This window comes from Bacillus sp. KICET-1 (genome assembly GCF_027721405.1).
GTDB lineage: Bacteria > Bacillota > Bacilli > Bacillales > Bacillaceae > Bacillus > Bacillus velezensis.
In genome coordinates this window covers 3,397,481-3,455,151 of the sequence record NZ_CP113515.1, presented here as the reverse complement: position 1 = coordinate 3,455,151, position 57,671 = coordinate 3,397,481, and the positions used below count along the sequence as shown (strand labels likewise).

The window sequence follows — 57,671 nt, the reverse complement described above, 5'->3', positions numbered from 1 at the left end:
CAAATTGGACGGAAATTGATGATATCGCAAAAAAATGGGTAAAAGAAGCCGGAACGAGAATCAGACAATCCATGCAGGAAAGCTTGACGATTGAAACAAAATCAAATCCGAATGATTTAGTCACAAATATTGATAAAGAGACGGAACGCTTTTTCATTGACCGTATACAAGGAACTTTTCCCGGACACCGGATTCTCGGAGAAGAAGGGCAGGGGGATAAACTCCGCTCCCTTGACGGAATTGTCTGGATCATTGATCCGATTGACGGAACGATGAATTTTGTCCATCAAAAGCGGCATTTCGCGATCTCCATCGGCATCTTTGAAGACGGAAAAGGCAAAATCGGCTTAATTTATGATGTGATGCAGGACGAACTGTATCACGCATTCAGCGGAAAAGGGGCTTATCTGAACAATACGCCGCTTGCTCCTTTAAAAGAAGCTTCCATTGAAGAAGCCATTATTGCAATCAATGCCACATGGGTGACGGAAAACAGAAGGATTGACCCGAGTATTTTGGCGCCGCTCGTAAAACGGGTCAGAGGAACGCGTTCCTACGGTTCGGCGGCACTTGAGCTGGCCAGTGTTGCGGCCGGCCGGATTGACGCATTCATTACGATGAGGCTCGCGCCGTGGGATTACGCTGCCGGCTGCGTGCTGCTGAACGAAGTCGGGGGCATTTACACGACCACAGACGGCGAACCGTTTACGTTTTTAGACAACCACAGCGTGCTTGCGGGCAATCCGGCAATACATAAAATTATCTTTGACGACTATTTACATGCTGACAGGTAGAGATTTTGAAGAAGAAGATCTCGGGTTTCTGGAGCAGCTGGCGGCATCACACCCGGTGTGGAAAAGCGAAGAGTTCGGAACAAAAAATGCGGCGGAGTTTATGCTTGCATACTCCATGTACAATGGAACGTGGCTCGTATGGGAGATTGACGGCGCTCCTGCCGCCATCAGTTTTCATTTGGAATGGGCGCCTTCAAACGGAAAACCGTGGCTCGGAACCGTGGCCGTCGCTCCGGAGGCAAAAGAGAAAGGAATCGGACGCGCGGTCATTGAAGAGATTGCGGGCCGGCTGAGAGGGGAGCATAAAGCGATGTTTTCAGCCGTTCCCCTGGACAGGCAGGAATGGGTTTTGTTTTTAAGCCAATGCGGCTTTGAACAGCTTAAGCTTGAAAAAGACGATCGGGAAAAAACATATATGATCATGGTGAAGCCATTGTGAAATGTTTCAGATATAAAAAAGAGACCGGATTTCTCCGGTCTCTTTTCTTGTTTACAAGCCGACCGCATTCCAGGCCGCTTCTACGCTTGCAGCGTCTTGAGAGCCGTAAAGGTCCCGCGCTGATTGAATCAAAGCTGCTTTTGCATCTTTAAAGCTTGATGACGGAGTGAGATATACCGTCAGTGCGCGGTAGTAAATCTGCTCCGCTTTTTTCACACCGATTTTTGTAATCGTGTTGTAAGCGGCTTTGTTCGGAATTCCGCTGTTTGTATGCACGCCGCCGTAGTCGCCGGCATCAGTGTTCGGAAGGTTTCGATAATTTTTGTAATGGTCGGGCTGTCCGTATTTTGTCGGATTGGATAAACTGCGGAGAGCCGGCTGGCTGACCGTAATATCTTCACCGATATCCCAGTCCTCAGTATCATTGAAGTATCCGAATACATCAGAGAAGGATTCGTTTAAAGCGCCCGGCTGATTTTCATAGTTCAGGTTGGCTGTTTCCTGTGTAACACCGTGTGTCATTTCATGGGCCGTTACGTCCATTGAACCGGAAAGAGGCGAGAAGAATGAGCCGTCACCGTCACCGTAAATCATTTGATCGCCGATCCAGGCCGCGTTATTGTATTTGCTGCCGTAATGAACGGAAGATACGATTTTGCCGCCTTTATTGTCGTAGCTATTGCGTTTAAACGTCTGATAGAAATAATCGTACACTTTGCCGAGATTGTAATGCGCATCAACGGCAGCGCGCTGAGAAGAAGTTGTGAACTGGTTTGTAGTGCTTGATACGAGCGTGCCCGGCAGGTTATATTGTCGGTTTTGCAGATCGTACGTAATAATTTGCGTTCCGGTAGGTTTAGAAAGATCACGCATTACATATTTGCCGCTTTCAGAAGAAATATTTAATGAGACCGTTTTTCCTTTAAGAGTCGTACCTGTTCCGGTTGCAGCGGCATGCTCCACTTTGTTTTGCTTTTTCAGGACTTTCCCTGTTTCCGCATCAACGGTTACTTCCCAGTTAGCTGGTTCCGGTTCGATGTAGCGGATGGTTACATCATAGGCGAGGCGGTATTTACCGTCTTTTGTGGCCGCTGCTTTCAGCTCGGCTTTGTTTTTGTTTGCAACGTTGCCGCTAGAGACGGCTTCAGGTGATTTGCCGATTGCTTTAAAAGCATGATCCAGCGCTTGATTTGCAGATAATTTTTTGCTGTTTGCCGTTTTGGCAGAAGCATCGTTGTTTAATTCACCGTTAATCGCATAGACATTGTTGGATTTATCGACGTGAATAATGACTTGCGAGTCTTTCACAGGCACACCGTTAACGACAGGCACATAACGGAAGTGCTTGTAGCCGAGATCATCGGTCGTGTGGTCAATCAGCTTCAGTCTCTCAGAAGGGTTGCCTTTGAAGACTTTGCCGTTTTGTTTCAAGTATTGCTTGATTGCTTTGTCACTGACTGAAGGCAATTCAGATTGCACCAAAGAATGCTTCGGCACAAAGTTCGTCAGGTTTTCTTTAAGCTGAGGATTCTCAGCGGCCTGAACACCCGGAAGACTGATGGTTAAACTCATAAAGGAAGCGGCGACAGCAACAGACAATTTCTTACCTAAACCCACAATAAATCCCCCTTTTTGAAAATAATGAAAACTTATATTGTTATAATAAACCAGCATTCTCTCATTCTGCAATATAAAACTAGACTCCGCTGATGAATTGATAGAATCGTCCCGGAAAGGCTTCCGGCGGCCAGCATCGGGGGATAAGCCGAGAGGCACGTGTTGAATCAGACATGAGTCGAATGATGCGATTTATTCTGAAAAAAATGACAAATGAAGTCGGGAAAAATGATAGGGGGAAAATGTTCCGATTTGTAAAACTTTTTTTATAGCCGTTTGTCTAAACGGGTGAGGCCTTAATAAACGAAAAGGATTGTTTCAGATGTCAGAGATTTTCAGTCATTTTATTCAGCATTTCGACAGATATTTCATTTTAAGCAGACAGAGCGTGTTGATCATTCAGTGGTCAGCCGTCTGCCTTGCTGTTTTATACGCGCTGACTTTTCATCCGAAAATCAGCCGTGAGAGAGTCTGGTTTTATTCAGGAACTCTGCTCAGGGCCGTATTATTAGCGGGCATAACAGTTGAATTGGTTCATCAGGTGCAGAGTACTCACTTTAGCGCGCACTATTTGATATCGGAAGAAAGCGAGCTTCTGCCGATCGTTCATCTCTTAATGTATGGGTATGTGCTGCTCACCGCGTTTCACTATATCCTCATGCCGCAGGAGCAGAGGGGAAAGGGCATGTTTTATACGTTTGATCTCACTGTGGTGACACTGCCCGTCATTCAGCTGATCTTCAGCTTTTTCGCTTTCTGGAATATCAGTCCCGATGCGATGGCGGGGGAGGATATAGTTTCGATGCTATGTTTTATTACGGTTGTTTTACTTCTGCTGATTTCTATGAATGTTTTATTCTTTAAAATGTATTGGAAACCGAGACCCGTTTTTATCGGCGTGTTTTATGCCGGGGTCATCGGACTGTTGGTATGGGTGCTCGCTGCGCCCTCGGCCGGTGTAACAAAAGATTACGGCAGACTTCTCCCATTTACGGTGTATTTAACGATGGCCGGTTTTCTGATGACCCATCATTTATTTCATCGGTCAGACAGGATCAGACAGCGGACGAAAAGCTTTCTTGCGGCGGCAACGGCCGCTGGTTTTATTGTCTTTTTGAATCCGGTATACAATGCGGGCGATGCAGCTTTTGCGGTTTCAAAGCCGATAGCTGAAGATTCTGTTGATAATGTGGGTGAACATATCACTTCAGACCAAGCGGAACGGATCCTTACTTCATTTTTTCCGGCTGAGAATCCGATTTATTTAACAGAAACCAATCAGGACCTCCATTACTTTTACCGTTTTAAAACGGAAGATTATGAAGCGGAAGTGGACGAGGTTTCCCGATTGATTACAAATTATCAATATCTTAAAAAACCGGAAGGCCGCACTTTTACAGAAGAGGAATACCGGAAAAAGTCGCTGGATTTCTTATCGGCACACGGCCGAAAAATAAAAACACAAGGCATTCAGACAACAGTGAGAAAAGAAAACGGACAGTTTGTCGTGGAGATTGCGCCGAAAACACAAGGGACGAAACACGAAGATTCGGGCACAGTATTTTACTGGGAAAAAGACACCATTATGGGTTTTTCAGAAGATCCGTCTATTTATCAGCTTGAGTCCCTGCCGCAGGTGCATATGACGGAAAAAGACATAGTGAAAGCATCAAAAGCCGCCTTTCGTACGCTTCAAATGCCTGATCAGACATTTGAAATCACAAATACAGATATAAACAGCCTGATCGGCAGCAGTTTGACCGTAACTGCGAATAACGGAACGGAGCTGATATTTGATGCAGTATCCGGACGTCTTATGAAAATCAGAGTCTCACCTGACAGCACCGTTTTAACAAAAACAGAACTTCAGAAAAAGCTTTTTTCATTGCTGGGTGCGGATACTTCAAAGCTTAGACAGATTGACAAATCGGAAGGCAATCTCGTTTTTGAAAACTCTGAAGGCACATTCGTTTATACGCTCCAGAATGAAGAAGGCATGAAAGAGGCCTCATTCTACGGACAGGGAAGTGCCAAAACATTCCCGCATACATACAGAGACGGACAAACAGCATTCAAAAAAGTGGCGGCAGCTTATAACGGCATCATTTACAAAAAGCGGGTGAAGCCTGTCATAGCGGTGAAAGACGGCGTAACATATAACGCATGGCTTGTCATTATTCAGCCGTTCGGTTCAAACCGTCATGACGTATATGTAGTGAACGCGGATACTTACGAGGCGGTGAACCTTTATGAACAATAAAGAAAAAAAGGCTGTCTTCTTCGATTTATACGACCTATATAAGGAGGGGGAACTCGAAGGCGGCACGCTCCAGTGGATGAAAGAACATGAGCCTTTATTCGGAGCTGAGGCGGAAAACAGAAAAGGGCAGAATGAACATGGTTTGAATGCGCCGTCCGGCGATATCCGCCAGATTAAGTACATGAAATGCCTGACGTATGGATTGTACGGATTCTTCATTGTGCTCTCAATCTGGATGACAGTGTGGTTTTACTTTTAAATGAAAAACAAGATGTCAATTGAACAGCTGTACCGTGAACATTATCAAGATATTATGTATTACCTTTACAGACGCACACAACATGCTGAGACCGCTAAGGACCTCGCTCAGGATACATTTATGAAAGCATTTAACGGGCTTGAGTCGTTTAAGGGACATTCGTCTATCAGAACGTGGCTCTATGCAATTGCCCATCATACCTTCATCAATTGGTACAGACGTGATAGAAAATATCAATTTTCAGATATCACCCTGAATGAAGGGCTTCAGCAAACAACATATGAACTGCCGGAGCATTACGTCGCCCGGACAGACACTCAGAATGCGCTGACCGGGCAGATTCAGCGTCTGAAAAGCGATCAGCAGACCGTTTTAATTTTAAGGGAATTTCAAGAGCTGTCTTACGAAGAGATTGCTGATGTTTTGGACTGGAGTCTTTCGAAGGTGAAGAGCACCCTGTACAGGGCGAGAATGCAGCTGAAACAGCATTTGGCGGAAAAAAGGAAGGACGGACAGATATGACTTGCTGTTTAGTGAGAGATTTACTGCCTTTATATATTGAAGGCGATTGTGAAACAGAAACGGAGCGGTTTATTTCCCGCCATCTTGAATCATGCGGTAAGTGCGGGAGTTTATATCATATGATGAAGGAGCCGCTTGACCTCGGCAGCCCTGAGATGAAGGCGCCCCCCTGTTATGCAGAAGAAGAAAGGCGGTTTAAGGAACGGTATTACGGGAAGCTGCTGATAAAAGCAGCCGGTTTGTTCGGCGCTGTTTTCTTTATCATGCTGATCCTTAAAATGCTGATTTAAAAAAACGCCCGGCTGAATGACCGGGCGTTTTATCCGTTTACTCAGCCGGATGAAAGGCTGTATAAATGCCTTCAAGCAATTCCTGCGGCAGTGAATTAAAGAATCCGGCACACAGCTTTGCTTCTTTTTTTCCTGCTCCTGCTTTTTCAGCAAGGTCCTGATCAAACGTATACACACCGTCTTCTTCAATCAGCGCAGATTGAAGGATATGAAGACTTTGGGAAAAAGCGGTGAACAGCTGATCAACGATAAGGGCCTCTTTTTCCGTAAAGCCGAGCTCCACCGCTTTTTCTTTATTAAATGTATATTCGCCGTCCGTTTTCTCAATACATTGAGAAAGAACGGTTAAAAATTCGGTTGAACTGTCCCACAGCTTTTGAATGGTCTGTGCGGTTTCTTTATCTAATCCCAATTCAACCGCTTTTTCACCGTCAAAATAATAGACGCCGTCTTTTTCGTAAATCGATTGGCTGATGATGTCAATGAGTTTTGCCGCGTCTTCCGGTGTTTTCTCTGCGGAAGCCTGCAGGATATGCGGTTCATTTGCCTGGATCGTTTTTGCGCCGGCAGAATCAAGCGGACTGAATGCAAGCAAGGCGGCTGAGGCGGTTGCGGCGGCAGTTACAGCGGTTTTCTTCAAAAAAGATGTTTTCATTTCGTTCTCTCCTTGTCATGTGTATTTGCTTACAGCCACAAGTATAAAAAGACAATGATGGAATTGATATAGGAGGTATGGTATTTTCTGCATAACGATGCCGGACTATTTCAGACTTCATTTTCTGAGGGAATCTGCTGATGTAACTAGAGTGGGGGCCGTCATTTCCGGCTTCCTGACTAGGCGGCGGGGGAGATAAGCCTTACATCTAAAGCCTGTTTTGAGGATGTAAAAAAGCCTGAATCTTTGATTCAGGCTTTATTAGATATTGTGCTTTTCATGTTTACGGAATTTTGCAAAGGGTCATGCTTTTAATCAAGCAGTCCCTGTTCGCGCATTTTTTTCTTTACGGTGAAACCGCTTCCCATCATGGCGATAACGAGAACAATGCTTCCGATGATGCCCCATGCGCTTTTCTCAGCGATTGATACGCCGATCAGCATCATGCTGAAGACTGCTGCGAATGCAAATAATAATAAGAGCCAATTCAATTTTTTCATATTTCCATCCCCTTTAACGTCATACTTTCAGTTTACAGAAAAACGTAACGCTTTTAAAGAGGATGTGTGGTATAATATGAAAGTTATCTAATTTTTTTAGGAGATGAAAATGTGAAACTTCGAAACGATCTTCGCAACATCGCGATTATTGCCCACGTTGACCATGGGAAAACGACTTTGGTAGACCAATTGCTTCACCAAGCCGGAACATTCCGTGCCAACGAAAATATTGCCGAGCGCGCAATGGATTCAAACGATCTTGAACGTGAACGCGGTATTACAATTCTTGCGAAAAATACTGCGATTAACTATAAAGATACACGCATTAATATTTTGGACACTCCGGGACACGCCGACTTCGGCGGAGAGGTAGAACGGATTATGAAAATGGTTGACGGCGTTCTGTTAGTCGTTGACGCATATGAAGGCTGCATGCCGCAAACCCGTTTTGTACTGAAAAAAGCCCTTGAGCAGAACTTAAATCCGGTTGTCGTCGTAAACAAAATCGACCGTGATTTCGCCCGTCCGGAAGAAGTCATTGATGAAGTGCTTGATTTGTTCATCGAGCTTGACGCAAACGAAGAACAGCTTGAGTTCCCTGTCGTCTATGCTTCTGCGATTAACGGAACGGCAAGTCTGGATCCGAAAAAGCAGGACGAAAATATGGAATCACTGTATGAAACGATTCTTGAACATGTCCCTGCCCCGGTTGATAACGCCGAAGAGCCTCTTCAATTCCAAGTGGCGCTGCTTGATTACAATGATTATGTCGGCCGTATCGGTATCGGACGCGTTTTCCGCGGCACGATGAAAGTGGGTCAGCAGGTTTCATTGATGAAACTTGACGGAACGGTTAAATCATTCCGCGTAACGAAAATCTTCGGTTTCCAAGGATTGAAACGCGTGGAAATTGAAGAAGCGAGAGCGGGAGACCTTGTTGCCGTTTCGGGCATGGAAGACATCAACGTCGGTGAAACGGTTTGTCCGGCTGACCACCATGAGCCGCTGCCGGTTCTGCGCATTGATGAGCCAACGCTCCAAATGACATTTGTCGTAAACAACAGCCCGTTTGCAGGCCGTGAAGGCAAATATGTCACATCCCGTAAAATTGAAGAGCGTCTGAACGCGCAGCTTCAAACAGATGTCAGTCTTCGTGTCGAACCGACTGCATCACCTGACGCATGGGTTGTTTCAGGACGCGGTGAGCTTCACCTGTCCATTTTAATTGAAAACATGCGCCGTGAAGGCTATGAGCTTCAAGTGTCTAAGCCTGAAGTTATCATTAAGGAAATCGACGGCGTAAGCTGCGAGCCTGTTGAGCGCGTGCAGATTGACGTGCCTGAAGAGCATACCGGTTCTGTTATGGAATCAATGGGTGCGAGAAAAGGCGAAATGCTTGATATGATTAATAACGGAAACGGCCAGGTCCGCCTGATCTTTACCGTACCTTCACGCGGACTCATCGGCTATTCTACTGAGTTTCTGTCACTGACACGCGGTTTCGGTATCCTGAACCACACGTTTGACAGCTATCAGCCGATGCAAAAAGGCCAAGTCGGAGGCCGCCGTCAGGGTGTGCTCGTTTCCATGGAAAACGGAAAAGCGACATCTTACGGAATTCAAGGTATTGAAGACCGCGGCGTCATCTTCGTTGAGCCTGGAACAGAAGTATATGAAGGCATGATTGTCGGCGAACATAACCGTGACAATGACCTTGTCGTCAATGTCAGCAAAATGAAACAGCAGACAAACGTCCGTTCCGCTACGAAGGATCAAACGACTACGATTAAGAAAGCGCGCATTATGTCGCTTGAAGAATCACTCGAGTACTTAAACGAAGATGAATACTGCGAAGTAACGCCGGAATCCATCCGTTTAAGAAAGAAAATCCTGAATAAAAACGAACGTGAAAAAGCGGCGAAAAAGAAAAAAACAGCAGGAATGTCTTAATCACTTGCAGAATTTGAAAAGGTAGAACCCGAACGGAAAAGGGGAGGGGGATCTTTTTGAATGAAGTAAGTGAACGGCTGTCGTTCTTTGCGGCTCTTTACCAAGTGGATGAGCATCCGCTGGCGGGAATGTGGCTGTTATACGGAACGATCGTCGTGCTTTCGGTGATTGTATTTAAACTCGGCTTTGCCAAACGGCTGCCGGTGTTGAAGGCTGCGGCAGTTTATCTCTTTCTCGTGCTCGGCTGCACCGTGCTGACTTTTTTCGGTGTGTTTCTGCCGGTCGGAGAAGGGCTTGTTGTCGCCGCCTTGATTTTGATCGTTTACAAAATCCGTCTGCACCAGTCCAAAAAAAGCCAGTCAGCTAAACCGCAATAAAAAAATGACCTTGCCTTCCGGCGGGTCATTTTTTATTCGGTTTATTTTTTCAGTTTATCTTTTTTCGCTTTTTGTCCGGGATGAAAGGAAAAGTGTCCGGTATTCAGCCGCGCCTCCGTTTTGACTTTGATTCGGTCATGGCATTCCCGGCACATATATGTATGAATCGGACGATTGCGGAGGCGTTTGGCTGTCAGTGTTTCATCATCAATTTGTTCGATTTTGTCGCAAATGGAACATTTTACTCTCATTGATTTTTCACCTCTTTCACTATGACAAGCATTATATCATGGATGCCCCTCCTGCCAAAGGGAAAGAAAGCAGCGCCCTTCCTTTGGAGCGGGCGCTGCTTTTTACTGGCGGTTTTTCATATGATGATCCGATTGATCGTTCTGTTCGTTCTGCAGCTTGTTCTGGTCTCTTTGGTTCAGCTGATCATCATTCGATTGAGTCGGTGATTCTTTTTCATTGTCGGTCACATCATTCGGGACTTCCGGCATGACACGACCGACGATGGCGGCAAGTTCGTCCAAAATGCCTGAAACGGGGCGGCCGGCTTTAATGTCGCTGCCCATGCCTCTCAGACGGGAAACCGTATCAGGATCAGCCACGACAACGGCATTGGCGCCGTAAGGATCGTTTTTTAACGCCTGGGCAACGGTGTATTTAATGCTCTCCACTTTGCTTCTTTCTAAATTGTCATCCACATCGATTCCGACAACGGAGTATCTTCCGAGTACAACCGCGGTGGCATCTGAAATGCCGGGGATTTTTTCGGTTACTTCGACGAGATGCTTAGCGATGTCTGTCCGGCCGGGATTTTCAGCTGTCTCAGGAGCCGTATTTTTCACATGAATCGGTTTTGCATCACGCTGATCGGTTGATTCGTTCTGGATATTGCGGCCTCGGCCGTCCTGTACAGCAGTGCAGCCGGTCAGGATAAACAAGGCTTGTATGATAATGAAAAGAATTCGCACGTCAGATTCCCTCCTTGAATGCTTTCATTTATTTTATTGTTGAATTAACCTTCTATCTTTATTCACCAAATCATATATTTTAGCAGGCATCCCCGTTTTTCGCGGAAAGAGAAGCACACGATGGGCTTTGATCCTTATTTCAGGAGGCTGAGACTTGAGTAAAATTTATGTGTTAGATACGAATGTACTTTTGCAGGATCCTAACGCCATTTTTTCCTTTGAAGAAAACGAAGTTGTCATCCCCGCCGTCGTGCTGGAAGAGGTCGATTCAAAAAAGCGGTATATGGACGAGGTCGGGAGAAATGCGAGGCACGTATCTAAGCTGATAGACGGGCTCAGGGAGAAAGGTAGGCTGCATGAGAAAGTTCCGCTTGAAAGCGGAGGAACGCTCAGAATTGAACTGAACCACCGGTCATTTCATCAGCTCCAAGAAATTTTTATCGAAAAAACGAATGATAACCGCATTTTGGCGGTGGCAAAAAATTTAAGCCTTGAGGAGGAAACGAAAGAAAACGGCCGCCTCGTCATCCTGGTCAGCAAAGATGTGCTTGTCAGGGTAAAGGCGGATGCCATCGGGCTTTTGGCGGAGGATTTTTTAAACGACAGAGTCGTTGACCATGATGAAATATATAGCGGGTACAAAGATATATTTATGAATAAAGAGCGGTTTGCCTCGTTTTATAAAAACAAACAAATTCCAGTCAAGGAGCTTCAGCAGCATCAGGTTTATCCGAATCAATTTGTGCTGATGAAAGATGAATTAGGAGGATCTTCGTCTGCGGTCGGCATGGCGGATAAGAAAGGAGAGACCGTAAAAAGACTTGTTTTCGATGATGAGCACGTATGGGGTATCAGGCCGAAGAACGTCCAGCAGACAATGGCGCTTGAACTCCTGCTGAGGGAAGATATCTCGCTTGTCACCCTGATCGGAAAAGCGGGAACGGGAAAAACCTTGCTTGCTCTCGCGGCAGGGCTTCTGCAGACTGAGGATCTTGGTATTTATAAAAAGCTGATCGTCGCGCGTCCCATCGTCCCGGTGGGAAAGGATATCGGATATTTGCCGGGCGAAAAAGAGGAAAAGCTCAAGCCGTGGATGCAGCCGATCTTTGATAATCTTGAATTTTTATTCAATGCGAAAAAGCCGGGTGAACTTGAAGCGATTTTGGCAGGAATCGGATCGATTCAGGTGGAGGCGCTGACATACATTCGGGGAAGAAGCATTCCGGATCAGTTTATTATTATTGATGAGGCCCAGAATCTGACGAGACACGAGGTCAAAACGCTTTTGACAAGGGTGGGAGAGGGAAGCAAAATTGTCCTGATGGGCGATCCGGAGCAAATAGATCACCCATACTTAGACAGTTTAAACAACGGACTTGCTTATGTTGTAGAGCGGTTTAAAGGACAAACCGTCTCCGGCAGCGTGAAGCTTGTGAAAGGTGAGAGATCCGGCCTTGCACAGCTTGCCGCCGATTTGTTATAAAACTTCGATTTCTGTGACGCCCGTTATCGGTTTTTCAAAGTCTCCGTCCACGTAAAAATGGACCGGGCCGCCGTCTTGAAGCGGTTTCCCCGCATCGCTGAAATGCGCGATTGCGTCCATCGCCTTTTCGAGCGGCACTTCGGTTCTTTCTGATTTTGAAATAAATGCGCACAGGACAGCGCTTTCTTTCGGCTCGGCATTTGCTAAAACAGCGCCGAGCTTCATGGCGAAGCTGCCGTTCATCAGTCTTTCTTTTTCATAACGTTTTTCGCTTTTTAAAGTCGGCGGCGAAATGCGCCCTTCTCTGATCACCCGTTCCGGATCAAGTGTATGCTCCTGGGTTCCTGCAGAGCCGTCCGGATGAACGGGCTGATTGTTTTCAAACGGAAACTTGCGGTCATCGAAAATCCAGACACTCGGATCAATTGTAATCGGGTATGTAACATTGCCTTTTACTTGAATAACGCTCATGTTGAAGCCCCCCTTTACTTAAAGTATAAAAGTTTTCGCATGAATTGTCACTTTGCGTCGCAAACTTAGATGTATACAACGGCAGCGAAGTGAGGATGATCGACATGGTATGCCGGCATTACCAAGAGCTGGACGCATTAGTTCAGGAAGCGAAAAAAAGGACCGAAGAAGGCAAAGTGGCAGACTATATTCCGGCTCTTGCTGAATCCGAACAAGACAGCCTTTCGGTCACGATTTATCATGCGGAAAATACATGTCTGACGGCAGGAGACGCCGACCGGACATTTACGCTGCAGAGCATTTCGAAAGTGCTTTCTCTGGCGCTCGTACTGATGGATTACGGAAAGGAAAAGGTGTTCAGCTGCGTGGGTCAGGAGCCGACCGGCGACCCGTTTAATTCCATGATTAAGCTTGAAACAGTGAATCCGGGCAAGCCTTTAAATCCGATGATTAATGCGGGAGCTCTCATCGTTACGGGTTTAATTAAAGGTCATTCGCCGAAAGACCGCCTGGATTACCTGCTCGGATTCATCAGAAGACTTGCGAACAATCAGGACATTACATATTGCAGACATGTCGCGGAATCGGAATTCAAATCTTCCATGATTAATCGGGCCATGTGTTATTACATGAAGCAGTATGACATTTTTAAAGGCGATGTTGAAGAGGTCATGGATTTGTATACAAAACAGTGCGCGATTAAGATGAGCAGTCTGGATTTAGCCAAAATCGGCTGTGTATTCGCCCTTGACGGGAAGCATCCGGAAACCGGGGAGCAGGTCATTAAAAAAGATGTGGCGAGAATCTGCAAGACGTTTATGGTGACATGCGGCATGTACAATGCGAGCGGGGAATTCGCAATAAAGGTCGGCATTCCCGCTAAAAGCGGCGTTTCGGGAGGAATCATGGGCATTTCGCCGTACAACTTCGGAATCGGTATATTCGGCCCGGCGCTTGATGAAAAAGGCAACAGCATCGCGGGTGTGAAGCTTTTGGAAATCATGTCTGAGAAATACAGGCTGAGTATTTTTTGAAACATTTTTTATCATAACATCTGCTTAAATCCTCTTGCAATTTCATCTGATACCCTTTATGATAAATAGAAGAATTAGGTACTCGCCTGGGGAACGGAGGGATACTTTTGGCTTCAGAGATTATAGTTGACCATCAGCAGAAAGCATTCGAGCTGTTGAAGTTAGATGCTGAGAAGATTTTGAAGCTGATCCGAGTACAAATGGATAACTTAACGATGCCTCAATGTCCTCTGTATGAAGAGGTCTTGGATACTCAGATGTTCGGACTGTCGAGGGAAATCGATTTTGCTGTCCGCCTGGGATTAGTTGACGAAAACGACGGCAAAGAGCTGCTGGACAGACTTGAAAGAGAACTGTCTGCTTTGCATGACGCGTTTACAGGAAAATAAATGATCAAACTCAAACTATTCAACGGTTTGGGTTTTTTTATAACCGTAAACCGTTTTTTTGCATCTTCTTTTCGTAAGACGGTCTCTTAATCTGCATTTCATCCGAAAAACTATAAAGAAACTGCGTAAATTGTTTATGAATTATAGTAAAATATAATACGCAATAGGTATTAAACGTAAGCTTTAAGCAGGAAAGAGGATGTTATGTTTAAAAGAATGTTAAAATCTTACGATTATTCATTGATATGCGCTATCATTCTGCTGTGCAGTTTCGGATTGGTCATGGTATACAGCTCAAGCATGATTACCGCCGTTATGCGTTACGGCGTGAGCAGCGACTATTTCTTTAAACGGCAGCTGTTCGCCGTCATCGCGGGGTTTGTGCTGTTTATTATCGCGGCCGTTTTTCCGTACAAAGTGTTCGCTCATCAAAAGATTCAGAAATTCGTACTGCTTGCGTCAGTGGCTGCGCTTTGCGCGCTGTTTGTTTTCGGACATGTTGCCGGAAACGCGCAAAGCTGGTTTAAAATCGGCGGAATGGCCATTCAGCCGGGGGAATTTGTCAAGCTGACCCTGATACTGTACCTTGCCGCGGTATACGCAAAGAAACAAAGCTATATCGATCAGCTTTTGACGGGGGTTGCGCCGCCGGTGATCGTCACCGTAGTCATTTGTGCGCTTATCGCTATTCAGCCCGACTTCGGAACGGCGATGATTATCGGTCTGATCGCGTTTTGCGTCATTATGTGTTCGGGATTCAGCGGAAGGACCCTGCTCAGGCTGGTTCTCATGGCGGGAATCGTATTGCTCCTTGTCAGCCCGATCATCTATCTGAAATGGGACGATATTTTGACACCCGGGCGTATGAGCCGGTTTGAAAGCCTTGAAAATCCCTTTAAATACGCCAGCACATCAGGCCTGCAGATTATAAATTCGTATTATGCGATCGGCTCAGGCGGTTTTTTCGGTCTCGGTCTTGGAGAAAGCATTCAAAAATACGGTTATCTGCCTGAATCGCATACAGACTTTATTATGGCGGTTATATCAGAGGAGCTCGGCATTTTCGGCGTCCTGTTTGTCATTGTACTGCTGGCTTTTGTCGTGTTAAAAGGTTTTTATATTGCGAGAAAATGTGAAGATCCGTTCGGAAGCCTTTTGGCAATCGGGATATCCAGCATGATTGCGATTCAGACCTTTATCAATCTCGGCGGTGTCAGCGGTTTAATTCCGATCACAGGTGTTCCGCTGCCGTTTATCAGCTACGGAGGCTCATCAATGTTTTTGTTATTAACGAGCGCCGGTATATTGGTGAATGTCAGCATGCATGTCAAGTACTCAGAAAAGAAGAAAAAGAGGGAGCCCGTTCCGTCTAAGGGGGTAAAAAGACGGCAGACGGAAAAATCTGTGTATCTCTAAAAAACAAGTGTATACACAGCACGGATATTCCTTTATTATAAACTACATATTTATTAGGCCAAGGGGGAGAAAAGTTTGTCACAACAATCCATCCAAAAAGTGTTAGTAGCAAACAGGGGAGAAATTGCGATCCGGATTTTCCGGGCGTGCACAGAATTGAACATCAGAACGGTAGCCGTTTATTCAAAAGAAGATTCGGGCTCCTATCATCGCTATAAAGCGGATGAAGCTTATCTTGTGGGAGAAGGCAAAAAACCGATTGACGCGTATCTTGATATTGAAGGGATTATTGAGATCGCAAAAAGAAACGGCGTCGATGCCATTCATCCGGGCTACGGATTTCTCTCTGAAAATATCCAATTTGCGAGACGCTGTGAAGAAGAGGGCATCGTATTTATCGGACCGACGTCAGCGCATTTGGATATGTTCGGAGATAAGGTAAAGGCGAGGGAGCAGGCAGAAAAAGCCGGCATCCCCGTTATTCCGGGGAGTGACGGACCGGCTGAAACATTAAAAGATGTCGAACAATTCGCAAAAGTACACGGATTTCCGTTTATTATTAAAGCATCGCTCGGAGGCGGAGGCCGCGGAATGAGAATCGTCAGAAGCGAAAGCGAATTGAAAGAATCGTTTGAGCGGGCCAAATCAGAAGCGAAAGCCGCATTCGGAAACGATGAAGTGTATGTTGAAAAACTGATCGAAAATCCTAAGCATATTGAAGTTCAGGTGATCGGAGATAAAGAAGGCAATGTCGTCCATCTGTATGAGCGGGACTGTTCCGTTCAGAGACGCCATCAAAAGGTCATTGAGGTGGCGCCGAGTGTATCTTTGCAGCCTGAATTAAGGGACGAAATCTGTGAAGCGGCTGTGGCGCTTGCGAAAAATGTCGGCTATATCAACGCGGGGACCGTGGAATTTCTCGTAGCGGGCGGTGAATTTTACTTTATTGAAGTGAACCCGCGCGTACAAGTGGAGCATACGATTACGGAAATGATAACGGGGGTTGATATCGTTCAGACGCAAATCCTCGTCGCGCAGGGCCACGGACTGCACAGCCGTGCCGTCAATATCCCAGAGCAGAAAGACATTTTTACAAACGGGTATGCGATACAATCACGTGTGACCACCGAAGATCCGCTGAATGACTTTATGCCTGACACGGGTAAAATTATGGCTTACCGCTCAGGCGGCGGCTTCGGCGTCCGCCTTGATACGGGAAACAGCTTCCAGGGCGCCGTCATCACGCCTTATTATGATTCACTGCTCGTCAAGCTGTCGACATGGGCGCTGACGTTTGAACAGGCATCAGCGAAAATGGTCCGCAACCTGCAGGAATTCAGGATCAGAGGCATTAAGACCAATATTCCGTTTCTTGAAAACGTGGCAAAGCATGAAAAATTCCTGACGGGCCAATACGACACATCGTTTATCGACACAACGCCTGAGCTGTTTGTTTTCCCAAAACAGAAGGACCGCGGAACAAAAATGCTTTCCTATATCGGCAATGTCACGGTGAACGGTTTTCCGGGAATCGGGAAAAAAGAAAAACCTGCATTTGATAAGCCTCAGACCGTTACGTTAGGTATCGAAGAAAAGCCGGCAAGCGGTACGAAACAGATCCTTGATGAAAGAGGCGCTGAGGGGCTTGCAGACTGGGTGAAAGAGCAAAAATCCGTGCTTCTGACTGATACAACGTTCAGGGATGCCCATCAGTCCCTGCTTGCAACCCGGATCAGATCCAATGATTTGAAAAAAATCGCGAATCCTACGGCTGCCCTGTGGCCTGAACTGTTCAGCCTTGAAATGTGGGGAGGCGCGACATTTGACGTAGCGTACCGTTTCTTAAAAGAAGACCCTTGGAAACGCCTTGAAGATCTTCGCAAAGAAGTGCCGAACACATTGTTCCAGATGCTCCTTCGTTCATCAAATGCCGTCGGTTATACAAACTATCCGGACAATGTCATCCAAAAATTTGTCCGGCAGTCAGCGGAGTCAGGTATTGACGTATTCCGGATCTTTGACAGCCTGAACTGGGTAAAAGGGATGACGCTGGCCATCGATGCCGTCCGTGAAACCGGAAAAGTGGCGGAGGCTGCGATTTGTTACACGGGAGATATTCTTGATAAGACCCGGACGAAATATGATTTGAAGTATTATCTTTCTATGGCGAAAGAGCTTGAGGCGTCTGGTGCGCACATTCTCGGCATTAAAGACATGGCCGGTCTTTTGAAACCTCAAGCCGCATACGAACTTATCTCAGCGCTGAAGGAAACGATTGATATTCCCGTTCATCTTCACACGCATGATACGAGCGGCAATGGCGTCTTTCTCTATGCCAAAGCTGTTGAAGCGGGTGTGGACATCGTGGATGTCGCCGTCAGCTCAATGGCGGGTCTGACTTCACAGCCGAGCGCAAGCGGATTTTATCATGCCCTTGAAGGAAACAGCCGCCGTCCTGAAATGGATGTCCGCCAGGTGGAAAGACTGTCACAATATTGGGAATCAGTCCGTCAGTATTACAGTGAATTTGAAAGCGGGATGAAGTCTCCGCATACTGAGATTTATAATCATGAAATGCCGGGCGGCCAGTACAGCAATCTGCAGCAGCAGGCAAAAGGAGTCGGCCTCGGTGATCGCTGGAATGAGGTGAAAGACATGTACAGCGTCGTCAACCGCATGTTCGGCGACGTCGTGAAAGTAACACCTTCTTCCAAAGTCGTCGGAGATATGGCGCTTTACATGGTGCAAAACAATTTAACAGAACAAGATGTTTATGATAAAGGCGAAACGCTTGATTTTCCGGATTCAGTCGTTGAGCTCTTTAAAGGGCAGATCGGCCAGCCGCACGGCGGATTTCCGGAAAAACTGCAAAAGCTCGTTCTGAAAGGACAGACGCCGATCACGGTAAGACCGGGTGAGCTGCTTGAACCGGTATCTTTTGAAGGCATTAAAGAAGAATGGAAAGAAACACATCAGATGGAATTGAGTGATCAGGACGCAATCGCGTATGCTCTTTATCCGAAGGTGTTTACAGAATATGTTAAAACAGCTGAACGCTTCGGTGATATTTCCGTATTGGACACACCGACTTTCTTCTACGGCATGACACTCGGTGAAGAAATCGAAGTGGAAATCGAGCGCGGAAAAACGCTGATCGTGAAGCTTGTATCTATCGGTGAACCGCAGCCAGATGCGACACGTGTCGTTTATTTCGAATTGAACGGCCAGCCGCGCGAGGTGGTCATTAAAGATGAAAGCATAAAATCGTCCGTACAGGAAAAATTAAAAGCAGATCGGACAAACCCAAGCCACATTGCGGCATCCATGCCGGGAACCGTCATTAAATTGTTAACGGAAACCGGGGCAAAGGTAAATAAAGGCGATCATCTGATGATTAATGAAGCGATGAAAATGGAGACGACGGTACAGGCGCCGTTCTCCGGGACGATACAGCAGATTCATGTGAAAAACGGTGAACCGATTCAGACAGGTGATTTACTGATCGAAATTGAAAAAGCGTAAAAAATGAATATAAAAAACCTGATCCGCCCCCGTGTGCGATCAGGTTTTTTATATGTAGAAAGGCCGAAGCTCTAATGCTTCGGCCTTTTCATGTGCCTCAGATGTTCCGCTGTTTTGATTCATAGCGGAAGCGGGCGATTAATAATAAGAAATAGCATAAGACGCCGAACAGGCCGGCAATAAAGAGCGAATGGGCAAGTGCAAAACCGGTGGCCATTTCTGAATAAACAACCATGATTCCGGACAGCGCCTGTAATAAAACAAAGACAAGAGCCGCTATCCAGCCCTCAAGAATCTGTTTTTGATCTTTGTAGGAGCGCACCGCATGCGCAAAAGCGACAAGAATCCATACGAACAGAAGCAGTGCTGCCGTTCTGTGGCCCATCTGCACATATTCCTGAAAATGGGACGGAAGCCCGTGGTTCAGCCTGCTGCAAAGCGGAACGTCAGGGCAGGCAAGGCTTGATTTCGTATGGCGCACATAAGCCCCCGTATAAACGACGATATACGTGTAAATCGAAAGGCCGATCATATGAAACTGCATTTTCCTGCCGATTCTGAGCGGCTTGACGAGCTTTTTGTCTGATTTATCAGCTTCAAATATGAGCAGCGTCAAAATTAGAACAGAAGCGAAAGAAATCAGCGATATGCCGAAATGAAGCGCCATAACGAGCGCATTTGATCCGAAAACAACCGCTAATGCGCCGAGAATCGCCTGTAAAAATAAAAAGATAATGGACATAATGGCGAGAAAGGTTGTTTCACGGAAAACAGGCGTGACTTTTCTCCATGCCCAAAAAGCGAGGCTCAGCACGAGAACGATTGAGACACCGCTTGCGAGTCTGTGGCTCCATTCAATGATAGAAGCGGCGTTAAGCTCCGGGAAAAACCGGCCGTGGCAAAGCGGCCACTGCCTTCCGCAACCGAGACCCGATCCTGTCTTTGTGACAAGAGCGCCGCCGATCAGCACGACGAGCATGACGAATGTCGTCAGTACGCCGAGCGCTTTCAAAGCTTTATTCATTTTACATTCACCTTCTTAACAAACTGGACAAAATGATATACGTACCAAGTGTAAGCGAATATGTGTTTTGTGGCAATTCTCAATTCTGTTTGTTCACAAAAATATAATAGAATCAGGACTTCTTAGATAATGGGGTTGATTATTCCAGATGGGTCTGATAGAAATAAAGTAACCGCTTTATTAAGAAACCGGCGGATTTGGTAAAATTCATAAAAAGTTCACAAATAAATTCCTGTTTCTCGTTTAATATTTAAGAGGATGTTTTTTTACAGGTCATTATCTTGTATGATAGAGTTGCAGGTCTTAAAAAACCTGCTTTAGGTTTGTAAGGGAGGTTTACGTTATGGCTAATTCCAGAATTTTAAACGATACAGCTATAGACGGACAGATTGAAGAGACGACGGCATGGAAGGATTTCCTTTCGCTTATCAAAATAGGAATCGTCAATTCGAATTTAATTACGACTTTTACCGGCATGTGGCTTGCGTTACATATATCCGGTCTGAGTTTTTTAGGCAATTTAAACACCGTGCTTCTTACATTAATAGGATCTTCTTTGATCATCGCCGGTTCTTGTGCGGTTAACAACTATTACGATCGTGATATTGATCATTTAATGGAACGCACGAAAGTAAGACCGACGGTAACCGGAAAGATTCAGCCGAATCAAGCGCTGTGGTCAGGAATTTTACTCATTGCTTTAGGACTTATCATGCTCTTGATGACCACTGTGATGGCAGCAGTCATCGGTTTTATCGGCGTGTTTACGTACGTTGTTCTTTATACAATGTGGACGAAACGCCGTTATACGATTAATACGGTTGTCGGAAGTGTATCAGGCGCCGTGCCGCCGTTAATCGGCTGGACAGCGGTTGAAGGGCACATCGGTGTTGTCGCGTGGGTTTTATTCATGATTTTATTCATCTGGCAGATTCCGCACTTTTTAGCGCTTGCGATTAAAAAGACGGAAGATTACAGAGCAGCGAATATCCCGATGCTTCCGGTAGTGCACGGCTTTGAAGTGACGAAAAGACAGATTATCGTCTGGGTCGCATGCCTGCTGCCTCTTCCGTTTTTCCTCGGCAGTCTCGGTCTTCCGATCGTCATTCTCGGCACTTTGCTGAATGTCGGATGGCTTGTTCTCGGACTGATGGGATTCCGCATGAAAAACATCATGAAGTGGGCAACTCTTATGTTTGTCTATTCGCTTAATTACATGACCATTTATTTTGTAGCGATGGTGGTCTTCACGCTGTTTTAATTGAATAATGAGCTTGTTTGATCGCCAAAACAAACAATGACAACTAGTAAACGCCGCCTTGACCTTTTGTTTAATCAGGCGGCTTTGCTTTTATACATAGATGGAATTTTAAGTAAAAAATCTCATATTTTAAGAAATGAGGAAATGAAGTATTTCGGCTGGAAGCAGATTTACTGCTTGTGCATCTCGTACTGATTCAAAAAAAGGGGTTGGGTGAAATGTTAAAGCGTTGGCGTCTTTTATCATTATTAGCCTTAGTGCCGCTTTTATTGAGCGGCTGTGGAAAACCGTTTCTGTCCACACTCAAGCCTGCCGGCGAAGTGGCTGATAAACAATATGATCTGACGGTGCTCAGCACACTTATCATGGTTGTCGTCGTTGCGGTCGTAGCAGTTATTTTCTTTTACGTCATTGTGAGATTCAGACGGTCGCGTGTAGGGGAAGACACGATACCGAAACAGGTGGAGGGGAACCGTTTTTTAGAAATCACCTGGACCGTTATTCCGATCCTGCTTCTGATTATTCTTGTCATTCCGGTTGTCATCGACACATTGGCGCTGGCGGATACGTCGCCGATGGATAAGAAAAACCGTAAAGCAGAGGATGCGCTCGTGATTAATGTAAGGGCGAATTTATACTGGTGGGAATTCGAGTATCCTGATTACGGGTTTGTGACAAGTCAGGAGCTGATCGTTCCCACAGATGAACGCGTCTATTTCAAGCTGAAGTCCTCAGATGTGAAACACTCTTTCTGGATTCCGTCAGCCGGGGGGAAAATCGATACGAATACGGATAATGACAATACTTTCTTTCTGACCTTCGATTCTAAACGCAGCAAAGAAGCGGGAGAATATTTCTTCGGGAAATGCGCAGAGCTGTGCGGACCTTCACATGCGCTGATGGATTTCAAAGTGAAACCGCTGCCGTCAAAAGAATTTAAACAATGGACGAAAGCGATGAAAAATTATAAGCATACAACAGATTCCGGTTTAGCCGCGCAAGGAGAAGAGCTCTTTAAGGAAAAAAACTGCCTGAGCTGTCATGCGGTTGAGCCCAATGATAAACGGGCTGAAGCGGCAAGAACGGCTCCGAACCTCGCTACCTTCGGTGAACGGGTCAAAGTGGCCGGCATTAAGGATGCGAATAAAGAGAATATAAAAGCCTGGCTGAAAAATCCGGACAGCATTAAACCGGGCAATAAAATGACAGGCACTTATCCGAAGCTCTCGGACGCTGAAACGGATGCGCTGTATGAATATTTAAAAGGGCTGAAAGCGGAGAACAAGTGAGGACAGGGAGATATCAGGGGGGAGGTCGCAAATGATGAATACGCTTACAGGACAGCAAAGAAAAAGCTCTTTGCTTTGGGATTATTTGACGACGGTTGACCATAAGAAAATCGCGATTTTATATATGATCGCCGGGGGATTTTTCTTCGTCGTCGGCGGACTTGAGGCCATGCTTATCAGGATTCAGCTCTTGAGGCCGGGGAACGATTTTATGGGTGCGCAGCAGTTTAATGAAAATATGACGATGCACGGCACGACAATGATCTTCCTGGCGGCGATGCCGCTGTTATTCGGGCTGATGAACGCGGTTGTGCCGCTGCAGATCGGGGCGCGTGACGTATCATTCCCATTTTTGAATGCGCTCGGATTTTGGCTGTTTTTCTTCGGAGGCATCTTTTTGAATCTGAGCTGGTTTTTAGGGGGCGCTCCTGATGCAGGATGGACGTCGTACGCGTCACTTGCGCTGAATTCGAAAGGGCACGGCATAGACTTTTTCGTGCTCGGCCTGCAAATATCAGGCTTAGGTACGCTGATTGCGGGGATCAATTTTCTCGCCACGATTATTAATATGAGGGCGCCGGGTTTGACGTATATGAGATTGCCGCTGTTTACGTGGACGACATTTGTGGCGTCGGCACTCATTTTATTCGCATTTCCTCCGCTCACCGTCGGTTTGGCGCTGATGATGCTGGATCGTTTGTTCGGAACGAATTTCTTTAATCCTGAATTGGGCGGCAATACGATAATCTGGGAGCATCTGTTTTGGATTTTCGGGCATCCGGAAGTGTACATTTTAATTCTTCCCGCCTTTGGGATTTTTTCAGAAATCATTCCCGTATTTGCGAGGAAACGTCTGTTCGGTTATTCGTCTATGGTCTTTGCGATCGTGCTGATCGGCTTTCTCGGGTTCATGGTTTGGGTTCACCATATGTTTACGACGGGACTCGGACCGATCGCTAATGCGATATTTGCGGTTGCGACGATGGCGATCGCGGTGCCTACGGGCATTAAAATTTTCAACTGGCTTTTGACCATCTGGGGAGGAAATGTCAAATTCACGACGCCTATGCTGTATGCCGTCGCCTTTATTCCTTCTTTCGTACTCGGAGGAGTCACGGGTGTCATGCTGGCGGCCGCAGCGGCAGATTATCAGTTCCATGATACGTATTTTGTCGTAGCGCATTTCCACTACGTCATTATCGGCGGCGTTGTGTTCGGCATCCTGGCGGGCGTGCATTTCTGGTGGCCGAAAATGTTCGGGAAGGTGCTTCATGAAACGATGGGAAAAATTTCGTTCGTCTTATTTTTTATCGGGTTTCATCTTACCTTCTTCATTCAGCATTTCCTCGGCTTGATGGGAATGCCGCGGCGCGTTTACACATATCTGCCCGGCCAGGGGCTTGATACCGGCAACCTGATCAGTTCAATCGGCGCGTTTTTCATGGCGGGCGCGGCAGTTTTACTCGTCGTCAATATTATTTATACCTCAATAAAGGGGAAATACGTCGGGAACGACCCGTGGCTGGACGGTCGTACGCTTGAATGGGCGGTCTCTTCGCCGCCGCCGGAATATAATTTTAAACAGCTTCCGTTTGTCCGGGGACTTGACCCGCTGTGGATTGAAAAGCAGGCCGGAAATGAAGGGATGGCGCCTGCAGAGCCTGTAGAGGACATTCATATGCCGAACGGCTCCATCATGCCGTTTATCATATCTTTCGGGCTGTTTGTCGCAGCGTTTGGGTTTTTATACCACTCCGATTATTCATGGGGGCTTCCGGTTATCTTCATAGGGCTCGGCATCACATTCTTTACCATGCTGCTTCGCTCTGTGGTCGATGATTACGGCTATCATATTCACAAAGAAGATCTGCCGAATGATGATAAAGGGGTGAAGGCGTAATGCAGCTGCAGGAAAAAATGACGGCTGAAACCTTTCCGGCTTCTCCTGAAAAAGCAACGTTGGAGGGGAAAAATAAGTTTTTGGGATTTTGGCTGTTTCTCGGCGGCGAAACGGTCCTGTTCGCCTCGCTATTTGCGACATTTCTTGCTTTACGGGAATCTAAAGCCGGAGGGCCGTCAACGTCTGAGATGTTTGAGCTGCCGATCGTGTTTATCGCGACGATGCTTCTTTTAACGAGCAGCTTAACGAGTGTGTATGCGATGTATCATATGAAAAATTTCTCCTTTAAAAAAATGCAGGTGTGGCTTCTGGTTACCGTATTATTGGGAGCGGGATTTTTAGGGGTAGAAATCTATGAATTTATGCATTACACTCACGAATTCGGCTTTACCATTACAAGCTCTGCGCTCGGCTCAGCGTTTTACACGCTCGTCGGCACACACGGAGCACACGTGGCGTTCGGGCTGTTGTGGATCAGCGCGCTGATGATCCGGAATGCGAAAAGAGGGCTCAGCCTTTATAATGCGCCGAAATATTATGTGGCCAGCTTATATTGGCATTTTATCGATGTCGTGTGGGTCTTTATCTTTACCGTTGTATATTTGATGGGGATGGTGGGATAACGATGGACGATAACAAAAACAGAGGGACTGTCAGTACGGATCTCGAATATCGGAAAAAGAAAAATGCCGAGGAGATGAAATATCAGGTCATATCCTTCGGTTTGATGATCGGCCTTACGCTTGTCGCGTTTTTGACGGTGGCTGCTGACGGCATTGCCGGATGGTTTACGATGCCGTTTCTGATCCTGCTTGCGGTCATCCAGGTCATCTTTCAGCTGTTTTACTTTATGCATATGAGCCAAAAGGGGCATGAAGCGCCGTCATTATTTCTGTATTCGGGAATATTTGTCGCGTTTATCACCGTGCTTGCATTTGTCACGATTATTTGGTGGTAATCGGGGCGGCGGGGAGTGAGAGATTTGATTAATTTGGAAATGTTCGGGTTTCGCGCAATGTGGAGCCCGTATCTGTTTTGCATAACTGCCGTGATAACAGGTGTTTACTTTTACTGGTGCAGCCGGCATAAAGGACGTGTGGCCGCTAAGGAGAAGGTGCTGTTTGTGCTTTCCGCGCTATTTTTTTACACGGCTGCGGGAAGTCCGGTTGATTTATTGGGCCATGTGATGTTCAGCGCCCATATGACGCAGATGGCGGTTCTGTTTTTAGTCGTACCGCCGCTGTTGATTTCCGGAATTCCCGGCTGGGCATGGAAAAAACTGATCTTCCGTCCTGTCGTAAAGCCGCTGTTTTCGTTCTTTTCAATGCCGCTTATCGCATTAGTGCTGTTTAACGGTATTTTTTCACTGTATCACATCCCGTTTATATTTGATTTCGTCAAAACGGATTCGCTGTATCATACGCTGATGAACGGACTCATCTTTGTAACGGCGTTTTTTATGTGGTGGCCGCTTGTGCATAAGGTGGACGGTCTGCCCCGTCTCAGCGGTTTAATGAAGCTGGGGTATATTATGGCAGACGGGATTCTGTTAACACCGGCCTGCGCGCTCATTATGTTCAGCGGGGCGCCCATGTATGCCACGTATACAGATCCGGCGGCTTGGGCCGAAGCAATGAAGCTTTGCGTTCCTTTAGACTTGTTGGAGGAGATCCCTTTATCCGGACCGGAGATGTTTAACACGCTCCCTCCTCTGGAAGATCAGCAGCTTGGTGCAGTACTGATGAAAATCATTCAAGAGGCGGTCTACGGAACATATTTGGCTGTCATCTTTTTTCAGTGGGTCAGAACGGAACGGGAAAAAGATACGCTGTCAGAGCCGCCGTATATCGAGCATACCGTCTCGTAAAAAAAGTACAGCAGAATATGCTGTACTTTTTTATTACATTTGCACTGTTTTTAATGACTCTTCCAATTCAAGCAGTAAAGCTTTGCTTTCAGCGACGACATGTTCCGGAAATTCTTCAGCGCTGCCGTATTCTACGCCGTGCGGATAATAATGCTTTCCTAAAAGAGGGGCCTTCAGCTGAATCACGGCCCGGCTGCCGCCGACATCGCCCTCTTTTGCCGTTCCTTGAATCCGCAGATAAAATGTCCCCTCAGGTACTGAAAACTTTTTGTCGTAAGTCACTCTTTCATAATCCCATTGTCCAGCCAGAATGAGTCCTTTGCCTTCCATCAGATCATTCAAGCGGCTGAGTTCCGCTGTTACCCCTTCAAGACCGCTGTTTTCAAACTTCAAACCTTCCCCCTCCTTTTAAAAATGCCCTTTCCTGACAATCATAGTATGAAAGCGTTACACTTTCAATGATTCATACGGTGAAAGTATGCAAAAAGAAAAATTTGACGACAATAGTAGCAGAAAAAGGAGGAATTCCGCAATGACAAAGATCAATAAGCTCATGACGTCAGACTTGCAATATTGTACAGTATTAGATAATGTATATGAAGCTGCGGTGAAGATGAAAGACGCGGATGTCGGCGCCATTCCGATAGTGGATGAAGACGGCGCGACCCTTGTCGGGATCGTGACAGACAGAGATCTCGTATTACGGGGAATTGCTTCAAAAAAGCCGAACTCTCAAAAAATAACCGACGCAATGACAGAGCGGGTTATCAGTGCAGAAGAAGACGCCTCTGTGGAGGAGGTGCTCCATTTGATGGCTGAACATCAGCTCAGAAGAATTCCCGTCACAAAGGATAAAAAACTGGTCGGCATTGTTACGCTCGGCGATCTTTCGTTGGCCGAGCAATCAAATGAGCAAGCAGGCCGGGTGCTGTCTGACATTTCTGAAGACGGCGGTCCGGAGGGGTTTATCCATTAAACATAAATCACGGACGATGCAAATAGGCTGTACTGTATAAGAGTAAACAAAAACAGAACGGTTTGAACATATGGGGGTGAGAGGTTGAAAAATATCGCAAGGGCTCTCGTTATCCTTTTGCTTATTTACGGAGCGTATGTTCTGTTTATACAATATGGATCGGCTCCTCAGAAAAAGACGGATCAGGAGGAGCCTCAGGTTTCCAATGAAGAAGAGAGCGGAAAACGGCTGAAAATGCCGTCATCCGGACTGCTTTCTCTCATGGGGAAATCTGCCGCCGATGTGAAAAAGAAACTTGGGGAACCGTCCCGGAAAGATCCTTCTGCCTACGATTACGAGTGGTGGGTGTACAACCAGGGGAAAGACCAATACGTACAAGTCGGTATTTTGAATGATAAAGCCGTGACTTTGTACGCTTCGGGAAGCGGCATCAACGCAAAACCGTTTAAGATCGGCGAATCGACGGGCGAAGTTTTTAAAACGACGCAGGTTTCTCCTTTTGTCAATGTGACTGACAAGGGAAACACGTATCGGTTCGAGTTTTCTGAAGAAGATATCAATACCCGTCCCACCGTCAAGATAGGCGGAATGTATGTTCAGCTGTACATGGACAAATTTGACGGGAATCTGTCAAGCATCAGGGCATTTGATGCGGAAACACTTGTGAAACAAAGGCCGTATGAAGTCATGTACAGAGGAAAGCTGACAGAACCCGAGCCAGTTTCTGATGAAAAATGGAACGACATTGAACGAGCGAGTGAGCAGCAGATTCTCGACATTACAAATGTCATCCGCGTGAAACACGGACTGGCAAGGCTGAAATGGGACGAAGGCGCCGCAAAAGTGGCATTCGGCCACAGCAAGGACATGAAGGATAACAAGTATTTCTCTCACGTCTCAAAGAAATACGGGACTCTGAAGGACCGCTTAGAAAAAGGCGATGTGAAATACCGGGAGGCCGGTGAAAATATTGCCTACAACTATGTGGACGGTCCTGCCGCCGTGGAGGGCTGGCTGAACAGCGAAGGCCACAGAAAGGCGCTGTTAAGCCCGGATTATACGCACCTCGGTGTCGGCGTGGACCGGAAGTATTATACGCAAAACTTCATTAAGCCTTGGCAGTAAAAAACCGCAGAGGGGCGCGTCCCCCGCGGTTTTTTTATGTTTTTTCGCGAGCGGCGCTCCTGCTGAAAAAAATATACCTGCTTTTTTTCGCAATTTAGGCGAACATTAAGGCGAATGAACCGATACATTATAGCAGGCAAAACTTTTCGGAGGGAGTGAGAATTGTGGCGAATCAGCAATCACGGCAATCAATCGATGATTTTAAACAATTCGTAAAAAAGCATCCCAAACTGATCCAAAATGTTCGCAAGGAACAAAGGAGCTGGCAGGAAGTCTATGAAAATTGGGTTCTTCTGGGCGAGGATGATCCGATATGGGATCCTTTTAAAGACGAGGCCGTTCAGCCTTCTTCCGACGCGGAAACCAAACAGGAACCAGCTGAAAAAAACGATTTCGTTTCAAAAATGGTCACTGCCGTCAAAAAGATGGATATCAACCAAATGAATGAGCAGATCAATAAAATGAGCCAGTCCATTTCATCATTGCAAAGCCTTTTAAGCCAATTTTCGGGGAGCAGCACGAAGCAGCCCCGGCAAGGCTCCGGACAACATCCTTTTTCGTTCAGAAAGGATTAAAGAAGGGGATCGTGTATGCGAAAAGAGGTTCAGGAATTCATATCCGCAGATGAGGAACGGAAACGGTTTATACGGCAGCGTCCCGTCTGGTACCGCAGACTTGCGAGAAAACCGGACGATCTCAATTCCTTTCAGCTTGACATGATGAATTTTTATGAAAAGACGATACCGCATCGGGTAAGCCAATTCTCAAACGGGATTCAAATGGCGCAGATGATGATGCAGATGGTTCACGCCATGCGTTCACAGGATTAAAAAGCGTTTAAACGCCGCATTTTCCAATTGGGTGGTTTCATGGTAAACTAGCAACTGGAGGTGCGTATTTATGTATGCAACAATTGAGTCCGTCAAGCTTCAAAGTGAAGCGGAGCAGCTTGCCGGCATGATTCTGCAGTCTGAGACGGCTGAAAATTACCGCGATTGTTACAAGCGTCTCCGTGAAGATGAAGAGGCAGGGCGGATCATTCGTTCTTTTATGAGCGTTAAAGAGCAGTATGAGGATGTGCAGCGCTTTGGCAAATACCATCCTGATTATAGAGAGATTTCCCGCAAAATGAGAGAAATGAAGCGGGAACTGGATTTAAACGATAAGGTGGCCGAATTTAAAAAAGCGGAGACTGAGCTTCAGTCGCTGCTTGACGAGATCAGCATTGAACTCGGAACGGCCGTCTCGGAGCATGTAAAAGTTCCGACGGGGAATCCTTATTTTGACGGCCTGTCATCCTGCGGCGGCGGGTGCGGTTCCGGCGGCGGCTGCGGATGCAAAGTTTCCTGACGAGACGGCCGTCTCGTCTTTTACATAAAATGAACAGAAAGTCAGGCGGGTGATCATGATGGAAAATAAGCGCCAAGGCATAATCGTATATCTGCATTCTTTAAAACACAGCAAAATGCTGAGAAAATTCGGCAACGTTCATTATGTTTCCAAGCGGCTGAAATACGTTGTGCTGTATTGCGATATGGATCTAATCGAAAAAACAATGGAAAAGATTTCTTCTTATTCTTATGTGAAGAAGGTAGAGCCTTCTTATAAACCTTTTTTAAAGCTGGAATTTGAATCAAAGCTTGATAAAGCGAAAGAGTACGATTATAAAATCGGCATATAAAAAAATCCCCGCAGATACCTGCGGGGTCCTTCTATTCCTTAACAAGTTAAGGAGAAGGAAAAGGGAGAGGAGAAACCGGAGGAAGAACTTATGGGGAAACGTAAGTCTTCTCCGCGGTTGGCAACAACATCATTCATTGATGCTGTTACACTTAGTCTTGACAGGAATGTGAATATGTATACACGATTTCACGTTCATTGTTTGAAAGAATGCTTTATGATAAGATAGGGATTGTTTTGATACATAACGGCTCAGCCGATGAGAAACATCAAAGTTTTCAGAAAAAGTGGTGTGAATAATGAGAGTAATTTCCGGTTCAAGAAAAGGACGAGCCTTAAAGGCTGTGCCGGGCACATCAACAAGGCCGACGACGGATAAAGTAAAAGAGTCTATTTTTAATATGATCGGCCCGTATTTTGACGGAGGAACGGGGCTGGATTTGTTTGCGGGGAGCGGCGGTCTCGGGATTGAAGCGCTGTCGCGCGGATTTGACCGCTGTATCTTTGTGGATCGTGATTTCAAAGCCATCCAAACGGTAAAAGCGAATATCAAAGCGCTTGATCTGCTGTCTTCAGCGGAAGTATACCGCAATGATGCAGAGCGGGCCCTCTATGCCGCGGCGAAACGGGAAAAAGGTTTTGACGGAATTTTCTTAGATCCTCCGTATAAGGAACAAAAGCTGAAAGCGCTTATCGAAATGATTGATGAGCAGAACATGCTGAATGAAGGCGGTTTTGTCGTAGCCGAGCATGATAAAGCCGTTGTGCTTCCTGAAGCCGTCGGCGCGCTTTCCGTAACAAGAAGGGAAATTTACGGGCTTACAGGAGTGACGATATACCGAAATAGGGGGTAATGATGTGGCAAGTATAGCTGTATGTCCCGGAAGTTTTGATCCCGTCACCTACGGACACCTGGACATTATCAGACGGGGGGCAAACGTGTTTGAGCAGGTGTACGTATGCGTGCTCAATAATTCTTCTAAGCAGCCGCTGTTTACAGTTGAGGAACGATGTGAGCTGTTAAGAGAAGTGACAAAAGACATACCGAATGTTACGGTCGAGACGTCACAGGGACTGTTAATCAACTATGCGAAAAAAAAGCGGGCGAAGGCGATTATCAGGGGGCTCAGAGCCGTTTCTGACTTCGAATATGAGATGCAGGGGACTTCCGTCAACCGCGTGCTCGACGAATCAATAGAAACTTTTTTTATGATGACGAACAATCAGTACTCTTTTTTAAGTTCAAGCATCGTAAAAGAAGTCGCAAAATATAACGGGCCTGTTTCAGAGTTTGTTCCTCCGGAAGTTGAACAGGCGCTGAAGCAGAAATTTAAAGGATGAGAAGCGCTGATTAGCGTCTCATCCTTTTTTTGTCCGTGCTGACAGCCTGTAGCAATAAATCAATGCGTATACGGCGAGAGCTGTCAGCGTGATGGCGGGACCGGTTTCAACAAGTGTATTCCAACCGCTGACGGCAGCAGATACCGCTTCCTGATCGCGGAAAGGGAGGAATACGGACTGGTAAGGTTCGTCCAATGCAAGGTAAAGCGGCTTCCACAGTAAGAGAATAAAGAGTGCGGCATAAATGCCCTGAAGGATACGCGCCGCGAAAAACGGTTTAAAGCGGATATCTGTTTCCGATAAAATGCCGGCTACCTGGGCCTGTACGGAAAGGCCGCTGAACCCGAGAATAAAACTCACAATCATGGCTTTCGGCAGCAAGTCGGCATCAGCTTCACTGACCAGTTTGCTCCCAAGTGTAATTTCAAACATCCCGCTGATAAGAGGGATGTCCAGATTTGCCGGAAGATGAAAAAGCGAAAGCAGCGCGTTTGTAAATACAGAAAGCACATCCATGACTTGTACGATTGATAATAATCGGCTGAAAACCGAAAACAATATAATAAAACCGCCCACCATCAGCAAGGTTTGTACAGAAGAGGTGACGGCGTCGCCCAAAATTTTTCCGAGCGGCCGCTTTTCCGAAAGCCGCGCCTTGTGGAGGGCCAGAAATGCTTCCTTCAGAGAAGGGAGAGCGATCGTCTTTTTACCGGTATACGCCGCTTCTTCTTTCCGTCCGTATGAACGCATCGTCAGGCCGACGGCGATGTTTCCGAGATAGTGAGCCGATGCCAGCAGAATGCCGAGAGACGCGTTATGAAAAAAGCCGACCGCTACAGCAGCGAATATAAATAACGGATTGGATGAATTGGTAAAAGAGACGAGGCGTTCAGCCTCTACTCTGGAGATTTGTTTATCCTGGCGCAGCCGTGCAGTCAGCTTCGCGCCGGCCGGATTGCCTGAAGCCATGCCCATAGCCAGTACAAATCCGCCGACCCCCGGCACTCTGAAAATGGGACGCATAAAGGGTTCGAGTAAAAGGCCGACAAACTTGACAATGCCGAATCCGATTAAAAGCTCAGATAGAATAAAAAACGGAAGCAATGAAGGAAAAACTACCTCCCACCACATGGAAAGACCGGTTTTGGAGGCTTCGAATGAGGCCTGAGGGTGTGAAATAACCGTCGCCGTCAAAAAAATGAAAAACAATGAAATCAAAAATGTATGAAACTTAGACAAATTCATTCTTACCTCCCCGATGCTAAAATTGCACACTGACATTTATATCATGATAAAATATAGAACAGACCTTAAAGGCGGCCGGGCAAGTACCTATTTGTCATCCTGTACTAATATACGAGCATAGGGGTTCAATTTAGACCATAGAATTCATGTATAGGATGTCTATTAGGGGGTTCGTCGCGTTGGCCAAACCTACAATCGGGTTAGCGTTAGGTTCGGGAGGGGCAAGAGGCATCGCTCATCTCGGAGTGTTATCCAGTTTACATAAGCATCAGATTCCAATTGATATGATTGCCGGCAGCAGCATGGGAGCGTTAGTCGGGAGCTTTTATGCGGCCGGGCATGACGTGGCCACGATGAAAAAAGTCGCCAAAGCATTTAAGCGGCGGCTGTACGCGGATTATACGATGCCGAGGCTCGGATTTTTAAAAGGGGACCGCATCAGGCAGCTCGTGCATGCCTATACGTACGGCAAGCCGATAGAAGAACTGCAGATCCCGCTCGGCATCGTGGCCTGCGACCTTCAGACCGGCGAAAAACTCGTTTTTACGAAAGGTTCAGTATCCGAAGCCGTCCGCGCGAGCATCAGCATACCGGGCGTTTTCGTCCCGCAAAAAATGAACGGACGTATGTTAGTCGACGGCGCGGTGGTCGACAGAATCCCGGTTTCCGCCGTAAAAGATATGGGTGCTGATATCGTCATCGCCTCTGACGTATCCCGGGTGAAAAAAACGGAAAAGGCGGCACATATTTTTGATGTAATCATGCAAAGTATGGATATACTGCAAAATGAATTGGTCCGTCACCAGACCATTGCCGCAGACGTCATGATCCGCCCTTCTCTTGAATCATTCAGCTCAAGTTCTTTTGCCAACATTGATCATATGATCACAGCGGGCGAAGAAGCCGCAGACCGGATGATCGGCCGGATTAAACAAGAAATAGAGAACTGGGAGGGCTAACTCATATGAAAGCAAAACATTTTCGCTGGGTGTTTATCATCCTGATCTTATTAATCGCTGTTACATTTATTAAGCTTCCGTATTACATCACACAGCCGGGAGAAGCATCAGAGCTGAGACCGCTGATTAAGGTGGACGGAGGCTATCCTGAAAAAGGAAGCCTTTCCTTGATGACTGTCAAAGTAGGCCCCGCCAATCCGTATACATATCTTTGGGCGAAAGTGCATCCTTACGATGAAATCGTCCCTGACGAAAGCATAAAAGAAGAGGGCGAATCGGACTCGGATTATATGAAGCGCCAGCTGCAAATGATGAAAAGCTCCCAAGAAAACGCGGTCATTGCCGCTTATCAAAAAGCCGGGAAACAGGTGAAATACTCATTTAACGGCATTTATGCCAGCTCAGTCGTCTCTGACATGCCGGCAAAAGGAAAAATAGAGGTCGGTGATAAAATCATCAGCGCGGACGGGAAAACATACGAATCCGCTGAAAAGCTGATTGATTATATCAGCAGCAAAAAAGCGGGGGAAAAAGTAACGTTTCACATTGAACGGGACACGAAAGAAAAGACCGTTGACATTGTGCTGAAATCATTCCCGGACGACCCGAAAAGAGCGGGAATCGGCGTCGCGTTATATACGGACCGGAACGTGAAAGTGAAGCCGGATCTTCATTTCAGCATTGAAAACATCGGCGGGCCTTCTGCGGGTCTCATGATGTCTTTAGAAATTTACAACCAGCTGACAAAACCTGACGAAACAAAAGGCTATAATATAGCCGGAACGGGGACAATCGACGTGGACGGCAAAGTCGGACCGATCGGCGGAATCGATCAGAAAGTCGTCGCCGCAGACAAAGCGGGAAAAGATATTTTCTTTGCGCCGAATCAAAACGGAGCTGAAAATTCTGATTACAAAAATGCGGTAAAAACGGCGAAAGCAATCAAGTCCGATATGAAGATCGTCCCTGTCGACACCATGCAGGACGCACTTGACTATTTGGATCAGATGAAAGTAAAAAACACCTGATACAGTCAGGTGCTTTTTTTACGCATTCAAAAAACGCTTTTCGTCTTCATCATAGCGGATCGGGGCTTGTGAAAATTCCTGCTTCTCAAACAATGTGCGTTCAGGTTCTTTTATCGGCAGGCTGTAAACCCGTCCCGCCAGTATGTCCAGATCCAGAGCGGGATGAGAGAAAGAAGAGAGCTTGCTGACGAGAGGTGCGGTAAGCTCTTTTTTCTTTGCCGACAAGTACGCCTGTCCTTTTTTCGTCATTCCGAGAAGACGGATATAAGGAGCGCTTGAAGGCTGTAAGAGCCGATGCATGTCCTCCTTTTTCGTCCGTGTCAGAATGTGCGTGTTCATCCGCTGCAGCCTCGTCCACGTGTATCGTTTTGTTTTCAATCGTTCCATCATTTCGCGATAGGATCGGGCTTGTCTGATGGTGCGCAGAATTCTGTGCTCAAGGCCTTCTTCCACTTCATAGATTCGGCTCAATTCTTCAGCGGACAGAGTGCTGAGGCTGTATTTTACATATGAAAAATAGTCTTCGGTGCTGTGCCATATCCCGTATGAATTTCTGTATGCCTCCAGCTCACGCGCAGACGCTTCCGGGAGAAAGCTCCTTGCGGCCGCCGTTCCTTTTTCTATCAGCGCTTTCCGGATGCTTGTTGCGCTGGCTATCCGGCTGTTATCTCCGGGAAGCTCGGCGTCATGATACTGGGAAGCGATTCTGGCTGTCGTATAAGGCTTCATAGCGGAACCGAAGGCGTGTATCGCTCTAACGTAGTGAAAACCGAGAATATTGTTCGGCTTGGACAAATCGAGCATGTCCCGCCCTCTGAATATGTGTGAAAAAGCTTTTGAGGCGGCGGCCGGATAGCTGAGACCCTTTTTCAGCTCCTCTTTCAGAATCAGGCTGCAGTCATCTTCCTTTCGGCTGAACGCTTCAGACGCTTCAATAAAGGGTTCGATCCGCCCGTTTTCGCTGCCGAAAAACAAGCTGCTGCATCCTAAATGATGAAGAAGCGAAACGCTGCCGCGCGCGAATAATTCTGCTTTTTGTACGGCATACATATAAGGGAGCTCAATGACGATATCCACGCCGTTTTCCAGCGCCATTTTTGTCCGGGCCCACTTTGAGACGGCGGCCGGTTCTCCGCGCTGCAAAAAAGGGCCGCTCATCACCGCCGCCGCGACGCTGCTGTCCGTTTTGATTTTTGCTTGTTCCGCATGATAGCGGTGTCCGTTATGAAAGGGATTATATTCAACAACCAGGCCGACTGCTTTCATATTTGTCCCGCCTTTCTTGCTATGTTTTGCTTCGTGTGGTACATTTGCAAATGAAGTGCATATTTTAGTCCGTTTCGTTTAGTGTATGCATAGCCTATCCGGCTGTCAACGATTGCATGACGGCGGCATTATGCTGTAAAGAAAAAATATTGACAAAAACATTCTGAAAAGCTATAATCATGTTTGTTGCTTTCCTGAGGTGATACAAATGAAATGGACGATTTATCAGCTTCATCAAATGGCGAAAAAGAGCTTTGAATTTGATGAAACAGTTGAGTTAAATGAGCTGACAAAATTGAATTCTGACATCCGCCGCATTTCTCCCGTCCGGGTGAAGGGCCGCGCGGAGATTGAATCCAAGCAAGTTTCGTTTGACTTTACGATTTCAGGCGAAATGGTTTTGCCGTGCTCAAGAACTTTAGTTGATGTGCCGTATCCATTTACAATCGCGACAAAAGAACTGTTTAGATTTCATAAGTCGGATGATATAGAAGATGAGGACGTTCATATTGCTGAAGACGATATCGTCGACTTAACTCCGATCGTAAAAGAAGAGATTCTTTTAGAAATTCCTATGCAAGTCTTTTGTGAAACTGAACAAAAAGAAGGAGCCGCTCCCCAAGTGGGGAAGGATTGGCAAGTGATTTCTGAGGAAGACAAGAAAAATCAAATCGACCCCAGACTTGCGGATCTGAAAAAGCTCTTAACACAAGATGATGAATCTTAACTCTTTAAGGAGGTGGGAATAATGGCTGTACCTTTTAGAAGAACTTCTAAAATGAAAAAAAGATTGCGCCGTACACATTTCAAACTAAATGTACCTGGTATGACAGAATGCCCGTCATGCGGAGAGATGAAATTGTCTCACCGTGTATGTAAAGCATGCGGATCATACAACGGCAAAGACATAAATGTTAAAAGCAATTAATGTATGAAGAAAAGCGCGGGAATCTCGGTTCCTGCGCTTTTCTTTTTTTTTGCCCCTCCGGCCTGCTTCCGCCGAAAAAATTGTGAGCGCCAGTAGTCTATCTAATCTATCAGCGGCATATGTATGAGGTAAATGAGCAAATATGGAGGGAGATACGATTGACGATAACGAGACAAGACGCGTGGACGCAAGATGAAGATTTGCTGCTGGCCGAAGTGGTGCTCAGGCATATTCGGGAAGGCGGGACCCAGCTTTCCGCTTTTGAAGAAGTCGGCAGAGCGCTGACGAGAACGGCTGCCGCCTGCGGGTTCAGATGGAATTCTTATGTCAGAAAACAATATCAGTCAGGGATAGAACTGGCGAAAAAACAGCGGAAGGAATTAAGAAAGCAGATCGGGGTGCATTCCGCCAATCTGCCGGGAACCGTCAAACAGCCTCCGATCCGCAGGGCGGAAGGAGAAAAAGAGCTGTCCATTGATGATGTCATTTTGTTTCTTCAGCAATTTAAAGAGTCGCCGGCCGCAGCGGATGTGCGTCATGAAAAAGAAAAACTCACAGAACAGCTGACCGCGCTGCAAAAAGAAGTCGAGGATCTGCGTGAGGAAAATGAAAGCTTGAGAAACAAGCTGGAGATGACGGAAGAAGATTATAAAGCGCTAATTGACATTATGGACAGAGCGAGAAGGATGGTCAATTCAAAAGAAGACGACAGAAAATCGGCGCAGAGCCTGTAAAATGAACCGGCCTGGGGGCGGCGGCCCCGCCGGTTTTTTATTATGCCGTTTCTCCGGATGTCATTTCACCGTCCATATCGGGATGCCAGATATAAGGATTTTCTCCTTTATCACGCGCCATATCATATTTAACGGGCTCAAAATTCATCTTATCCCAGAAATCTGCTGATTTCATGCGTGAATTTGTCCTGATCGGCATTCTGAAGGATTTTGCAAAATCAACAAGCGCTTTTCCGTATCCGTTATTTTGATAGCCCGGAAGAACCTCAAGCTTCCAAAGTTCCAAAAAGTCCTGACGCTGATCAAAATACGGATTCGCACCTCCGTTTACCTGATATAAACTCATTCTCGCCACTAGTTTATCCCCGAAGTAAATCCCGTAAAAAGGCGAGGTGCTGTCATTTTCAATGATATTATCCTGAAGATCTTCAAGCATCGACAGCTCCTGCATCCCGTATTCCTTAAACCTTTTAAATTCTTCGAGTGTCTTAAAGTTGATGAGCAGTCGCTCTATTTTCAACACAAACTCCCCCTTTGTTGTGTTCTACCATTATTGTAAACGCTTTAATTGAAAATTCCAACTATAATATGCTTGCCAGTCTTTTTGCTCAAAACGAAATTGAAGTAATTTGCGGCGGCTTCTGCTATGATAATATGGAAAAATGCAGATATAGGGTGTGACAGTGTGAAAATCGGAATTATCGGCGGCGGAGCGGTAGGCCTTTTATGTGCTTACTACTTATCGTCCCGCCATCAGGTAACGGTCATTACGCGGCGGACGGAGCAGGCTGATGCGATTAACTCAGGCGGTATACGACTTGTGAAAGACGGAATAGAATGTACGGCGGCATGCAGAGCGCAAACGGGCATCACTTCCGGATTCGACCTCTTAATCGCAGCCGTTAAACAGCACCAGCTCAGTGCTGTGCTGCGGGACCTTGAGACGATAAAAGGGACGAATGTGCTGTTTTTGCAAAACGGCATGGGACACATACACGACATGAAAGATTGGCATACGGATCATTCGCTTTATGCCGGCACTGTTGAGCACGGAGCAAAAAAGATATCAGATCATGCCGTTGAACATACGGGAGCGGGAGCCGTAAGATGGAGTGAATTCAGCGCATCCCGGCCGGAAACGCTCAAAAGCATCTTTTCCGGCATGCACCGCGATTTTCCCGTATATGATGAAAACGACTGGTATCGGCTGTTAACGGGAAAACTGATCATAAATGTATGCATCAACCCGTTAACTGCATTGCTGCGCGTGAAAAACGGAGAGCTGTTAAGAAATGACGCTTACAAAAAGTATATGAGAAACGTATTTGAAGAAGCGGAGACAATACTTGGCCTCGCCGATAGAGAAAAAGCGTGGAACAAGGTTTGCGAAGTGTGCAGACTGACGGAAAAAAATCATTCTTCCATGCTCGTCGATATCATGGCAGGCAGGCGGACAGAGGTTGATGCGATTATCGGCTACCTTGTAAAAGAAGCGGAAAGCCGCGGATTGCCGGCCGTTCATCTCACGTTTTTACACCGCAGCATAAAAGCGTTAGAAAGAAACTGAAACAAAGTCTTTTGAGGTTTTCCGGTAACATGCTATACTCATTTCGGAAACCTAACTATTTATTGGAGAAAGGAAGTTCCAGACAGATGCAGCTAACTGAACTTTCCATCAAAAGTCAAAATAAGTTTGTGCAGCACTATATAGATGGAGAAAACATGTCTTCATTTTTTGATTATGATATTCATTCAGAGGACGTATGGCAAAAGCGGCTTCATGACTTGTCTTCGCGGCCGTTTGCCAGAGAGGAATTAGCGGATTATTTATCCTCCTATCACGAAAAATTTCACTCCGCCGCCATGCAGGCCTCCATCGAAAAACTGAGAGATCCAAAAAGCGCAGCGGTAGTAGGCGGCCAGCAGGCCGGTCTTTTAACGGGGCCTCTTTACACCATACATAAAATTATCTCCATTATCGTACTTGCCAGACAGCAGGAAGAGGCGTTACAGATTCCTGTCGTTCCGATTTTCTGGGTGGCGGGTGAAGATCACGATCTGGAAGAAATCAATTTTGTGCATACGTCAACAGAGAATAAAGGTCCGGTGAAACAGAAACTGCCGCAGTCGTACTGGAAAAAAACATCGGCGGCTAAAACCGAGCTTGATCAGGAAAAATGCGCGGCTTGGATTGATGAAGTGTTCGCTGCTTTTGAGGAAACGGATCACACAAACACACTCCTTCAAAACGTGAAGCGATGTTTACGCTCATCAGAGACATTCACGGACTTTTTTGAGCTGTTGATCGCCGACTTGTTTCAAGAAGAAGGCCTTATTCTGTTGAATTCGGGAGATCCGGGGATTAAAAAGCTGGAAACGGGTATGTTTCAGCAGATTTTAAAACACAATCATGAGCTTGCCAAAGCCGTTTCAGACCAGCAGCGTTTTATGCGGGAAGCCGGTTATCACCCGATTATTGAATCGGACAAAGATCAGGCCAATCTGTTTTACGAACATGAGGGAGAGCGTTTCTTAATTGAAAAAGAAAACGGCGTTTTTATGATTAAAGAGCTTGACCTGAAGTGGACGAACGACGAGCTTCATACCCATATGGAAGAAAAACCGGAATGTTTCAGCAATAACGTTGTGACAAGGCCGCTTATGCAGGAGTTTCTCATCCCGACTCTGGCGTTTATCGCGGGACCGGGGGAGATCAATTATTGGGGGGAGCTGAAGCAGGCTTTCTCATTAATGGGCTTTCGCATGACGCCGGTAGTGCCGAGACTGAACATTACGATTCTTGAGCGCCATATTGAAAAGAAGCTTTCAGAACGGAATATCCCGCTTCAGGAAGCGATCGAACACGGCACCGGACACCTGAAAGACAATTATTTTGAAGAGCAGATTCCGGAAGAGTTTTCTTCTGTAATGGAGCAGGCGAAGTCGCAGATTGAAGCTGTCCATAAAAGCGCAAGGGACGAAGCGCTGAAGGTCGATTCAAGCCTTGAGCCGCTCTTACAGAAGAATGCCGCTTTCATTCAAGATCAGCTCTTGTTTTTAGAACGGACGGTAACGAAAAGAATTGAAGAAAAAGAAGGCTTTGTGCTGCGTGACTATGAAAGAATCCAAAACAGCATCAGACCGCTCGGCGCTCCGCAGGAACGGATTTGGAATGTGATGTATTATCTGAACCGCTACGGTCCAAAATTCTTCACAACCTTCAAACATCTGCCATTTTCTTTTCAAAACCAACATCAGATTGTCAAACTTTGAAATAAAGTTTTAAAGAACCCTGAATAGTTCAGGGTTTTTTTTTATGTGTAAACAGTGTAAAATGAGGTTGTGGAGAGAAGTGGCGGATAGTGGTGAGTTTAGGGGAGAAAGTGGGGGTCCTTATCATGTTTATGGGTGAATACCGGCATACCGTTGATGCAAAGGGCCGCATGATCGTACCCGCAAAATTCAGAGAAGGCCTCGGTGAGCAGTTTGTGCTGACCAGAGGACTGGACCAATGCCTTTTCGGCTATCCGATGAATGAATGGAAGCTGATTGAAGAAAAGCTGAAGGCTCTGCCGCTCACCAAAAAAGACGCCCGCGCATTTACCCGATTCTTTTTTTCCGGTGCGACCGAATGCGAACTGGACAAGCAGGGAAGGGTTAATATTGCGTCATCTCTTCTGAATTACGCAAAACTGGAAAAAGAATGTGTTGTCATCGGGGTTTCCAATCGAATTGAATTGTGGAGTAAGGTAATATGGGAACAATACACAGAAGAGCAAGAAGATTCATTCGCTGAAATTGCTGAAAACATGATTGGATTTGATATATAATGGATCTTCGTGCATCACAACAACAACTGACAATTCAATTCATTCCTGATAAAGGTGGGACCGACACAAATGTTTCAGCATAAGACAGTACTTCTTCGTGAAACCGTCGACGGTTTAAATATCAAACCGGACGGAACCTATGTGGACTGCACCCTTGGCGGCGCCGGGCACAGTACATATTTATTGCAGCAATTATCGGAAAAAGGACGCTTGATCGCCTTTGACCAAGATGACACAGCACTTGAAAACGCAAAGAAAACATTGTCCGAATACAAAGGACAGCTTATTCTGGTGAAAAGCAACTTTCGTTATTTAAAAGAGTGTTTACATGAACACGGCATTACGAGTGTTGACGGAATTTTATTTGATTTAGGAGTATCCTCTCCGCAGCTTGATACACCGGAACGGGGATTCAGCTATCATCATGACGCACCGCTGGACATGAGGATGGACCAGTCGGCCGCCCTTACGGCGAAAGAAGTCGTAAATGAATGGCGGTATGAGGACCTTGTGAGGATTTTCTTTAAATACGGAGAAGAAAAATTCAGCAAGCAGATCGCCCGAAAAATTGAAGAGGCTAGAGAAAAATCGCCTATTCAAACAACCGGCCAACTGGTCGATCTAATAAAGGACGCGATACCGGCTCCGGCGAGAAGAAGCGGAGGTCATCCGGCCAAACGTGTATTCCAAGCCATTCGAATCGCCGTAAACGACGAGCTTCAAGTATTTGAAGAGGCCCTCTTGCAAGCGATAGAGGTGCTGAAGCCGGGCGGAAGGGTGTCTGTGATCACTTTTCACTCGCTGGAAGACAGAATGTGCAAGACGACATTCAAGGAAAAATCATCACTTCCCGAACTGCCTCCGGGTCTTCCCGTGATACCGGAAGAATTTGAACCGGAATTAAAACTAATTACGAGAAAGCCCATTACGGCATCAAAAGAGGAGCTTGAAGAAAATAACCGCGCCCGGTCAGCGAAGCTCCGCATTGCGGAGAAACGAAAATAACGGGCAGCAAATGACAACATTAAAGGAGGTCATCAGCCTATGAGCAACTTAGCTTACCAGCAGGAAAAACAACAACGGCCAGTGATAAGTCCCGAAAAAAAGGTGATTGTCAAAAAGAGGGCTTCCATTACACTCGGGGAAAAGGTGCTGCTCGTCCTGTTTGCCATTGCCGTTCTCTCCACATCAATGTTTATCGTATCAAAGGCATACGCGGCTTACCAATCTAATATTGAGGTGCAAAAACTGGAGGAGAAAGTATCTGAGCAGAATAAGCAGATCGGTGATCTCGAAAAGACGGCTGCTGACTTAAGCCAGCCGCAACGCCTGATGGATATCGCCAAAAAGCACGGTTTGAATCTGAAAGATAAAAAAGTGAAAAACATACAGGAATGATAACCCATGCCGAAAAAAAATAAGTTTATGAACAGAGGAGCAGCGATACTCAGTATTTGTTTCGCTCTCTTTTTCTTTGTCATTCTCGGGAGAATGGCGTACATTCAATTAACCGGTAAAGCAAACGGTGTAGAACTTGCAACAAAAGCGACCGAGCAGCACGAAAAAAAGCGGACGATAGAAGCGAGCCGCGGCTCTATTTTTGACCGGAACGGCAAAGTGCTTGCAGAGGACACGGCGACATATAAGCTCATTGCCGTGCTTGATAAAAAGATGACGACCGACAAGAAGCATCCTCAGCATGTCAAAGACAAAGAGAAAACGGCGGAAAAGCTGGCGACCGTTATCAATCTTGATAAAAGCGAGATTCTGGACATCTTAAACAGGGATGGCGCGAAGCAGGTGGAATTCGGTTCAGCCGGCCGCGATATCTCTTATGCGAAAAAACAAAAGATCGAAAAAATGAATCTTCCGGGTATTTCTTTCTTAAGAGATACGAAGCGCTACTATCCGAACGGTGTATTTTTGTCAAATGTTCTCGGCTATGCCGATGTGAATGAAAAAACAAACGAGATACAGGGCTCTTTAGGGCTTGAAAAAATACTGAATAACTATCTGACGGAACGCGACGGATCCGTCACTTACGAAAGTGATAAATCCGGCTGGAAACTTCCGAACAGCAAAGAAAAAATCACCGCACCTAAAAACGGTGACAATGTATATTTAACCATTGATCAGAAAATTCAAACTTTTTTAGAAGACAGCATGACGAAAGTAGCGGAAAAATACAAACCGAAAAAAATCATGGCGGCTGTCGTAGAACCGAAAACAGGCAAAGTGCTCGCGATGGGGCAGCGTCCGAGTTTTGACCCGAATATCAGAAACGTCACCAATTATTACAATGACTTAGTGTCGTACGCGTATGAACCGGGTTCAACGATGAAGATCTTTACGCTTGCCGCGGCGATTCAGGAAAATGTGTTTTCTGCAAACGAGAAATATAAATCAGGAACATATAAAGTGGGAGGCAAACCTGTTAAAGATTGGAACGAAGGCGCCGGCTGGGGTATGACAAGCTTCCGTGACGGCCTCATGAGGTCATCGAATGTTGCTTTCGCCAAACTGGCCAACGAAAAACTGGGGTTTGACCGGTTTAATGAGTACCTGCACAAATTCGGGCTCTATCAAAAAACAGGGATTGATCTGCCCGGTGAAGTATCAAGTAAAATTAACTACAAATATGATTTTGACAAAGCGTCTACGGCTTACGGCCAAGCATCGGCGATAACGCCGATCCAGCAGCTTCAGGCCGTCACGGCGATTGCCAATAACGGCAAAATGATGAAACCTTACGTCATTGATCATATTGTCGACCCCGATACGAAAAAAGTCGTCAAGCAGACAAAACCAGAGCAAGTAGGCACGCCGATTTCAGCCGATACGGCGAAAAAAGTCCGGAACCTGCTCGGAGAAGTCGTGACGTCAGACATCGGAACGGGAAAACCTTATAAAATTGAAGGATTTGACGTCGCGGGTAAAACGGGAACCGCGCAAATCGCCGGGACGGGCGGATATTTAAAGGGAACGAGCAACTATGTGTTTTCATTCATGGGCATGGCGCCGAAAAATGATCCTAAGCTCGTCATCTATGTAGCCGTGCAGCAGCCGCAATTAAAAGCGGGTCAAAGCAGCTCTGATCCCGTCGCGGAAATCTTTAACCCGACGATGAAAAACAGCCTCCACTACCTGAATATCGAACCGACGGAAAAAACAGATTCCGGTCAGGAAGAAACGAAAAGCCAAAAGATGCCTGACCTGACAGATAAGACGGTCAAGAGCGCTGAGAAGGAAGCGAAAAATGAACATCTCACACCGATTGTCATCGGCAGCGATGTTGCCGTAAAAGAGCAGTATCCGACAGCTGGAGAAGATGTGATCACCAATCAGAAAATCTTCTTAAAAACAGACGGAAAGATGACGATGCCGGATATGTCCGGATGGTCGAGACGGGAAGTGCTTCAATTCAGCAAAGTATCAGGCATTCACATTGATGTGAGCGGTGAAGGTTACGCTTCAAGCCAAAGTGTGAAAAAAGGCAAAGAACTGAAAGAAAATACCGTGATCAAGGTGAAATTTAAAAATCCTGATTAACGGGACAGAGAAGTCCGCGGATGCCCGCGGGCTTCTTTTTTATGCGCCGCCGTTCTATGTGTCCAAGCTGAGGCATAAATTGAAACAAGCCTAAATAAGGAGTGGACGGTCCCTTGCGCGTTTCAAATGTAACGGTTCGAAAACGTTTATTACTGGTTTTGCTTTTTGGCGTAATCATTTTTTTGATCATTGACAGCAGATTAGGCTATGTCCAATTTGTGATGGGAGAAAAGCTGACTTCACTGGCTAAGGATTCCTGGAGCCGGAATTTGCCGTTTGAGCCTGAGCGGGGAGAGATTCTTGACCGAAACGGCGTGAAGCTGGCTACTAATAAAAGCGCGCCGACCGTCTTTGTCGTACCGCGCCAGATCCAAAATCCCATAAAAACGGGCAAGCTTCTCGCGTCAGTTTTAAATATGTCGGAAGAGAAGGTCTACAAACACATTACTAAGAAAACCTCCATAGAAAAAATCTCACCCGAGGGGCGGAAAATTTCCAATAAAAAAGCGAAAGAAATCAAAGCGCTAGACTTAAAAGGGGTTTATGTGGCTGAAGACAGCATCCGCCATTATCCGTACGGAAGCTTTTTGTCCCATGTTCTCGGTTTTGCCGGTATTGATAACCAGGGCCTTCTCGGATTGGAGGCTTATTATGATGATGACTTAAAAGGTGTCAAGGGATCTGTGAAATTTTATACGGATGCCAAGGGGAAGAAAATGCCTGATGAAGCGGATGATTACACCCCTCCGAAAGACGGACTTGATATGAAATTGACGATTGACGCCAAGGTTCAGACGATTATAGAAAGGGAGCTCGACAATGCAGCGGCGAAATATAACCCGGACGGAATGATTGCGGTCGCAATGAATCCGAAAAACGGGGAAGTGCTCGGCATGTCAAGCCGTCCTGATTTTGATCCGGCTGACTACCAATCGGTGGATCCGTCCGTTTACAACCGGAACCTGCCGGTATGGAGCACATATGAACCGGGTTCGACCTTTAAGATTATTACGCTTGCGGCGGCTCTCCAAGAGCAAAAAGTAAACTTGCAAAGAGACCACTTTTATGACAAAGGATTTGCCGAGGTCGACGGCGCCCGCCTCCGATGCTGGAAAAAGGGCGGCCACGGTTCGCAATCTTATCTTGAAGTCGTTCAAAATTCCTGCAACCCCGGGTTTGTACAGCTGGGGGAACGGCTCGGAAAACAAAAGCTGTTTCAATATATTAAGGACTTCGGCTTTGGAAAGAAAACAGGCATTGATCTGCAAGGGGAAGGAACGGGGATCTTATTCCCGCTTGACAGAGTCGGCCCGGTCGAACAGGCGACAACCGCTTTCGGACAAGGGGTTTCCGTCACGCCGATTCAGCAGGTGGCAGCCGTTTCCGCGGCAATAAACGGCGGAACGCTTTATACTCCGTTTATCGCCAAAGAGTGGGTTGATCCCGTTACGAAAAAAACCGTTAAGAAACAATCGCCGATTGCGAAAAGGCAAGTTATTTCCCAGGAAACGTCAAAGCAGATCAGATATGCTTTAGAAAGCGTCGTCGCTCAGGGAACGGGGCGGAATGCCTTTGTGGAAGGATATCGCGTCGGCGGAAAAACAGGTACCGCACAAAAGGTTAAAGACGGCAAATATCTCGAAAACAACCATATCGTCTCCTTTATCGGTTTTGCGCCGGCTGATGACCCGAGCCTTGTCGTATATGTCGCGGTTGATAATCCGAAAGGTACGATTCAATTCGGGGGAACCGTCGCCGCGCCGATTGTCGGAAATATGATGAGAGACAGTCTGCCTGAGCTCGGCGTCAAACCGCGAAAAAATCAAATCGAGAAAAAATATCAATGGAACGACACAAAAACAATAGAGGTTCCGAATGTTGTAGGGATGTCTGTCTCTGATCTTGAGTCGCTGCTTGTCAATTTGAATATAGACTCCTCAGGAAAAGGAAGCAAAATTGTGAAACAATCACCTGCAGCCGGAACGAAAGTAAAAGAAGGCTCAAAGATCCGTGTTTACTTGAGTGAAGAATGAGTCTTTTTGAGGCAGCCGATTGTTTTCGGCTGCCTCTTATCATAAAGAGAAAAAAAGAAGATAACTTTTAAGATTAACTGGATGTATCCTTTTATTTACGCTAAAATATGAACTGTATGTTTAAAAGCCATTCTGACTTTTATAAACGGTTATCATGATAAAAGAATGAATAGAATTTCTGAGAGGTTTGATACAATGAAACTTACAAAGCTGCTTACATATTTAATGGCCGAACCTGTTCAAAATGACTTTCATGACCCTGACATAACTTCAATTGAGATGGACTCCAGGGAAGTGAGAAAAGGGAGTCTTTTTGTATGTATAAAAGGGTATACGGTAGACGGACATGATTTCGCCCAAAAAGCCGCAGAAAACGGCGCAGCGGCCATCGTTGCCGAGAAAGAGCTTGACGTCGATGTTCCTGTCATTATCGTCCGCCGGTCACAGCGGGCGCTCAGCGTTCTTTCTGACGCGTTTTATGGGCAGCCGACAAAGCAGCTTCAGCTTATCGGCATCACCGGCACAAACGGCAAAACATCAACGACGCACATGGTTGATGAGATTTTCAAAAAAGCGGGAAGGCAGACCGGTTTAATCGGAACGATGTACATTAAAATCGGGGATGAGACATTCCCGGTCAAAAATACAACGCCCGAAAGCGTCACACTGCAAAAAACGTTCAAGAAAATGAATGATGAGCATGTTGACACAGCTATTATGGAAGTGTCTTCTCACGCTCTGTCACTCGGCAGGGTTCACGGCTGCGATTATGATATCGCCGTATTCACGAACCTGACGCAGGACCATTTAGACTATCACAAGACGATGGAAGACTACAGACAGGCTAAAAGCCTCCTGTTTTCCCAGCTGGGCGGCTCCTTTAACCACGAAAAGCCGAAGCGGGCCGTTTTAAACGCAGATGACAAAGCCAGTGCTTATTTTGAAAAAGTGACGGCGGCGCACATCCTTACATACGGAATCGAGAACGATGCCGATGTCATGGCGAAACAAATCGAGATCTCTGCGCAAGGCACAAGCTTTGAACTCGTTACGCCAAAAGGAACAAAGCAGATCACGGTTTCACTCGTCGGCCGCTTCAACGTGTATAACGTACTGGCTGCAGCGGCGACAGCGATCGCAGCGGGACTGCCGTTTGATACGATCGCAAGCGCTCTTGAAGAGCTTCAAGGTGTCAGAGGCCGGTTTGAACTGGTGAATCATAATCAGCCGTTTCCTGTGGTCGTCGATTACGCGCACACGCCTGACAGTCTGGAAAACGTTCTGAATACATGTAAAGACATGACAGAGGGCAAGCTTTTCGTCGTCGTCGGCTGCGGCGGAGACCGGGACAAAACGAAACGCCCGAAAATGGCCGAAATTGCGGTGCGGATTGCCGACGAACCGATTTTTACTTCAGATAACCCGAGAAGCGAGGACCCGCTGGCCATATTAAGAGATATGGAAAGAGGGGTAGAAGGCACCTACTATCACAGTATCGCAAACCGCGAGCAGGCTATCTTTTTTGCCATTGCCAACGCGAAAAAGGGAGATGTGGTTCTGATTGCCGGGAAAGGGCATGAAACCTATCAGCAGATCGGCAATGAAACATTCGACTTTGATGACGCCGAAGTAGCGGGAAGAGCTATTGTTGAGCTGAATAAAAAGTAAAACAGGAAAGAGTGTTAGAATGAGGGAAATGAAAAGAATTACGGGGACACAATGTGAATATGATAAATACGTATGTCGTTTGAACGAAACGGGAGGAGAAAAGAGCAATGCTTGAGCAAGTGATTTTATTTACAATAATAATGGGATTTTTAATCAGTGTTCTGATATCTCCGATTCTTATCCCGTTTTTAAGACGTTTAAAATTCGGCCAAAGTATCAGGGAAGAGGGGCCGAAATCACATATGAAAAAATCAGGGACGCCGACGATGGGCGGGGTCATGATTATCGTATCCATCGCCATTACGGCGATTGTCATGACGCAGAAATTTTCGCATCTGAGCGCGGAAATGTTTCTTCTGCTGTTTGTTACGATCGGATACGGCCTGCTCGGCTTTCTGGATGACTATATTAAAGTAGTAATGAAACGGAATCTCGGATTGACGTCGAAGCAGAAATTGATCGGCCAGATCATTATTGCCATTGTATTTTACGGAGTATATCATTATTGCCATTTTTCAACCGGCATCAGGGTGCCGGGCACACATCTGTCAATCGATCTCGGCTGGGGATACTTTATCCTCGTTCTCTTTATGCTTGTCGGAGGTTCAAATGCCGTCAACCTGACAGACGGTCTGGACGGTCTCTTGTCCGGTACCGCGGCTATCGCATTCGGCGCTTTCGCCATCCTTGCGTGGAACCAGTCACAATATGACGTTGCGATTTTCTCGGTTGCCGTTGTCGGCGCCGTTCTCGGTTTTCTTGTATTCAACGCCCATCCCGCCAAGGTATTTATGGGGGATACCGGTTCGCTTGCGCTCGGAGGAGCGATCGTGACCGTTGCCATTCTGACGAAGCTTGAAATTCTGCTCGTCATTATCGGCGGAGTATTTGTTATTGAGACCTTATCTGTTATCTTACAAGTCATCAGCTTTAAAACGACAGGAAAACGAATCTTTAAGATGAGTCCGCTTCACCACCATTACGAATTGGTCGGATGGTCTGAATGGAGAGTTGTCGTCACATTCTGGACTGCGGGACTGCTGCTTGCCGTTTTAGGAATTTACATCGAGGTGTGGTTATAAGTGGAAAACGAACTTTTTTTGCAAAAACAAAACTTTCTGGTCCTCGGACTGGCGAAAAGCGGATATGCGGCTGCGTCGATTCTTCATGAAAAAGGCGTTAACGTCGTCGTGAATGATCAAAAAGCCTTTGAAGAGAACGAACCTGCCCAAAGGCTTGCAGAAAGAGGAATTGAAGTCATCTGCGGTGAGCATCCGACGTCACTTTTTGATCAGCATCACATTACCATTCTGATCAAAAATCCCGGAATCCCGTATGAAAATATCATGGTGGAGGAAGCGCAAAGAAGAGGCATCCCGGTCTGGACGGAAATCGAGCTTGCGTATTATATCACCAATGCAAAATTCATCGGCATTACAGGTTCAAACGGGAAAACAACAACGACGACCCTGATTTATGAAATGCTGAAAGCTGACTCGATAAAGGCGCTGATCGCAGGGAATATCGGCACTGTCGCCAGTGAAGTGGCTTATCATGCTGACGGTGATGAATGGATCGTCACAGAGCTTTCTTCGTTCCAGCTTATGGGGACTCATGCGTTCAGACCTGAAATCGGCCTGATTTTAAATGTGTTCGACGCTCATTTGGATTACCATCACAGCCGTGAAAACTATGAAAAAGCCAAGCAGAACGTGTATCTTCATCAGCTTGAGAGTGATACGGCCATCGTGAATCAAAGCGATGAAACAGTCGTGCGGCTTGCCGAAAGCGGAAAAGCCGGCACCGTTCCGTTTTCAGTTCACCAGGAACTGTCAAGCGGCGCATTCATTAAAGACGGAATGCTGATGTTCGGCGATGAAGCGATTCTGCCTGTTGATGACATCGTACTGCCGGGCGCGCACAATTTAGAAAATATATTGGCCGCTGTAGCCGCGGCAAAAACGGCGGGCGCGTCTAATAAAGCGATTCAGAAGGTGCTGACAAGCTTTACCGGTGTCAAACACCGTCTGCAGTATGTAACTGCGATCCAGAATCGTAAATTTTATAATGACAGCAAAGCGACGAATATTTTGGCCACAAGCAAAGCGCTCTCCGCGTTCAAAGCTCCGGTTATTCTGCTTGCAGGCGGACTGGACCGCGGCAACGGTTTTGACGATCTGAAACCGTATATGGACAATGTCAAAGCGGTCCTGACGTTCGGACAGACAGCGCCGAAGATAGAAAAACTGGGCAATGAGCTGGGAATACAACATGTCAAACGTGTCGATAATGTTGAACAAGCAGTATCTGCGGCGTTTGCGCTCTCAAATGAAGGAGACGTCATCCTCTTGTCACCCGCGTGTGCAAGCTGGGATCAGTTCAAAACATTTGAAGAACGCGGTGACATGTTTATAGATGCCGTGCATATGCTTAAGTAAGGGCTTGTCTCTGTTCATCGGCAGCCCTAAATGACTTATGCTTGGGGTGTCGATTGCTTTGACTACTAAAAAAACAGCGCCTGATTTGTTATTAGTTATCATTACGTTATTGCTTTTAACAATAGGATTAATTATGGTCTACAGTGCAAGTGCGGTATGGGCGGATTATAAATTTGACGACTCGTTTTTCTTCGCGAAACGGCAGCTGCTGTTTGCGGGGATCGGCGTCATTGCCATGTTTTTCATTATGAATGTGGATTATTGGACATGGCGCACATGGTCGAAGCTGCTTCTGATCATTTGTTTTTTTCTGCTTGTGCTTGTGCTGATTCCGGGAGTCGGAATGGTGCGGAACGGTTCAAGAAGCTGGATCGGAGTTGGAGCGTTCAGCATTCAGCCTTCGGAGTTTATGAAACTCGCGATGATTGCGTTTCTGGCTAAATTTCTTTCTGAAAAACAGAAGAACATTACGTCATTCAGACGCGGATTCGTTCCCGCGCTCGGAATCGTGTTTTCTGCATTTATTATTATCATGTGCCAGCCCGACCTGGGAACGGGGACGGTAATGGTGGGCACGTGCATCGTGATGATTTTTGTTTCCGGTGCGCGAATCGCTCATTTCGCGTTTCTCGGACTCATCGGTTTAAGCGGATTTGCGGCGCTTGTTCTGTCCGCTCCATATCGGATTAAACGGATTACCTCTTACTTAAACCCGTGGGAGGATCCGCTTGGAAGCGGATTTCAGATCATTCAGTCGCTCTATGCCGTAGGTCCGGGAGGTCTGTTCGGGATGGGGCTGGGTCAAAGCCGGCAAAAGTTTTTTTACCTGCCGGAGCCGCAAACCGATTTCATTTTTGCTATTTTATCTGAGGAACTCGGCTTTATCGGCGGTTCGCTCATATTGCTGCTGTTCAGTATTTTATTATGGCGGGGCGTCAGGATTGCCCTCGGCGCGCCGGATTTATACGGAAGCTTTGTCGCCATCGGTATTATTTCTATGATAGCTATTCAAGTCATGATTAATATCGGCGTTGTGACGGGGCTGATCCCGGTAACAGGAATTACGCTGCCGTTTTTAAGCTACGGAGGCTCATCACTGACGCTGATGCTCGCAGCGGTCGGCGTGCTTTTAAATGTCAGCCGGTACTCGAGGTATTGATCTGTATCTTGCCTCATCACTCATGATTTATTCGTTATCTATAAAAAAACAGACAACATCAATAACCCTGTCCTAAAAAACAGGGTTATCGCTATGTGATTAAGGGGGACATACGAATGCGTATTGCAGTAAGCGGAGGCGGAACCGGAGGACATATTTATCCGGCCCTGGCCTTTATTAAAGAAGTTCAGCGCCGGCATCCGGATGTGGAATTTTTGTATATCGGAACAGAGAACGGCCTTGAGAAAAAAATTGTTGAACGGGAAAATATTCCGTTTCGCGCCATTGAAATTACAGGTTTCAAACGAAAACTTTCTTTTGAAAATGTAAAAACCGTCATGCGTTTCTTAAAAGGCGTGACGAAAAGCAAATCATATTTAAAAGAGTTTAAACCGGATGCCGTTATCGGTACAGGCGGCTATGTATGCGGTCCGGTTGTATACGCGGCGGCAAAAATGGGGATTCCAACGATCATTCATGAGCAAAACAGCCTGCCCGGCATCACAAATAAGTTTCTCTCGAAATATGTTAATAAGGTGGCAATTTGCTTTGAAGAGGCAAAATCGCATTTTCCTGCTGAAAAAGTTGTGTTTACGGGAAACCCGAGAGCCTCTGAAGTCGTCTCAATTAAGACAGGCCGTTCATTAACTGAGTTCGGGCTGAAAGACAATCAAAAAACGGTGCTCATTTTCGGCGGAAGCAGAGGCGCGGCTCCCATTAACCGTGCCGTTATAGATATGCAGGAAGAATTGAAAACGAGACCTTACCAAGTCCTTTATATTACCGGGGAAGTGCATTACGAGAAGGTAACGGCTGAGCTGAAAGGCGGAAAAGCCGCTGATAATATGGTGACAAAACCGTTTTTGCACCAAATGCCGGAGTACTTACAATCAATTGATGTCATTGTGGCAAGAGCCGGAGCGACGACGATTGCGGAGATCACCGCTCTCGGCATTCCGAGCGTGCTTATTCCGAGCCCGTATGTGACAGCCAATCACCAGGAAGTCAATGCGAAGGCGCTCAGCCAGCATGACGCTGCAATCGTACTGAAGGAAACCGAGCTCAGCGGAGAAAAACTGATCGCTGCGCTGGACAAAATCGTCATGAATGAAGAAACCTTAAAGGACATGAGTGAGCGGACAAAATCACTCGATGTTCCGGATGCGGCAGCCAGACTGTACAGTATCATGAAAGACATAAAAAAATAGAGCAAATGGAATGCGGAGGTTTATGATGGAGAACGTAATTCAGGAATTAAGAGACCGCGAAGTCGGCAAAGTGCTGGAACAAGAACCGCTCGCGAACCATACAACGATGAAAATCGGCGGTCCGGCGGACATTTTGATCATCCCCAACCGTGTGGAAGCGGTCAAAGATATTATGGATATTGTGAAGAAACATGATCTGCCATGGACGGTTATCGGCCGCGGTTCAAATCTGCTCGTGCTTGATGAAGGCATAAGAGGAGTTGTCATCAAACTGGGCGCGGGTCTGGATCATTTGGAGATTGACGGTGATCAAGTGACGGTCGGAGGCGGCTATTCGGTCGTCCGGCTTGCGACTTCCATGAGTAAAAAAGGAATGTCCGGTCTCGAATTTGCAGCGGGCATTCCCGGATCAATCGGCGGAGCCGTCTATATGAATGCCGGGGCGCACGGATCTGATATGAGTGAGATTCTTGTGAAAGCCCGTATCTTATTTGAAGACGGCACAATCGAATGGCTGACAAACGAAGAGATGGATTTCAGCTACAGAACGTCTGTTTTGCAGAAAAAACGCCCCGGCGTCTGTCTCGAGGCAGTTCTTCAGCTTGAGCAGAAGGAACGGGAAGCCATTACGGCGCAAATGCAGCAGAACAAAGATTACAGAAAAAATACTCAGCCGTATTCAAGCCCCTGCGCCGGAAGCATATTCAGAAATCCGCTGCCGAATCATGCCGGAAACCTCGTTGAAAAAGCGGGATTAAAAGGACATCAGATCGGCGGAGCGAAAGTATCCGAAATGCACGGGAATTTTATCGTCAATGCCGGCGGAGCGACTGCCAAGGACGTTCTAGACCTGATTGAGTATGTGAAAAAGACAATCCGTGAGCAGTATGATGTTGACATGCATACAGAAGTTGAAATCATCGGAGGGAATCGTTAAAAGGTTCTCTGATTACATGAGCTCATGTGATATACTTTTAACAAATGTCAAACGGCATCACAGCATGCCGTTTGTTTTTCAATCAGACGAATGTCAAGCTGTTTCATTCTTAGTGAGGTGGACAGGCAGTGAACCCAAATCATGAAAGAGAAAAAATCGTAAATATTGAAGAGCGGATTCCGAAAATCAAAGAGCAGCGGAAACAAAAAGCAAACCGCCGGCTGATTTCATTCATTGTGCTCTTTTTTATGATGGTGCTGATCATCGTGTACTTGCAGATGCCGATCAGCAAAGTGTCTTCTGTCACCGTTTCCGGAAACGAAAACGTTTCTGTAAAAGAGATCAACGCGCTTTCTGATATACATAACGGACAAACCGAGTTCTGGAGTCTGAACAAGAAACAAACAGAAGAAAAGATTGAGCAGAATAAGCTGGTGAAAAAGGCGGAACTTTCAAAAGTATTTCCTAACAAAGTCAGCATTCACATTGAAGAATACAAGACGATCGCGTATCTGCAGCGACATGATGTGTATTATGAAGTGCTGGAGAACGGCACTGTGCTGCCGAACGAAGTCACACCGGATGACGCGGGCCCGATTTTGGTTGACTGGACAAACGCGAAAAAGCGGGTCAAAATGGCGGAGCAGCTTGATAAGCTTTCCGGTTCGCTTAAGCAGTCGATTTCTGAAATCTATTATACACCGGTAAAAATGGATCAGGACCGGATCAAGCTGTATATGAACGACGGGTATGTAGTTACCGCTTCTATTAAAACGTTTGCCGGCCGGATGAAGACCTATCCTTCTATCGTTTCCCAGCTGGACGGCGGGAAAAAGGGGATTATCCACTTAGAAGTCGCTACGTATTTTGAAGAATTTAACAAAGGTAAATCCGGCAAGAAAAAAGAAAATGATTAATAGTTCTAAAGAACTAATTTAAAGGTGATTCAAAAGAATCTATTACAATCAGCGGGGCAGCCGATATAACCGATAGCGGAATCATTATGACTATGTTTGTTTTTGCCCGGGATATGGCTGCCGGACAAGCGGAAAATTCTCAATGCAATGGGCGTGTCTTCTGCAATGAGCATTGCATTTGGAATTTTCCTCCTGTTTCTTCTTTTTTCGGATGTTTCTGGCAATATCTATAGCTTTTCTGGAGGTTCATCTTAGTGTAGACTAATGGAAAGCGGGTATATTTGCATCTGGTTTGCACATTATGGCACCGTGACAGGAAATCTTACGGTAAGGTGGGCCGTCTCTAAAAAAAATAAAAAAAATGCGATATAAAAGAGGATATACATAGAATATAACGAATAGTTTCATTAAACATAAATTGTGAGAAATCAGATAAGAATTTGTTGATGCTGTTGTTTTTGTTACACACTTGTAAAGCCACATTCATTGTATTGTTGTTCCGCAAATAATAGAATAGAATTTGATCGAAATGTGAGGAGGTGCCATAGAATGAACAACAATGAACTTTACGTCAGTCTTGACATCGGTACGTCCAATACAAAAGTGATCGTCGGAGAAATGACAGATGATTCCCTTAACATTATCGGAGTGGGAAATGTACCGTCTGAAGGGTTGAAAAAAGGCTCAATCGTTGATATAGATGAAACCGTTCATTCTATAAGAAAAGCGTTTGACCAAGCTGAAAGAATGGTAGGTTTTCCGCTGAAAAAAGCCATTGTCGGCGTTAATGGAAATTATATTCATATTCAAGATACGAACGGCGTTGTCGCTGTTTCCAGTGAAAACAAAGAAATTCACGTTGAAGACGTCCGCAGGGTAATGGAAGCGGCACAGGTCGTGTCAGTTCCGCATGAGCAGCTGATCGTAGACGTCGTTCCTAAACAGTTTATCGTTGACGGAAGAGACGAAATTACCGATCCGAAAAAAATGCTCGGCGTGCGCCTGGAAGTAGAAGGCACGCTGATTACCGGCTCCAAAACGATCTTACATAATTTACTTCGCTGTGTGGAGAGAGCGGGCGTTGAAATTACTGATATCTGCCTGCAGCCGCTTGCGGCCGGTTCGGCGGCTTTGTCAAAAGACGAAAAAAACCTCGGAGTCGCCATGATTGATATCGGAGGCGGCTCGACGACGGTGGCGGTATTTGAACAGGGACACCTGAAGGAGACAGCCGTCATTCCGCTCGGAGGCGAAAACATCACGAAAGATGTATCGATCGGATTGCGCACTTCCACCGAAGAGGCTGAAAGAGTAAAAAAACAATTCGGACATGCATTCTACGATGAGGCTTCAGAAGATGAAGTATTTGAAGTCACCGTCATAGGAACGAATCAAAAGCAATCTTTTACACAGCAGGAAATTGCCAATATTATTGAAGCAAGAGTGGAAGAGATTCTTGAGATTGCCGCAGCCGAAATTGAGCATATGGGAATTACAGATCTGCCCGGCGGCTTTGTGCTGACCGGCGGACAGGCCGCTATGCCCGGAGTGCTTTCATTGGCACAGGAAGTGCTGAGGCACAATGTAAGGGTCGCAAGCCCGAATTATATCGGTGTAAGAGACCCTCAGTATATGACGGGTGTCGGCTTGATACAATTTGCCTGCCGAAATGCCAGAATTCAGGGAAGAAAAATAGGCTTTCATATGCCGGAAGAAGCCGTGCAGGAAATCGCGGTCTCTCACGAAGAAGAACATCATCAGCGGCCAGAGGCGCAGCAGCGTCCAAAAGCAAAACAAAAAACACAAGCCGAACACAACAAACCGAGCAAAATGAAAAAACTATTAAGCATGTTTTGGGAATAGATTGATAGTCATTCGGCAGATTAGGAGGATTTAGCATGTTGGATTTCGAAACAAACATAGACGGCTTAGCATCAATTAAAGTAATCGGAGTAGGAGGCGGCGGTAATAACGCGGTCAACCGAATGATTGAAAATGAAGTACAGGGTGTAGAGTACATTGCGGTAAACACGGACGCGCAAGCTCTTAACCTGTCAAAAGCGGAAGTGAAAATGCAGATCGGGGAAAAGCTGACCCGCGGTCTCGGAGCGGGAGCGAATCCGGAAGTCGGCAAAAAAGCCGCTGAAGAAAGTAAGGAACAAATCGAAGAAGCGCTAAAAGGCGCTGACATGGTGTTCGTTACAGCCGGAATGGGAGGCGGTACCGGAACGGGAGCCGCACCGGTTATCGCGCAGATCGCAAAGGACTTAGGCGCTTTGACTGTCGGTGTCGTAACAAGACCGTTTACATTTGAAGGAAGAAAACGCCAGCTGCAGGCTGCAGGCGGTATCACG

59 protein-coding genes (2 of these 59 running past the window's edge) are annotated in these 57,671 nt (G+C 46.3%); 48 read left to right on the top strand and 11 right to left on the bottom strand.

All coding sequences use genetic code 11. From position 1 onward, the window contains the following. Together suhB and OVA33_RS17385 are read left to right on the top strand one after the other, a co-directional pair. On the top strand, positions 1-794 hold the 3' portion of the coding sequence (suhB, locus tag OVA33_RS17390) for an inositol-1-monophosphatase (protein ID WP_025649495.1). 4 nt of this gene lie to the left of the window's left edge; 794 of the gene's 798 nt are visible here — the last part of the coding sequence; its start codon lies beyond the left edge, outside the window; the stop codon is at positions 792-794. After that, on the top strand, positions 781-1,233 hold the full coding sequence (locus tag OVA33_RS17385) for a GNAT family N-acetyltransferase (RefSeq protein WP_025649494.1): 453 nt from the start codon (positions 781-783) through the stop codon (positions 1,231-1,233). The genes suhB and OVA33_RS17385 overlap by 14 nt, the downstream gene beginning before the upstream one ends. A gap of 51 nt (positions 1,234-1,284) precedes the next feature. Here the strand turns inward: OVA33_RS17385 and OVA33_RS17380 are convergent, their stop codons facing one another. Further along, the gene (locus tag OVA33_RS17380) at positions 1,285-2,850 is read right to left on the bottom strand and encodes a M4 family metallopeptidase (RefSeq protein WP_025649493.1); all 1,566 of its coding nucleotides are present in this window, start codon (positions 2,848-2,850) and stop codon (positions 1,285-1,287) included. A gap of 322 nt (positions 2,851-3,172) precedes the next feature. On the opposite strand from OVA33_RS17380, the gene OVA33_RS17375 reads away from it, so the two are divergent. From OVA33_RS17375 to OVA33_RS17360, 4 genes are read left to right on the top strand one after another with little or no spacing between them, the layout of a single operon-like run. Then, positions 3,173-5,110: a hypothetical protein gene (locus tag OVA33_RS17375; RefSeq protein WP_017417712.1), complete on the top strand. Its 1,938-nt coding sequence runs from the start codon at positions 3,173-3,175 to the stop codon at positions 5,108-5,110. Next, entirely contained in the window at positions 5,100-5,369 is a 270-nt protein-coding gene (locus OVA33_RS17370) for a hypothetical protein (protein WP_017417713.1), read from the top strand. Before OVA33_RS17375 ends, OVA33_RS17370 begins: the two co-directional genes overlap by 11 nt. Then, entirely contained in the window at positions 5,370-5,891 is a 522-nt protein-coding gene (locus tag OVA33_RS17365) for a sigma-70 family RNA polymerase sigma factor (protein WP_017417714.1), read from the top strand. After that, on the top strand, positions 5,888-6,181 hold the full coding sequence (locus OVA33_RS17360) for an anti-sigma factor family protein (protein WP_017417715.1): 294 nt from the start codon (positions 5,888-5,890) through the stop codon (positions 6,179-6,181). The genes OVA33_RS17365 and OVA33_RS17360 overlap by 4 nt, the downstream gene beginning before the upstream one ends. 37 nt (positions 6,182-6,218) lie before the next feature. Here the strand turns inward: OVA33_RS17360 and OVA33_RS17355 are convergent, their stop codons facing one another. Then, positions 6,219-6,836: a hypothetical protein gene (locus tag OVA33_RS17355; protein WP_025649492.1), complete on the bottom strand. Its 618-nt coding sequence runs from the start codon at positions 6,834-6,836 to the stop codon at positions 6,219-6,221. 311 nt (positions 6,837-7,147) lie between these two features. After that, positions 7,148-7,336: a YlaF family protein gene (locus OVA33_RS17350; protein ID WP_003154504.1), complete on the bottom strand. Its 189-nt coding sequence runs from the start codon at positions 7,334-7,336 to the stop codon at positions 7,148-7,150. A 111-nt stretch (positions 7,337-7,447) separates the two neighbouring features. On the opposite strand from OVA33_RS17350, the gene typA reads away from it, so the two are divergent. Beyond that, a complete protein-coding gene (gene typA / locus OVA33_RS17345) occupies positions 7,448-9,286 on the top strand; it encodes a translational GTPase TypA (RefSeq protein WP_021493729.1) in 1,839 nt (612 codons plus the stop codon). A 56-nt stretch (positions 9,287-9,342) separates the two neighbouring features. Further along, on the top strand, positions 9,343-9,663 hold the full coding sequence (locus OVA33_RS17340) for a YlaH-like family protein (RefSeq protein WP_025649491.1): 321 nt from the start codon (positions 9,343-9,345) through the stop codon (positions 9,661-9,663). Positions 9,664-9,704: 41 nt separating this feature from the next. Here the strand turns inward: OVA33_RS17340 and OVA33_RS17335 are convergent, their stop codons facing one another. Both OVA33_RS17335 and OVA33_RS17330 read right to left on the bottom strand, forming a co-directional pair. Continuing rightward, entirely contained in the window at positions 9,705-9,914 is a 210-nt protein-coding gene (locus OVA33_RS17335) for a YlaI family protein (RefSeq protein ID WP_007409677.1), read from the bottom strand. Positions 9,915-10,016: 102 nt separating this feature from the next. Next, positions 10,017-10,640, bottom strand: a complete 624-nt coding sequence (locus OVA33_RS17330) for a YhcN/YlaJ family sporulation lipoprotein (RefSeq protein ID WP_003154498.1) — start codon at positions 10,638-10,640, stop codon at positions 10,017-10,019. Between the two features lie 154 nt (positions 10,641-10,794). On the opposite strand from OVA33_RS17330, the gene OVA33_RS17325 reads away from it, so the two are divergent. Continuing rightward, positions 10,795-12,123, top strand: a complete 1,329-nt coding sequence (locus OVA33_RS17325) for a PhoH family protein (protein ID WP_065180251.1) — start codon at positions 10,795-10,797, stop codon at positions 12,121-12,123. Here OVA33_RS17325 and OVA33_RS17320 read toward each other — a convergent pair. Continuing rightward, a complete protein-coding gene (locus OVA33_RS17320; RefSeq protein ID WP_065180252.1) occupies positions 12,118-12,594 on the bottom strand; it encodes a hypothetical protein in 477 nt (158 codons plus the stop codon). The two genes, OVA33_RS17325 and OVA33_RS17320, sit on opposite strands and share 6 nt — an antisense overlap. Before the next feature lie 104 nt (positions 12,595-12,698). Between OVA33_RS17320 and glsA the strand changes: the two genes are divergently transcribed. From glsA to pyc, 4 genes are all read left to right on the top strand, one after another. After that, positions 12,699-13,628, top strand: a complete 930-nt coding sequence (gene glsA, locus OVA33_RS17315) for a glutaminase A (protein ID WP_003154495.1) — start codon at positions 12,699-12,701, stop codon at positions 13,626-13,628. A 107-nt stretch (positions 13,629-13,735) separates the two neighbouring features. After that, complete coding sequence (locus tag OVA33_RS17310) at positions 13,736-14,017, top strand: Fpa/YlaN family protein (protein WP_003154494.1); 282 nt, start codon at positions 13,736-13,738, stop codon at positions 14,015-14,017. 204 nt (positions 14,018-14,221) lie between these two features. Then, on the top strand, positions 14,222-15,433 hold the full coding sequence (locus OVA33_RS17305; RefSeq protein WP_025649489.1) for an FtsW/RodA/SpoVE family cell cycle protein: 1,212 nt from the start codon (positions 14,222-14,224) through the stop codon (positions 15,431-15,433). 75 nt (positions 15,434-15,508) lie between these two features. Next, positions 15,509-18,955 (top strand): pyruvate carboxylase, encoded by a 3,447-nt coding sequence (pyc, locus tag OVA33_RS17300; RefSeq protein ID WP_017417719.1) that lies wholly within the window; start codon positions 15,509-15,511, stop codon positions 18,953-18,955. A gap of 97 nt (positions 18,956-19,052) precedes the next feature. Here pyc and ctaA read toward each other — a convergent pair whose 3' ends face one another. Beyond that, the gene (ctaA, locus tag OVA33_RS17295; protein ID WP_065180253.1) at positions 19,053-19,979 is read right to left on the bottom strand and encodes a heme A synthase CtaA; all 927 of its coding nucleotides are present in this window, start codon (positions 19,977-19,979) and stop codon (positions 19,053-19,055) included. Positions 19,980-20,322: 343 nt separating this feature from the next. Here ctaA and cyoE point away from each other — a divergent pair, with 343 nt between their 5' ends. From cyoE to ctaG, 6 genes are all read left to right on the top strand, one after another. Beyond that, positions 20,323-21,240 (top strand): heme o synthase, encoded by a 918-nt coding sequence (gene cyoE / locus OVA33_RS17290; RefSeq protein ID WP_003154486.1) that lies wholly within the window; start codon positions 20,323-20,325, stop codon positions 21,238-21,240. A gap of 218 nt (positions 21,241-21,458) precedes the next feature. Further along, positions 21,459-22,529, top strand: coding sequence for a cytochrome c oxidase subunit II (coxB, locus tag OVA33_RS17285; RefSeq protein ID WP_014417699.1), 1,071 nt, complete (start codon positions 21,459-21,461; stop codon positions 22,527-22,529). A 31-nt stretch (positions 22,530-22,560) separates the two neighbouring features. Next, a complete protein-coding gene (gene ctaD, locus OVA33_RS17280) occupies positions 22,561-24,429 on the top strand; it encodes a cytochrome c oxidase subunit I (protein WP_128974069.1) in 1,869 nt (622 codons plus the stop codon). Then, positions 24,429-25,052 (top strand): cytochrome c oxidase subunit III, encoded by a 624-nt coding sequence (ctaE, locus tag OVA33_RS17275; protein WP_017417721.1) that lies wholly within the window; start codon positions 24,429-24,431, stop codon positions 25,050-25,052. Before ctaD ends, ctaE begins: the two co-directional genes overlap by 1 nt. 2 nt (positions 25,053-25,054) lie before the next feature. Further along, positions 25,055-25,387 carry a cytochrome c oxidase subunit IVB gene (gene ctaF, locus OVA33_RS17270; protein WP_007409686.1) on the top strand — a complete coding sequence of 111 codons (333 nt, stop codon included), beginning with the start codon at positions 25,055-25,057 and terminating at the stop codon, positions 25,385-25,387. A 24-nt stretch (positions 25,388-25,411) separates the two neighbouring features. Beyond that, positions 25,412-26,296, top strand: a complete 885-nt coding sequence (gene ctaG / locus OVA33_RS17265) for a cytochrome c oxidase assembly factor CtaG (protein WP_025649488.1) — start codon at positions 25,412-25,414, stop codon at positions 26,294-26,296. Between the two features lie 33 nt (positions 26,297-26,329). Here ctaG and OVA33_RS17260 read toward each other — a convergent pair whose 3' ends face one another. Then, a complete protein-coding gene (locus OVA33_RS17260; RefSeq protein ID WP_007409688.1) occupies positions 26,330-26,689 on the bottom strand; it encodes a YugN family protein in 360 nt (119 codons plus the stop codon). Between the two features lie 139 nt (positions 26,690-26,828). On the opposite strand from OVA33_RS17260, the gene OVA33_RS17255 reads away from it, so the two are divergent. From OVA33_RS17255 to coaD, 8 genes are all read left to right on the top strand, one after another. After that, positions 26,829-27,272 carry a CBS domain-containing protein gene (locus OVA33_RS17255; protein WP_017417724.1) on the top strand — a complete coding sequence of 148 codons (444 nt, stop codon included), beginning with the start codon at positions 26,829-26,831 and terminating at the stop codon, positions 27,270-27,272. Between the two features lie 84 nt (positions 27,273-27,356). Next, positions 27,357-28,397, top strand: coding sequence for a CAP domain-containing protein (locus OVA33_RS17250; protein WP_014417703.1), 1,041 nt, complete (start codon positions 27,357-27,359; stop codon positions 28,395-28,397). Between the two features lie 164 nt (positions 28,398-28,561). After that, complete coding sequence (locus OVA33_RS17245) at positions 28,562-28,972, top strand: YlbD family protein (RefSeq protein ID WP_007409691.1); 411 nt, start codon at positions 28,562-28,564, stop codon at positions 28,970-28,972. Positions 28,973-28,987: 15 nt separating this feature from the next. Next, positions 28,988-29,227 carry a YlbE-like family protein gene (locus OVA33_RS17240; protein ID WP_003154475.1) on the top strand — a complete coding sequence of 80 codons (240 nt, stop codon included), beginning with the start codon at positions 28,988-28,990 and terminating at the stop codon, positions 29,225-29,227. Positions 29,228-29,297: 70 nt separating this feature from the next. Then, positions 29,298-29,747, top strand: coding sequence for a regulatory iron-sulfur-containing complex subunit RicF (locus OVA33_RS17235; RefSeq protein WP_003154472.1), 450 nt, complete (start codon positions 29,298-29,300; stop codon positions 29,745-29,747). A gap of 58 nt (positions 29,748-29,805) precedes the next feature. Beyond that, positions 29,806-30,078, top strand: a complete 273-nt coding sequence (locus tag OVA33_RS17230) for a YlbG family protein (RefSeq protein WP_014417705.1) — start codon at positions 29,806-29,808, stop codon at positions 30,076-30,078. Positions 30,079-30,376: 298 nt separating this feature from the next. Further along, positions 30,377-30,931: a 16S rRNA (guanine(966)-N(2))-methyltransferase RsmD gene (gene rsmD, locus OVA33_RS17225; RefSeq protein ID WP_017417726.1), complete on the top strand. Its 555-nt coding sequence runs from the start codon at positions 30,377-30,379 to the stop codon at positions 30,929-30,931. 4 nt (positions 30,932-30,935) lie between these two features. After that, positions 30,936-31,418, top strand: a complete 483-nt coding sequence (gene coaD / locus OVA33_RS17220) for a pantetheine-phosphate adenylyltransferase (protein WP_025649487.1) — start codon at positions 30,936-30,938, stop codon at positions 31,416-31,418. Positions 31,419-31,436: 18 nt separating this feature from the next. Here coaD and ylbJ read toward each other — a convergent pair whose 3' ends face one another. Next, entirely contained in the window at positions 31,437-32,663 is a 1,227-nt protein-coding gene (ylbJ, locus tag OVA33_RS17215; protein WP_022553383.1) for a sporulation integral membrane protein YlbJ, read from the bottom strand. Between the two features lie 179 nt (positions 32,664-32,842). Between ylbJ and OVA33_RS17210 the strand changes: the two genes are divergently transcribed. Together OVA33_RS17210 and OVA33_RS17205 are read left to right on the top strand one after the other, a co-directional pair. After that, positions 32,843-33,622 carry a patatin family protein gene (locus tag OVA33_RS17210; RefSeq protein WP_063636623.1) on the top strand — a complete coding sequence of 260 codons (780 nt, stop codon included), beginning with the start codon at positions 32,843-32,845 and terminating at the stop codon, positions 33,620-33,622. A 5-nt stretch (positions 33,623-33,627) separates the two neighbouring features. Beyond that, positions 33,628-34,650, top strand: coding sequence for a SepM family pheromone-processing serine protease (locus OVA33_RS17205; RefSeq protein WP_063636624.1), 1,023 nt, complete (start codon positions 33,628-33,630; stop codon positions 34,648-34,650). A gap of 18 nt (positions 34,651-34,668) precedes the next feature. Here the strand turns inward: OVA33_RS17205 and OVA33_RS17200 are convergent, their stop codons facing one another. Further along, positions 34,669-35,916, bottom strand: coding sequence for a nucleotidyltransferase (locus OVA33_RS17200; protein WP_063636625.1), 1,248 nt, complete (start codon positions 35,914-35,916; stop codon positions 34,669-34,671). 208 nt (positions 35,917-36,124) lie between these two features. Here OVA33_RS17200 and OVA33_RS17195 point away from each other — a divergent pair, with 208 nt between their 5' ends. The 3 genes from OVA33_RS17195 to gerR all read left to right on the top strand — a co-directional run bounded on the left by OVA33_RS17195 (position 36,125) and on the right by gerR (position 37,578). Beyond that, positions 36,125-36,643, top strand: a complete 519-nt coding sequence (locus tag OVA33_RS17195) for a YceD family protein (protein WP_003154459.1) — start codon at positions 36,125-36,127, stop codon at positions 36,641-36,643. Between the two features lie 21 nt (positions 36,644-36,664). Continuing rightward, positions 36,665-36,844 carry a 50S ribosomal protein L32 gene (gene rpmF, locus OVA33_RS17190; protein WP_003154457.1) on the top strand — a complete coding sequence of 60 codons (180 nt, stop codon included), beginning with the start codon at positions 36,665-36,667 and terminating at the stop codon, positions 36,842-36,844. Positions 36,845-37,002: 158 nt separating this feature from the next. Beyond that, positions 37,003-37,578, top strand: a complete 576-nt coding sequence (gene gerR, locus OVA33_RS17185) for a sporulation-specific transcriptional regulator GerR (protein WP_003154450.1) — start codon at positions 37,003-37,005, stop codon at positions 37,576-37,578. 40 nt (positions 37,579-37,618) lie between these two features. Here gerR and OVA33_RS17180 read toward each other — a convergent pair whose 3' ends face one another. After that, the gene (locus tag OVA33_RS17180; protein WP_007611262.1) at positions 37,619-38,101 is read right to left on the bottom strand and encodes an N-acetyltransferase; all 483 of its coding nucleotides are present in this window, start codon (positions 38,099-38,101) and stop codon (positions 37,619-37,621) included. A gap of 162 nt (positions 38,102-38,263) precedes the next feature. Between OVA33_RS17180 and OVA33_RS17175 the strand changes: the two genes are divergently transcribed. The 16 genes from OVA33_RS17175 to ftsZ form a co-directional block, all read left to right on the top strand. After that, positions 38,264-39,145 (top strand): 2-dehydropantoate 2-reductase, encoded by an 882-nt coding sequence (locus tag OVA33_RS17175; protein WP_022553382.1) that lies wholly within the window; start codon positions 38,264-38,266, stop codon positions 39,143-39,145. Positions 39,146-39,231: 86 nt separating this feature from the next. Beyond that, the gene (bshC, locus tag OVA33_RS17170) at positions 39,232-40,851 is read left to right on the top strand and encodes a bacillithiol biosynthesis cysteine-adding enzyme BshC (protein ID WP_029973503.1); all 1,620 of its coding nucleotides are present in this window, start codon (positions 39,232-39,234) and stop codon (positions 40,849-40,851) included. A 125-nt stretch (positions 40,852-40,976) separates the two neighbouring features. Then, positions 40,977-41,408, top strand: a complete 432-nt coding sequence (gene mraZ, locus OVA33_RS17165) for a division/cell wall cluster transcriptional repressor MraZ (RefSeq protein ID WP_007409703.1) — start codon at positions 40,977-40,979, stop codon at positions 41,406-41,408. A 69-nt stretch (positions 41,409-41,477) separates the two neighbouring features. Continuing rightward, complete coding sequence (gene rsmH / locus OVA33_RS17160) at positions 41,478-42,413, top strand: 16S rRNA (cytosine(1402)-N(4))-methyltransferase RsmH (protein WP_007409704.1); 936 nt, start codon at positions 41,478-41,480, stop codon at positions 42,411-42,413. A gap of 39 nt (positions 42,414-42,452) precedes the next feature. After that, the gene (gene ftsL / locus OVA33_RS17155) at positions 42,453-42,806 is read left to right on the top strand and encodes a cell division protein FtsL (RefSeq protein ID WP_017417731.1); all 354 of its coding nucleotides are present in this window, start codon (positions 42,453-42,455) and stop codon (positions 42,804-42,806) included. Between the two features lie 6 nt (positions 42,807-42,812). Beyond that, positions 42,813-44,957 carry a penicillin-binding protein 2B gene (gene pbpB, locus OVA33_RS17150; RefSeq protein WP_128974070.1) on the top strand — a complete coding sequence of 715 codons (2,145 nt, stop codon included), beginning with the start codon at positions 42,813-42,815 and terminating at the stop codon, positions 44,955-44,957. Between the two features lie 113 nt (positions 44,958-45,070). Further along, positions 45,071-46,990 carry a stage V sporulation protein D gene (locus tag OVA33_RS17145; RefSeq protein WP_003154438.1) on the top strand — a complete coding sequence of 640 codons (1,920 nt, stop codon included), beginning with the start codon at positions 45,071-45,073 and terminating at the stop codon, positions 46,988-46,990. Between the two features lie 195 nt (positions 46,991-47,185). Further along, on the top strand, positions 47,186-48,658 hold the full coding sequence (locus OVA33_RS17140; protein WP_017417733.1) for a UDP-N-acetylmuramoyl-L-alanyl-D-glutamate--2,6-diaminopimelate ligase: 1,473 nt from the start codon (positions 47,186-47,188) through the stop codon (positions 48,656-48,658). Positions 48,659-48,765: 107 nt separating this feature from the next. Beyond that, positions 48,766-49,740 carry a phospho-N-acetylmuramoyl-pentapeptide-transferase gene (gene mraY / locus OVA33_RS17135; protein WP_007409707.1) on the top strand — a complete coding sequence of 325 codons (975 nt, stop codon included), beginning with the start codon at positions 48,766-48,768 and terminating at the stop codon, positions 49,738-49,740. Further along, entirely contained in the window at positions 49,741-51,096 is a 1,356-nt protein-coding gene (gene murD, locus OVA33_RS17130; RefSeq protein WP_025649484.1) for a UDP-N-acetylmuramoyl-L-alanine--D-glutamate ligase, read from the top strand. A 58-nt stretch (positions 51,097-51,154) separates the two neighbouring features. After that, positions 51,155-52,255 carry a stage V sporulation protein E gene (gene spoVE / locus OVA33_RS17125; protein ID WP_003154430.1) on the top strand — a complete coding sequence of 367 codons (1,101 nt, stop codon included), beginning with the start codon at positions 51,155-51,157 and terminating at the stop codon, positions 52,253-52,255. A 116-nt stretch (positions 52,256-52,371) separates the two neighbouring features. Continuing rightward, positions 52,372-53,463: an undecaprenyldiphospho-muramoylpentapeptide beta-N-acetylglucosaminyltransferase gene (murG, locus tag OVA33_RS17120; RefSeq protein WP_110085517.1), complete on the top strand. Its 1,092-nt coding sequence runs from the start codon at positions 52,372-52,374 to the stop codon at positions 53,461-53,463. A 25-nt stretch (positions 53,464-53,488) separates the two neighbouring features. Beyond that, positions 53,489-54,400, top strand: coding sequence for a UDP-N-acetylmuramate dehydrogenase (murB, locus tag OVA33_RS17115; protein ID WP_015388267.1), 912 nt, complete (start codon positions 53,489-53,491; stop codon positions 54,398-54,400). A gap of 128 nt (positions 54,401-54,528) precedes the next feature. Next, positions 54,529-55,317, top strand: coding sequence for a cell division protein FtsQ/DivIB (locus OVA33_RS17110; protein WP_007409710.1), 789 nt, complete (start codon positions 54,529-54,531; stop codon positions 55,315-55,317). 549 nt (positions 55,318-55,866) lie between these two features. Continuing rightward, entirely contained in the window at positions 55,867-57,180 is a 1,314-nt protein-coding gene (ftsA, locus tag OVA33_RS17105) for a cell division protein FtsA (protein WP_003154425.1), read from the top strand. Positions 57,181-57,215: 35 nt separating this feature from the next. Further along, on the top strand, positions 57,216-57,671 hold the beginning of the coding sequence (ftsZ, locus tag OVA33_RS17100) for a cell division protein FtsZ (protein WP_014417721.1). Its footprint extends 693 nt past the window's final position; the window shows 456 of its 1,149 coding nt (coding positions 1-456); the start codon lies at positions 57,216-57,218; its stop codon lies off the right edge, out of view.

What these genes read in the sequence shown, in the direction of transcription:
- OVA33_RS17385 (WP_025649494.1), top strand. Translation starts at nt 781, where the DNA reads ATGCTGACAGGTAGAGATTTTGAAGAAGAAGATCTCGGGTTTCTGGAG.
- OVA33_RS17375 (WP_017417712.1), top strand. Translation starts at nt 3,173, where the DNA reads ATGTCAGAGATTTTCAGTCATTTTATTCAGCATTTCGACAGATATTTC.
- OVA33_RS17370 (WP_017417713.1), top strand. Translation starts at nt 5,100, where the DNA reads ATGAACAATAAAGAAAAAAAGGCTGTCTTCTTCGATTTATACGACCTA.
- OVA33_RS17365 (WP_017417714.1), top strand. Translation starts at nt 5,370, where the DNA reads ATGAAAAACAAGATGTCAATTGAACAGCTGTACCGTGAACATTATCAA.
- OVA33_RS17360 (WP_017417715.1), top strand. Translation starts at nt 5,888, where the DNA reads ATGACTTGCTGTTTAGTGAGAGATTTACTGCCTTTATATATTGAAGGC.
- OVA33_RS17355 (WP_025649492.1), bottom strand. Translation starts at nt 6,836, where the DNA reads ATGAAAACATCTTTTTTGAAGAAAACCGCTGTAACTGCCGCCGCAACC.
- OVA33_RS17350 (WP_003154504.1), bottom strand. Translation starts at nt 7,336, where the DNA reads ATGAAAAAATTGAATTGGCTCTTATTATTATTTGCATTCGCAGCAGTC.
- OVA33_RS17335 (WP_007409677.1), bottom strand. Translation starts at nt 9,914, where the DNA reads ATGAGAGTAAAATGTTCCATTTGCGACAAAATCGAACAAATTGATGAT.
- OVA33_RS17320 (WP_065180252.1), bottom strand. Translation starts at nt 12,594, where the DNA reads ATGAGCGTTATTCAAGTAAAAGGCAATGTTACATACCCGATTACAATT.
- glsA (WP_003154495.1), top strand. Translation starts at nt 12,699, where the DNA reads ATGGTATGCCGGCATTACCAAGAGCTGGACGCATTAGTTCAGGAAGCG.
- OVA33_RS17305 (WP_025649489.1), top strand. Translation starts at nt 14,222, where the DNA reads ATGTTTAAAAGAATGTTAAAATCTTACGATTATTCATTGATATGCGCT.
- ctaA (WP_065180253.1), bottom strand. Translation starts at nt 19,979, where the DNA reads ATGAATAAAGCTTTGAAAGCGCTCGGCGTACTGACGACATTCGTCATG.
- cyoE (WP_003154486.1), top strand. Translation starts at nt 20,323, where the DNA reads ATGGCTAATTCCAGAATTTTAAACGATACAGCTATAGACGGACAGATT.
- coxB (WP_014417699.1), top strand. Translation starts at nt 21,459, where the DNA reads ATGTTAAAGCGTTGGCGTCTTTTATCATTATTAGCCTTAGTGCCGCTT.
- ctaD (WP_128974069.1), top strand. Translation starts at nt 22,561, where the DNA reads ATGATGAATACGCTTACAGGACAGCAAAGAAAAAGCTCTTTGCTTTGG.
- ctaE (WP_017417721.1), top strand. Translation starts at nt 24,429, where the DNA reads ATGCAGCTGCAGGAAAAAATGACGGCTGAAACCTTTCCGGCTTCTCCT.
- ctaF (WP_007409686.1), top strand. Translation starts at nt 25,055, where the DNA reads ATGGACGATAACAAAAACAGAGGGACTGTCAGTACGGATCTCGAATAT.
- OVA33_RS17255 (WP_017417724.1), top strand. Translation starts at nt 26,829, where the DNA reads ATGACAAAGATCAATAAGCTCATGACGTCAGACTTGCAATATTGTACA.
- OVA33_RS17240 (WP_003154475.1), top strand. Translation starts at nt 28,988, where the DNA reads ATGCGAAAAGAGGTTCAGGAATTCATATCCGCAGATGAGGAACGGAAA.
- OVA33_RS17235 (WP_003154472.1), top strand. Translation starts at nt 29,298, where the DNA reads ATGTATGCAACAATTGAGTCCGTCAAGCTTCAAAGTGAAGCGGAGCAG.
- OVA33_RS17230 (WP_014417705.1), top strand. Translation starts at nt 29,806, where the DNA reads ATGGAAAATAAGCGCCAAGGCATAATCGTATATCTGCATTCTTTAAAA.
- rsmD (WP_017417726.1), top strand. Translation starts at nt 30,377, where the DNA reads ATGAGAGTAATTTCCGGTTCAAGAAAAGGACGAGCCTTAAAGGCTGTG.
- ylbJ (WP_022553383.1), bottom strand. Translation starts at nt 32,663, where the DNA reads ATGAATTTGTCTAAGTTTCATACATTTTTGATTTCATTGTTTTTCATT.
- OVA33_RS17205 (WP_063636624.1), top strand. Translation starts at nt 33,628, where the DNA reads ATGAAAGCAAAACATTTTCGCTGGGTGTTTATCATCCTGATCTTATTA.
- OVA33_RS17200 (WP_063636625.1), bottom strand. Translation starts at nt 35,916, where the DNA reads ATGAAAGCAGTCGGCCTGGTTGTTGAATATAATCCCTTTCATAACGGA.
- OVA33_RS17195 (WP_003154459.1), top strand. Translation starts at nt 36,125, where the DNA reads ATGAAATGGACGATTTATCAGCTTCATCAAATGGCGAAAAAGAGCTTT.
- rpmF (WP_003154457.1), top strand. Translation starts at nt 36,665, where the DNA reads ATGGCTGTACCTTTTAGAAGAACTTCTAAAATGAAAAAAAGATTGCGC.
- bshC (WP_029973503.1), top strand. Translation starts at nt 39,232, where the DNA reads ATGCAGCTAACTGAACTTTCCATCAAAAGTCAAAATAAGTTTGTGCAG.
- mraZ (WP_007409703.1), top strand. Translation starts at nt 40,977, where the DNA reads ATGTTTATGGGTGAATACCGGCATACCGTTGATGCAAAGGGCCGCATG.
- rsmH (WP_007409704.1), top strand. Translation starts at nt 41,478, where the DNA reads ATGTTTCAGCATAAGACAGTACTTCTTCGTGAAACCGTCGACGGTTTA.
- ftsL (WP_017417731.1), top strand. Translation starts at nt 42,453, where the DNA reads ATGAGCAACTTAGCTTACCAGCAGGAAAAACAACAACGGCCAGTGATA.
- pbpB (WP_128974070.1), top strand. Translation starts at nt 42,813, where the DNA reads ATGCCGAAAAAAAATAAGTTTATGAACAGAGGAGCAGCGATACTCAGT.
- OVA33_RS17140 (WP_017417733.1), top strand. Translation starts at nt 47,186, where the DNA reads ATGAAACTTACAAAGCTGCTTACATATTTAATGGCCGAACCTGTTCAA.
- mraY (WP_007409707.1), top strand. Translation starts at nt 48,766, where the DNA reads ATGCTTGAGCAAGTGATTTTATTTACAATAATAATGGGATTTTTAATC.
- murG (WP_110085517.1), top strand. Translation starts at nt 52,372, where the DNA reads ATGCGTATTGCAGTAAGCGGAGGCGGAACCGGAGGACATATTTATCCG.
- murB (WP_015388267.1), top strand. Translation starts at nt 53,489, where the DNA reads ATGGAGAACGTAATTCAGGAATTAAGAGACCGCGAAGTCGGCAAAGTG.
- ftsA (WP_003154425.1), top strand. Translation starts at nt 55,867, where the DNA reads ATGAACAACAATGAACTTTACGTCAGTCTTGACATCGGTACGTCCAAT.